The 56,785-nt window shown below is 60.8% G+C and carries 53 protein-coding genes and 1 riboswitch (1 of these 54 cut by a window edge); of the genes, 18 read left to right on the plus strand and 35 right to left on the minus strand.

Annotation, left to right across the window (positions count from 1 at the left end; all coding sequences use genetic code 11):
- Positions 1–113: 113 nt before the first annotated feature.
- Positions 114–1,307 carry an enoyl-ACP reductase FabV gene (gene fabV / locus OKC40_RS09455; protein WP_005344170.1) on the minus strand — a complete coding sequence of 398 codons (1,194 nt, stop codon included), beginning with the start codon at positions 1,305–1,307 and terminating at the stop codon, positions 114–116.
- Between the two features lie 327 nt (positions 1,308–1,634).
- On the opposite strand from fabV, the gene OKC40_RS09460 reads away from it, so the two are divergent.
- Entirely contained in the window at positions 1,635–2,567 is a 933-nt protein-coding gene (locus tag OKC40_RS09460; RefSeq protein ID WP_182969374.1) for a sugar ABC transporter substrate-binding protein, read from the plus strand.
- Between the two features lie 8 nt (positions 2,568–2,575).
- Positions 2,576–3,325 carry a hypothetical protein gene (locus OKC40_RS09465; RefSeq protein WP_182969375.1) on the plus strand — a complete coding sequence of 250 codons (750 nt, stop codon included), beginning with the start codon at positions 2,576–2,578 and terminating at the stop codon, positions 3,323–3,325.
- Positions 3,326–3,377: 52 nt separating this feature from the next.
- Here OKC40_RS09465 and OKC40_RS09470 read toward each other — a convergent pair whose 3' ends face one another.
- From OKC40_RS09470 to OKC40_RS09485, 4 genes are all read right to left on the minus strand, one after another.
- Complete coding sequence (locus tag OKC40_RS09470; RefSeq protein WP_270794940.1) at positions 3,378–3,965, minus strand: histidine phosphatase family protein; 588 nt, start codon at positions 3,963–3,965, stop codon at positions 3,378–3,380.
- A 153-nt stretch (positions 3,966–4,118) separates the two neighbouring features.
- Positions 4,119–4,772 carry a helix-turn-helix transcriptional regulator gene (locus OKC40_RS09475; protein WP_270794941.1) on the minus strand — a complete coding sequence of 218 codons (654 nt, stop codon included), beginning with the start codon at positions 4,770–4,772 and terminating at the stop codon, positions 4,119–4,121.
- A 65-nt stretch (positions 4,773–4,837) separates the two neighbouring features.
- The gene (locus tag OKC40_RS09480) at positions 4,838–6,127 is read right to left on the minus strand and encodes an L-cysteine desulfidase family protein (RefSeq protein ID WP_270794942.1); all 1,290 of its coding nucleotides are present in this window, start codon (positions 6,125–6,127) and stop codon (positions 4,838–4,840) included.
- 22 nt (positions 6,128–6,149) lie between these two features.
- Complete coding sequence (locus OKC40_RS09485) at positions 6,150–6,533, minus strand: Rid family detoxifying hydrolase (RefSeq protein WP_075112586.1); 384 nt, start codon at positions 6,531–6,533, stop codon at positions 6,150–6,152.
- A gap of 249 nt (positions 6,534–6,782) precedes the next feature.
- Here OKC40_RS09485 and OKC40_RS09490 point away from each other — a divergent pair, with 249 nt between their 5' ends.
- From OKC40_RS09490 to OKC40_RS09500, 3 genes are all read left to right on the plus strand, one after another.
- Positions 6,783–8,078: an amino acid permease gene (locus tag OKC40_RS09490; RefSeq protein ID WP_101316984.1), complete on the plus strand. Its 1,296-nt coding sequence runs from the start codon at positions 6,783–6,785 to the stop codon at positions 8,076–8,078.
- Positions 8,079–8,275: 197 nt separating this feature from the next.
- Complete coding sequence (locus OKC40_RS09495; RefSeq protein WP_270794945.1) at positions 8,276–10,282, plus strand: methyl-accepting chemotaxis protein; 2,007 nt, start codon at positions 8,276–8,278, stop codon at positions 10,280–10,282.
- Positions 10,283–10,549: 267 nt separating this feature from the next.
- Positions 10,550–10,837 carry a hypothetical protein gene (locus tag OKC40_RS09500; protein ID WP_270794947.1) on the plus strand — a complete coding sequence of 96 codons (288 nt, stop codon included), beginning with the start codon at positions 10,550–10,552 and terminating at the stop codon, positions 10,835–10,837.
- 80 nt (positions 10,838–10,917) lie between these two features.
- On the opposite strand, the gene OKC40_RS09505 is transcribed toward OKC40_RS09500, so the two are convergent.
- Positions 10,918–11,106: a hypothetical protein gene (locus OKC40_RS09505; protein ID WP_042655959.1), complete on the minus strand. Its 189-nt coding sequence runs from the start codon at positions 11,104–11,106 to the stop codon at positions 10,918–10,920.
- 265 nt (positions 11,107–11,371) lie between these two features.
- Here OKC40_RS09505 and OKC40_RS09510 point away from each other — a divergent pair, with 265 nt between their 5' ends.
- The gene (locus OKC40_RS09510) at positions 11,372–13,369 is read left to right on the plus strand and encodes an alkyl/aryl-sulfatase (protein WP_270794948.1); all 1,998 of its coding nucleotides are present in this window, start codon (positions 11,372–11,374) and stop codon (positions 13,367–13,369) included.
- The gene (locus OKC40_RS09515; RefSeq protein WP_270794950.1) at positions 13,366–13,890 is read left to right on the plus strand and encodes a hypothetical protein; all 525 of its coding nucleotides are present in this window, start codon (positions 13,366–13,368) and stop codon (positions 13,888–13,890) included. The genes OKC40_RS09510 and OKC40_RS09515 overlap by 4 nt, the downstream gene beginning before the upstream one ends.
- Before the next feature lie 84 nt (positions 13,891–13,974).
- Here OKC40_RS09515 and speA read toward each other — a convergent pair whose 3' ends face one another.
- A complete protein-coding gene (gene speA, locus OKC40_RS09520) occupies positions 13,975–15,876 on the minus strand; it encodes a biosynthetic arginine decarboxylase (RefSeq protein WP_270794952.1) in 1,902 nt (633 codons plus the stop codon).
- 1,015 nt (positions 15,877–16,891) lie between these two features.
- On the opposite strand from speA, the gene pepT reads away from it, so the two are divergent.
- Both pepT and OKC40_RS09530 read left to right on the plus strand, forming a co-directional pair.
- The gene (gene pepT, locus OKC40_RS09525) at positions 16,892–18,115 is read left to right on the plus strand and encodes a peptidase T (RefSeq protein ID WP_270794953.1); all 1,224 of its coding nucleotides are present in this window, start codon (positions 16,892–16,894) and stop codon (positions 18,113–18,115) included.
- Positions 18,116–18,328: 213 nt separating this feature from the next.
- Entirely contained in the window at positions 18,329–20,026 is a 1,698-nt protein-coding gene (locus OKC40_RS09530; protein ID WP_270794955.1) for a lysophospholipid acyltransferase family protein, read from the plus strand.
- Between the two features lie 126 nt (positions 20,027–20,152).
- Here OKC40_RS09530 and OKC40_RS09535 read toward each other — a convergent pair whose 3' ends face one another.
- From OKC40_RS09535 to OKC40_RS09550, 4 genes are all read right to left on the minus strand, one after another.
- Positions 20,153–20,461: a SelT/SelW/SelH family protein gene (locus OKC40_RS09535; RefSeq protein ID WP_019445942.1), complete on the minus strand. Its 309-nt coding sequence runs from the start codon at positions 20,459–20,461 to the stop codon at positions 20,153–20,155.
- Positions 20,462–20,539: 78 nt separating this feature from the next.
- Positions 20,540–21,664, minus strand: coding sequence for an adenosylhomocysteinase (locus OKC40_RS09540; protein WP_058052119.1), 1,125 nt, complete (start codon positions 21,662–21,664; stop codon positions 20,540–20,542).
- 182 nt (positions 21,665–21,846) lie between these two features.
- Positions 21,847–22,584, minus strand: coding sequence for a hypothetical protein (locus tag OKC40_RS09545; protein WP_270794956.1), 738 nt, complete (start codon positions 22,582–22,584; stop codon positions 21,847–21,849).
- Entirely contained in the window at positions 22,584–23,144 is a 561-nt protein-coding gene (locus OKC40_RS09550; RefSeq protein ID WP_139408144.1) for a YceI family protein, read from the minus strand. Before OKC40_RS09550 ends, OKC40_RS09545 begins: the two co-directional genes overlap by 1 nt.
- Before the next feature lie 109 nt (positions 23,145–23,253).
- Here OKC40_RS09550 and OKC40_RS09555 point away from each other — a divergent pair, with 109 nt between their 5' ends.
- A complete protein-coding gene (locus OKC40_RS09555; protein WP_270794959.1) occupies positions 23,254–24,156 on the plus strand; it encodes a LysR family transcriptional regulator in 903 nt (300 codons plus the stop codon).
- Between the two features lie 55 nt (positions 24,157–24,211).
- Here OKC40_RS09555 and OKC40_RS09560 read toward each other — a convergent pair whose 3' ends face one another.
- On the minus strand, positions 24,212–24,628 hold the full coding sequence (locus OKC40_RS09560) for a hypothetical protein (RefSeq protein WP_270794961.1): 417 nt from the start codon (positions 24,626–24,628) through the stop codon (positions 24,212–24,214).
- Positions 24,629–24,695: 67 nt separating this feature from the next.
- Between OKC40_RS09560 and OKC40_RS09565 the strand changes: the two genes are divergently transcribed.
- Complete coding sequence (locus tag OKC40_RS09565) at positions 24,696–26,426, plus strand: formate--tetrahydrofolate ligase (protein ID WP_270794963.1); 1,731 nt, start codon at positions 24,696–24,698, stop codon at positions 26,424–26,426.
- Between the two features lie 84 nt (positions 26,427–26,510).
- On the opposite strand, the gene OKC40_RS09570 is transcribed toward OKC40_RS09565, so the two are convergent.
- Both OKC40_RS09570 and folE read right to left on the minus strand, forming a co-directional pair.
- Positions 26,511–28,166, minus strand: coding sequence for a methyl-accepting chemotaxis protein (locus tag OKC40_RS09570; protein ID WP_270794965.1), 1,656 nt, complete (start codon positions 28,164–28,166; stop codon positions 26,511–26,513).
- A gap of 411 nt (positions 28,167–28,577) precedes the next feature.
- Complete coding sequence (gene folE, locus OKC40_RS09575) at positions 28,578–29,234, minus strand: GTP cyclohydrolase I FolE (RefSeq protein ID WP_270794967.1); 657 nt, start codon at positions 29,232–29,234, stop codon at positions 28,578–28,580.
- A 308-nt stretch (positions 29,235–29,542) separates the two neighbouring features.
- On the opposite strand from folE, the gene moeA reads away from it, so the two are divergent.
- Together moeA and moeB are read left to right on the plus strand one after the other, a co-directional pair.
- Complete coding sequence (gene moeA, locus OKC40_RS09580; RefSeq protein WP_270794969.1) at positions 29,543–30,769, plus strand: molybdopterin molybdotransferase MoeA; 1,227 nt, start codon at positions 29,543–29,545, stop codon at positions 30,767–30,769.
- Positions 30,766–31,521: a molybdopterin-synthase adenylyltransferase MoeB gene (gene moeB / locus OKC40_RS09585; protein WP_270794971.1), complete on the plus strand. Its 756-nt coding sequence runs from the start codon at positions 30,766–30,768 to the stop codon at positions 31,519–31,521. The genes moeA and moeB overlap by 4 nt, the downstream gene beginning before the upstream one ends.
- A 63-nt stretch (positions 31,522–31,584) precedes the next feature.
- On the opposite strand, the gene OKC40_RS09590 is transcribed toward moeB, so the two are convergent.
- From OKC40_RS09590 to moaA, 16 genes are all read right to left on the minus strand, one after another.
- Positions 31,585–32,361: an alpha/beta fold hydrolase gene (locus tag OKC40_RS09590; protein WP_270794973.1), complete on the minus strand. Its 777-nt coding sequence runs from the start codon at positions 32,359–32,361 to the stop codon at positions 31,585–31,587.
- A gap of 91 nt (positions 32,362–32,452) precedes the next feature.
- On the minus strand, positions 32,453–33,553 hold the full coding sequence (gene modC, locus OKC40_RS09595) for a molybdenum ABC transporter ATP-binding protein (RefSeq protein WP_270794974.1): 1,101 nt from the start codon (positions 33,551–33,553) through the stop codon (positions 32,453–32,455).
- A complete protein-coding gene (gene modB, locus OKC40_RS09600; RefSeq protein WP_270794976.1) occupies positions 33,550–34,230 on the minus strand; it encodes a molybdate ABC transporter permease subunit in 681 nt (226 codons plus the stop codon). Before modB ends, modC begins: the two co-directional genes overlap by 4 nt.
- Before the next feature lie 111 nt (positions 34,231–34,341).
- Positions 34,342–35,070, minus strand: coding sequence for a molybdate ABC transporter substrate-binding protein (modA, locus tag OKC40_RS09605; RefSeq protein ID WP_270794977.1), 729 nt, complete (start codon positions 35,068–35,070; stop codon positions 34,342–34,344).
- Between the two features lie 87 nt (positions 35,071–35,157).
- Positions 35,158–35,631: a molybdopterin synthase catalytic subunit MoaE gene (moaE, locus tag OKC40_RS09610; protein ID WP_270794978.1), complete on the minus strand. Its 474-nt coding sequence runs from the start codon at positions 35,629–35,631 to the stop codon at positions 35,158–35,160.
- Between the two features lie 2 nt (positions 35,632–35,633).
- Positions 35,634–35,879, minus strand: a complete 246-nt coding sequence (moaD, locus tag OKC40_RS09615; protein WP_270794980.1) for a molybdopterin synthase sulfur carrier subunit — start codon at positions 35,877–35,879, stop codon at positions 35,634–35,636.
- Positions 35,876–36,400: a cyclic pyranopterin monophosphate synthase MoaC gene (moaC, locus tag OKC40_RS09620; protein WP_213391588.1), complete on the minus strand. Its 525-nt coding sequence runs from the start codon at positions 36,398–36,400 to the stop codon at positions 35,876–35,878. The genes moaD and moaC overlap by 4 nt, the downstream gene beginning before the upstream one ends.
- Before the next feature lie 9 nt (positions 36,401–36,409).
- Positions 36,410–36,916 (minus strand): molybdenum cofactor biosynthesis protein B, encoded by a 507-nt coding sequence (gene moaB, locus OKC40_RS09625; protein WP_184233225.1) that lies wholly within the window; start codon positions 36,914–36,916, stop codon positions 36,410–36,412.
- Between the two features lie 242 nt (positions 36,917–37,158).
- Positions 37,159–37,752: a cytochrome c3 family protein gene (locus OKC40_RS09630; protein ID WP_042058070.1), complete on the minus strand. Its 594-nt coding sequence runs from the start codon at positions 37,750–37,752 to the stop codon at positions 37,159–37,161.
- An 11-nt stretch (positions 37,753–37,763) separates the two neighbouring features.
- Positions 37,764–38,219 (minus strand): nitrate reductase cytochrome c-type subunit, encoded by a 456-nt coding sequence (locus OKC40_RS09635; protein ID WP_042058072.1) that lies wholly within the window; start codon positions 38,217–38,219, stop codon positions 37,764–37,766.
- Positions 38,219–39,094, minus strand: a complete 876-nt coding sequence (napH, locus tag OKC40_RS09640) for a quinol dehydrogenase ferredoxin subunit NapH (RefSeq protein WP_270794982.1) — start codon at positions 39,092–39,094, stop codon at positions 38,219–38,221. Before napH ends, OKC40_RS09635 begins: the two co-directional genes overlap by 1 nt.
- Complete coding sequence (gene napG / locus OKC40_RS09645) at positions 39,091–39,837, minus strand: ferredoxin-type protein NapG (protein ID WP_201980901.1); 747 nt, start codon at positions 39,835–39,837, stop codon at positions 39,091–39,093. Before napG ends, napH begins: the two co-directional genes overlap by 4 nt.
- Before the next feature lie 16 nt (positions 39,838–39,853).
- Positions 39,854–42,343 (minus strand): nitrate reductase catalytic subunit NapA, encoded by a 2,490-nt coding sequence (gene napA, locus OKC40_RS09650; protein WP_197930856.1) that lies wholly within the window; start codon positions 42,341–42,343, stop codon positions 39,854–39,856.
- Between the two features lie 102 nt (positions 42,344–42,445).
- On the minus strand, positions 42,446–42,700 hold the full coding sequence (locus OKC40_RS09655; RefSeq protein WP_031227438.1) for a chaperone NapD: 255 nt from the start codon (positions 42,698–42,700) through the stop codon (positions 42,446–42,448).
- A 29-nt stretch (positions 42,701–42,729) separates the two neighbouring features.
- Positions 42,730–43,272 carry a ferredoxin-type protein NapF gene (gene napF / locus OKC40_RS09660; RefSeq protein ID WP_270794983.1) on the minus strand — a complete coding sequence of 181 codons (543 nt, stop codon included), beginning with the start codon at positions 43,270–43,272 and terminating at the stop codon, positions 42,730–42,732.
- Positions 43,273–43,511: 239 nt separating this feature from the next.
- Positions 43,512–44,507, minus strand: coding sequence for a GTP 3',8-cyclase MoaA (gene moaA / locus OKC40_RS09665; protein ID WP_197930860.1), 996 nt, complete (start codon positions 44,505–44,507; stop codon positions 43,512–43,514).
- A riboswitch (molybdenum cofactor riboswitch) is annotated at positions 44,495–44,648 on the minus strand. Its footprint overlaps the gene before it by 13 nt.
- Positions 44,649–44,726: 78 nt before the next feature.
- Between moaA and narQ the strand changes: the two genes are divergently transcribed.
- The 3 genes from narQ to OKC40_RS09680 all read left to right on the plus strand — a co-directional run bounded on the left by narQ (position 44,727) and on the right by OKC40_RS09680 (position 47,756).
- Positions 44,727–46,439 carry a nitrate/nitrite two-component system sensor histidine kinase NarQ gene (gene narQ / locus OKC40_RS09670; RefSeq protein WP_042655933.1) on the plus strand — a complete coding sequence of 571 codons (1,713 nt, stop codon included), beginning with the start codon at positions 44,727–44,729 and terminating at the stop codon, positions 46,437–46,439.
- Positions 46,439–47,077 (plus strand): two-component system response regulator NarL, encoded by a 639-nt coding sequence (gene narL / locus OKC40_RS09675; protein WP_058052140.1) that lies wholly within the window; start codon positions 46,439–46,441, stop codon positions 47,075–47,077. The genes narQ and narL overlap by 1 nt, the downstream gene beginning before the upstream one ends.
- A 103-nt stretch (positions 47,078–47,180) precedes the next feature.
- Positions 47,181–47,756: an LON peptidase substrate-binding domain-containing protein gene (locus OKC40_RS09680; RefSeq protein WP_005334473.1), complete on the plus strand. Its 576-nt coding sequence runs from the start codon at positions 47,181–47,183 to the stop codon at positions 47,754–47,756.
- Positions 47,757–48,005: 249 nt separating this feature from the next.
- Here OKC40_RS09680 and OKC40_RS09685 read toward each other — a convergent pair whose 3' ends face one another.
- Both OKC40_RS09685 and OKC40_RS09690 read right to left on the minus strand, forming a co-directional pair.
- On the minus strand, positions 48,006–50,102 hold the full coding sequence (locus OKC40_RS09685) for a hybrid sensor histidine kinase/response regulator (RefSeq protein WP_270794984.1): 2,097 nt from the start codon (positions 50,100–50,102) through the stop codon (positions 48,006–48,008).
- Between the two features lie 31 nt (positions 50,103–50,133).
- On the minus strand, positions 50,134–51,318 hold the full coding sequence (locus tag OKC40_RS09690; RefSeq protein WP_270794985.1) for an FIST signal transduction protein: 1,185 nt from the start codon (positions 51,316–51,318) through the stop codon (positions 50,134–50,136).
- 113 nt (positions 51,319–51,431) lie between these two features.
- Between OKC40_RS09690 and OKC40_RS09695 the strand changes: the two genes are divergently transcribed.
- The gene (locus OKC40_RS09695; RefSeq protein ID WP_270794986.1) at positions 51,432–52,346 is read left to right on the plus strand and encodes a gluconeogenesis factor YvcK family protein; all 915 of its coding nucleotides are present in this window, start codon (positions 51,432–51,434) and stop codon (positions 52,344–52,346) included.
- Positions 52,347–52,388: 42 nt separating this feature from the next.
- On the opposite strand, the gene OKC40_RS09700 is transcribed toward OKC40_RS09695, so the two are convergent.
- The 3 genes from OKC40_RS09700 to lpcA all read right to left on the minus strand — a co-directional run bounded on the left by OKC40_RS09700 (position 52,389) and on the right by lpcA (position 54,564).
- Positions 52,389–52,724 carry an Hpt domain-containing protein gene (locus OKC40_RS09700; protein ID WP_042655928.1) on the minus strand — a complete coding sequence of 112 codons (336 nt, stop codon included), beginning with the start codon at positions 52,722–52,724 and terminating at the stop codon, positions 52,389–52,391.
- A 311-nt stretch (positions 52,725–53,035) separates the two neighbouring features.
- Positions 53,036–53,824 carry a class II glutamine amidotransferase gene (locus OKC40_RS09705; protein ID WP_270794987.1) on the minus strand — a complete coding sequence of 263 codons (789 nt, stop codon included), beginning with the start codon at positions 53,822–53,824 and terminating at the stop codon, positions 53,036–53,038.
- A 161-nt stretch (positions 53,825–53,985) separates the two neighbouring features.
- Entirely contained in the window at positions 53,986–54,564 is a 579-nt protein-coding gene (gene lpcA / locus OKC40_RS09710) for a D-sedoheptulose 7-phosphate isomerase (protein WP_005334485.1), read from the minus strand.
- A 256-nt stretch (positions 54,565–54,820) separates the two neighbouring features.
- Between lpcA and fadE the strand changes: the two genes are divergently transcribed.
- Positions 54,821–56,785, plus strand: the 5' portion of a protein-coding gene (gene fadE / locus OKC40_RS09715; protein ID WP_270794988.1) for an acyl-CoA dehydrogenase FadE. It continues 492 nt past the right edge of the window; 1,965 of the gene's 2,457 nt are visible here — the first part of the coding sequence; the start codon lies at positions 54,821–54,823; its stop codon lies off the right edge, out of view.

Here is a 56,785-nt window from a genome sequence, read left to right on the forward strand (position 1 = left end):
CCGAAACCAAATCAACAGGTGTCGGATTTTTACACATCAGCAGGATCGGTCAATGGATCCTTAACTGATCGGCATTAGGGCCCCGCGGGGCCCTGTTTTCACTTGAGTCAGACTCAGAGTTCGACAACGTCGAATTTCACGTCCGGATTCACATCCGCATCGTAATCGACCTCGTCCAGACCGAAACCGAACAGGCGCAGGAACTCCTGCTTGTAGCCGGTGTAATCAGTCAGCTCGGAGAGGTTCTCGCTGGTGATGGACGGCCACAGGTCGCGGCAGGTCTGCTGCACGTCTTCACGCAGTTCCCAGTCATCCATGCGGATGCGGGCCTGCTCGTCCAGCGCCATGTCGGACGCGTAGAGGCGAGTACGCATCATGCGATCCACCTGCTCCATGCAGCCCTCGTGAATGCCCTTCTCCTTCATGATCTTGAAAGCCATGGAGATATAGAGCGGCATCACCGGAATGGCGGAGGAGGCCTGGGTCACTACCGATTTCAGCACAGCCACATGAGCGGTGCCGCCCTTGGCAGCCAGGTCACCACGGATGGCGGCAGCGGCGCGGTCCAGATCTTCCTTGGCGCGGCCCAGGGTGCCGTGCCAGTAGATTGGCCAGGTCAGATCGGTGCCGATGTAGGAGTAAGCCACGGACTTGGCGCCGTCGGCCAGCACGCCTGCATCACGCAGGGCAGCCATCCACAGCTCCCAATCCTGACCGCCCATCACTGTGATGGTGTTCTGGATCTCTTCCTCGTTCGCCGGCTCGACGGTGGCGGTGATGATCTGATCCTTGTTGGTGTCGATCGCGGTGGTGGTGTAGACCTCGCCGATCGGTTTGAGGGCAGAGCGCACCACTTCGCCGGTGTCCGGCATCTTGCGCACCGGAGAGGCCAGGGAGTAGACCACCAGATCGATTTGACCCAGATCCTGCTTGATAAGCTCGATCACCTTGGCACGGCACTCGTTGGAGAAGGCATCGCCGTTGACGCTCTTGGCATAGAGACCCGCCTCTTTGGCGGCCTTGTCGAAGGCGGCGGAGTTGTACCAGCCAGCGGTACCGGTCTTGGACTCGGTGCCCGCTTTTTCAAAGAAGACGCCGAGGGTGGCGGCGCCGCTACCGAAGGCAGCCGCAATCCGGGAGGCCAGGCCATAACCGGTGGAAGCGCCGATCACCAGCACCTTCTTGGGACCATTCTCGATGGTGCCCTTGGCTTTGGTATAAGCAATCTGGCGACGAACATTGGCTTCACAACCGACCGGATGAGTGGTGGTGCAGATAAAGCCGCGAACCTTGGGTTTGATGATCATATGGAGTCTCGGATCCGTTTAATGGATGAAATCGGGGCATAAGATACCTCATCTTGCCGCGATAAGGTGCTCTGATGTGTTGAACGGCGGCAAAAATCGACTGGTCTGCTGTCGAATTAAACGAAAAGCAGTCATCTGTTTTGATGCCAACGACTGCCAGCCGTTATCGGCCGATCCCGGTGCGCTATCCCCGCTTTACCGCCATTGCCAAACCTCATTGTCGCCCGCTTGGTTACCTTGTCCCCAAAGCCTGCTCCGGCTGATGGCTGACATATACTTGGACAACATCGTGGCGCTGGATGATTAGCCCGACAGGGCGGAGGTAACATGACCAGATGTTGGCAAAAATGCTTGCTGTGGGCGGCCGTGGCACTGTTTGCGGTCAGTGAGGTATCAGCCAAACCGACCATCGGCATGGTGCTCAAATCCGTTCGCAATGAGTTCTTCATCGAGATGGCGAAAGGGGCCCAACGCTACGCCAAAGCCCATCCGGAGGCCCTCACACTACAACTGGAAGGCATCCAGCAAGAGGTCGATGTCAGCGGTCAGGAGGCGATCATCCGCACCATGATTGCCCAAAAAGTGGACGCATTGATCGTGGTTCCGACCGATTCGGTCGCCATGCTGCCCGTACTGATGGAGGCCATCCAAGCAGGCATTCTGGTCATCAACATGGACAATAAACTCGATGACCGTGCGCTGGTGCTGGAGGGGGTCAATATCCCCTTCGTCGGCCCCAGCAACTTTGTCGGCGCACGCAGTGTCGGAGAATATGTCGCCAAAGCACTGCCAGCAGGCAGCAAGGTAGGTCTGATAGAAGGGCCTCCCGGCGCCATCAACAGCCGGGCGCGCAGTGACGGATTCCGGGCCGCCCTACGGGCCGCTGACATGGTAGTGGCCGGAGTGCGCAGCGGCTACTGGGACGTTGCTCAGGGCAAGAGCGCAACTATCGATCTCCTCAAGGCAACTCCGGATGTCAAAGCGCTGCTCTGTGGCAATGACAATATGGCTATCGGTGCCGCTCAAGCGCTGGCTGAGTTAGGGCTAAAGGGCAAGGTGTTGCTCGGCGGCTATGACAACATTCCGGGGATCCACTCTTACCTCAGCGATGGCTCTGTCGCGGCAACGGCAGACCAGTATCCGGGCAAGCAGGCACAATATGCCCTCGATCTCGCTCTCAAGGCGCTGGCCCAGAACACGCCCCAAGCCGATTTGCCCGGCATAGTTCAGACCCCCGTGGAACTGGTTGTACATCCTTAGGAGAGGCGATGAGAGGATGGTGGGTATTGTTGGCGTTGTGGTGCCGATTCGCATCAGCCGAGCCGGTATTGAACATCTATGCGGATGCCTACGCCCCCTTCATTCAGGTCAGCAAAGAGGGGCTGAGCGGCCCCTATGTCGATGCCTTTGCCCGTCTGGCGCAGCAGCAGGATATCAAGATCCACTTTCAGGCCAAGCCGATGCGCCGCCTGCTCAAGATAGTGACGACCGAGCCAAACAGCTGCGGGCTTGCCGTGCACTTTTCCGCCGAAAATGCCGAAACCCTCCGCTATGTAGCACGTATTGCCCCGATCACCCTGGCAGTTTATGCCCGGCAGGGCACAGTGAAACCGCTGAGCAATATCGAGGCGCTGCGCAACTATCGCATTGGTGCCATCGATGTGGCCGAGCTGAGAGAGCTCCTCGACAATGCGGCGATCCGCTACGAACTGCTGCCCAAGGCTGGCCAGGGTATCGCCATGCTGCAGGCGGGTCGCTTCGATCTGCTGATCAGTGACGTACTCCCCGAGCTGGTGAGCGCCCCCGTCCAAGGGAAACCGGTCCAGCGGGTGATGGTGCTGGCCCGGGTCGAACGCTGGCTGGCCTGTCACCCGCAACTGCCACCCAGCACTGTGAAACGCCTGCGCGCCGCCCTCACGCTGGGGGTATTCGACGATGCCATGGCCGACATCTGGCAACGATATGGCCTGAGCTCGGTATACAACGGGGTCAGACGAGAGTGGATCCTGATCCCCTGATCGCAACCCCATTCAACCCAACGCCTACCACGCTCACCGCCGTCAGCAGCAGTCAGCAGGCAATGCGGGTGATGTGGCCATCCTGCAGCTTATAGAAGGCATCTTGCGGCAACTCCTGTGCCCAGGTCGCCTCATAGTCGAGATCGGCATAGACACCGCGCAGCATGGCACCGAGCAGACCGTGGGAGATGACGATGGCCCGCTCGGCGATCGCTGGATCCTGCAACCACTGGTGTGCCCGGCGCTGAATGCTCTCGAAACTCTCCGCCCCCGGAGCCTGCAGATACCAATCCCCCTTGCCGGTATCGAGTTCGGGGTGGGCGAGCCGCAGCGCCGGGATCTGGCAGCTCTCCCACTCTCCCATGCCCAGCTCCATCAACCGATCATCCCAGACGATGCGATCCGCCGCCAACCCCAGTTGCTCGCACACCAGCAGCGCGGTTTGGCGGGCACGGCCGAGCGGACTGGCGTAGACGGTCCAGCGAGCGGGGTCCACTAGTTCGTCGGCAAGCCGCCGCCCCATGGCGATGGCTTGCGCCTCGCCCTTGTCGGTCAGATCGGAGTTGCAACGCCCCTGCAGACGCTGCTCGGCATTGAATCGGGTCTGGCCGTGGCGCAGCAGATAGATGAGTCGGGACATTGTTTCTCCAGCACGTTCAGATAGATAGAAAAATAAGGGGGACGATGATAGCAGATGAGCCCGGGGGATGGCCCAAACAGACGTGTAAACGCAGGCGTAAAAAACGGGTCAGTGCCGACCCGTTTGCTGTCAATTTGGCCAGAGTGAACCGGCTCAGCCCTTCTTGATCTCCCGCAGATAGCGGTAGATGGAGTGGACCGAGATGCCGAGCTGGCGCGCGGCGATCTGGGCACTGTCTTTCAGTTCAAAGATCCCCATGTCGTGCAACTGGTTGACGATGACCCGGGTCTTCTGGGACGGGGGCACCGCCTCGTTGCCACGCACCTCGGCACTGACGGTGTCGATGGTGCTGTTGAGCGCCTCGTCGATGTTGCGGGCAAACACCTCCGGGGTGGCATGACTCTCGTGGGGATTCATGCACTCCGGCATCATGGTGCGCAGCACGGATTGCAACGGGGCATCCATGTCGCTGTTGATGCAGAACAGTCCGATGGCCCTGTGCTCCCCGTTGCGGATCACGGTGGTGATGGAGCGCAGGGTCTTGCCGGTGGCGCACTTGGTCATGTAGGGGCTGGAGATATCCTGCCCGCTCTTGAGCTTCATCATCGCCAGGTTGGTGATGGGAGCGCCGACACTGCGGCCGGTGATATGGCCGTTGGCAATCTTGACGATCGAGGGATTGCGCACATCCAGACTGTGGAGCAGCACCTCGGTGTGCTGGCCATACATGGCGGCGATGCCGTCCACTATGTTCTCCATCGACTTGAGGATCTCAAAATCGCTCGGGCTCAACTCTTGCAGCTTCACAATGGGACCTTCTTGCAAGGGTTGCTGCACGCGGGGGGATGGCAGTACAGCAACCGACAGGGACATCAGGCGGACATGATATCAATAATGGTGGTGTCTGTGGCAGACATGCCTTCCTTCACCATCTGACCGACGTTGCGGATGGTCTGATCCACATTGCCTGCCACAATTCCCTGACCCGACACCGAGTGGCTGTTGAGGGCCATCAGGAAGCCGCGTACCGCCGCGCCGGAGGAGGTACTCACCTTCATGGCGCAGGAGGCTTTCGCCCCGTCGCACACCATACCGGCACTGTCGCTCAGCACGTTCTGGATGGCGAAGCAGGATTGCTCGAAGCTGCCGCCCGCCAGATAGACCATGGCCATGGAGGCGGCCGCGCTGGTCACGGTGTTGCCACAGAAGGCCGACAGCGGTGGATAGTGGGACTTGATATAGATGGCGCCCAGATGGCTCATGATAAGGGCGCGAGCCAGCTGCTCTTCGCTGGCCGCAAAGCGCTCGGCAATCACCATAACCGGAATGGTGGCGGCAATGCCCTGGTTGCCGCTGCCGAAGTTGCTCATGGCTGGCAAGGTCGCGCCCCCCATGCGGGCATCGGAGGCCGCCGCCGTCATCATCACGATGCGGTTCATCACATCCTCGCCGATGAGGCCGGCATTGATGTTCTGCTGCATGGTGCGGCCGATCTCCAGGCCATAGGGGTTGTTCATCCCCTCGGCAGAGAGCTTGCCGTTGAGCTCGGAGGCTTTGAGGATGAACTTGATCTGCTCGAACTCCACCTGGGTGGCGAACTCGTAGATGGCGGCGATGCTGATATCGACGCCATCGCAGATGGAACCGGTGGCACCGCTCTGGCTCTGATCGGCGGTGAAGGTCACCTCGCCATCACGGCGCTGCTCGACGATGCGGGTATGGCCGCCACACAGGGTCACTTCGGCGCTGTGCTCTTCACCATGCTCATCCGTGCCATAAACGGTCACGCGGCAGAAGATAAACTCGGGGGCAGCGGTGCGGCTCACCTGCACGTTGCCAGCATCGATCAGCCCCTGGGCTGTGATTACTTGCTCGGGCTGAATGGCGGCCAGCACTTCCAGTCCGGCGTCGGCGTTACCGCCGATAGCACCGGCGGCCGCCGCAATGGCCAGACCGATCTTGCCGGTGCCCGGTACATAGACACCCATCGAGTTTTTGTAGAGATTATCCGACACCGCGACCTCGAGGCGGCGGGGCTCACAGTCCAGCTGCCGGGCGGCGACAGCCGCGGCATAGGCGGCGGCGATTGGCTCGGTACAACCCAGCGCTGGTTTGACAACCTGTTGAATAATCTGCAGATACTGCTGCCACGCTTGTTTCATCACTTGAACCTTTTTATCAGCATTAACGAGCGATATGGGCGATCGCTTCCACTTCAACCTTGACGCCCATCGGCAGATCTTTCACTGCAAAGCAGCTGCGCGCCGGACAATCTTTCTGGAAATAGGCTTTATAGACCTCGTTGAACGCGGCAAAATCGCTGATCTCGGCGAGGTAGCAAGTGGTCTTGAGCACGGTATCCAGCGAGCCACCCGCGGCTTCCAGCACGGATTTCAGGTTCTCCAGTGACTGGCGGGTCTGGGCCGCAATGCCCCCTTCGACCACGCCGCCCAACTGTTTGCAGACCGGCAGCTGACCTGAAGTGAAGATGAGATCGCCGTAGGCAGTGCCATGGCTGTAGGGACCGATAGCGTCAGGTGCCGCTGCTGCTGTGATGATGCTTTTCATATAGCCACTCCTATTTATGCAATTTTTTTTGCAATCATGAATCTCTTTTCGCTCAACATTATTTGCTTTTTATTTTATCCATTCAACAAAAAGATACAAAAAAGGCGTAAAAAGCATCTTTTGCCTCAATATAAACCGTGATCACGGTCCTGATTTGAACAAAAGTATCGTCTTGGGCATTGTTTGCAACGCATTCATTCAACTATATTTGCGCCGCTTTCCCACATCCCTACAAAAAAGAAGGTTTTAATGGACGCGCACAGCACTACTCTCACCAGCCCCGCGATGGGCACCCTGGAATGGAAAGAAGCGGTTCGCTTCGACAGCACCGACTGGGGCTGGATCATCATGAGCATCGGCATGGCCATCGGCGCAGGGATCGTCTTCCTGCCGGTACAGGTTGGTCTGATGGGCTTGTGGGTCTTTCTGCTCTCTGCGGTGATCGGCTACCCGGCCATGTACATGTTCCAGCGCCTCTTTATCAACACCCTGGCCACCTCGCCGGAGTGCAAGGATTACCCCAGCGTCATCACCGGTTACCTCGGCAAGAACTGGGGCATGCTGCTCGGCGCGCTCTACTTCGTGATGCTGGTGATCTGGGTCTTCGTCTACTCCACCGCCATCACCAATGACAGCGCCTCCTTCCTGCAGAGCTTCGGCGTCACCGACGGCCTGCTCTCCGAAAACCCGCTCTACGGTCTGGTGCTGATCTGCGGTCTGGTGGCACTGGCATCGCGCGGCGAGAACATGCTGTTCAAGATCTCTACCTTTATGGTGCTGACCAAGATCACCGTGGTGGCCGTGCTCGGCCTGATGATGGTGGACAAGTGGGATGCGGCCAACATCACCGCCATGCCCGCGGCCGGTGACTGGATGAAGGATGCCATCATCATGCTCCCCTTCACCCTCACCTCCATCCTCTTTATCCAGAGCCTGAGCCCCATGGTGATCTCCTACCGCTCCCGGGAGAAGTCGCTGGAAGTGGCTCGCTTCAAGGCGATGCGCGCCATGAATATCGCCTTCGGCATCCTGTTCGTGGTGGTGTTCTTCTATGCTGTCTCCTTCACCCTGGCCATGGGTCACGATCAGGCGGTCAAAGCCTCCGAGGAGAACATCTCCGCACTGGCCCTGGTGGCCCAGGGCATGCCTGGCCAGACCCTCAAGCTCTTGAGCCTGACCCTCAACATCTTCGCGGTGATGACCGCCTACTTCGGCGTTTACCTCGGTTTCCGTGAAGCCTGTCAGGGTCTGGCGATGAACCTGCTGCGCCGCGTGATGCCGGAAAACCGCATCAACAAGGGTCTGGTAGGCAAAGGGATCATGGTGTTTACCGTCATGCTCTCCTGGGGCGCCATCGTGCTCAACGCACCGGTGCTGAGCTTCACCTCCATCTGCAGCCCCATCTTCGGCATGGTGGGTTGCCTCATCCCGGCCTATCTGGTCTATCAGGTACCGGCGCTGCACAAGTACAAGGGCACCTCCCTTTACATCATCATCGTCACCGGCCTGCTGCTCTGTGTCTCGCCCTTCCTGGCGTTCAACTGATCGGTTGCAACCGGACATTCCTTCATCAACAACGGGTCACCTTCGGGTGGCCCGTTTTCTATTGCGTCAGAGGATGCGTCTGGGCAAAAAGCCAGAGAGATCACAACTTGCAATGCGGCCTCCCCCAAGGGGGCCTGCGCAGAGTACTATTCAGGCATCACCGCATAGACCCGTCCTATCGGGTATCGAGGCCTCATATGAAATGGATTTTCAACCCGGCCATCCGGCTGGGCAATCAGCTCTCCTTCAAATACAAATTCCTGCTCTGGTCCTGCCTGATGCTGCTGCCACTGGCCTACAGCATGACCAATCTGCTGGGACGGCTGCAGGATGACAACGCCCAGGCCAACCGGGAGCTGGCCGGCGTGGTCAATCTCGCCCCCATTCCCGCCATCGAACAGGCCCTGCTCACCCATCGCAATCTGATGACCCGCCACGCCTATGAGGTGGATCCGGTCGGTGACGATCAGCTCAAGGCAGCGGCACAAGCGGTGGAGCTGAGCCTGCAGGCCTTTGCCGACACCCGCCAGAACACCCCCTCCTTTGAGGAGATCCAGCAGGGCTGGGCCGCCTTGCAGAGTGAAGCGGGCAAGCTGGAGGTGGAGCAGAGCAACCTGCGCCACGACAAGCTGCTGACCGAGGTGCGCCACCTCTACAAGCACATCACCGCCGCCAGCAGCCTGATCCAGGATCCGGCGCTCGGTACCTACTACATGGTGATCCTCGCCAGCGAGCGGTTGCCGCAACTGCGCGACCTGCTGGCCCAGGTGCGGGATCGCGCCGCCACCATCGCCGACTTCGGCCTGTTTCAGGCAGAGGGCTACAGCGGCCTGCGTTTTCGTCTTGATCTTATCAGCGCCACCCTGCAGGAGCTGGAGGCTGATCTGACCCTGCTCTACCAGATCGAACCGGCCTACCGCGCCGAGCTGGGTCAGCAGACCGATGCCCTGATGCAGCTGGTGCGTCAGGGGGTCGAGACCATGGAAAACAAGATGATGAAGGATCAGCTGGTGCAGCTCTCCACCAAGGAGGTGCAAGCACTGGGGGATAAGATGGACGAGGCCATCACCGCGCTGGCAGGCCATGTACGCCAGCGGCTGGAGGCCGATCTGCGTCAGCGGCTGGCCGCCAACCAACGCCACTTCTGGTGGGTCACCGCGCCGCTGACCGCCAGCTTGCTGCTCTACCTCTACCTGATGATCGGCGCCTACCTCTCCCTGCGCGAAACTGTGGCGCGAGTGCGTGATATTGCCGCCCGGGTCAACGCCCAGGATCTCAGCCAGCATATCGAGATCGTCGGTCAGGACGAGCTGGCCGCCATCAGCCGGGATTACAACGTGACGCTGGAGACCCTGCGCACCCTGATGCTGCGGGTGCGGGAAAATGGCGTCACCGTGGTGGAGAGCGCCACCGAGATCGAAGCGCGCACCTGCCGCTCGCAGGAGGTGATTGCCGATCAGCAAGGGGAGACCCATCAGGTCGCCACCGCCATCAAGGAGCTGGCCGCCACCTCCCAGGACATGGCGGGCAACGCCCTGCAAGCCGCCCGCATGACCCAGGAGGCACAGAACGTGGTCGGTCAGGGCGAGGATGTGGTGGAGCGCACCATCAAGGCCATCGACCATATCAACCGCGAAGTGCTGCGCACCGCCGAGACCATCGGCCAGCTGGAGCAGCAGTGCAGCCAGATTGGCGGCGTCATCAGCGTGATCCGTGGCATCGCCGAACAGACCAATCTGCTGGCCCTCAACGCCGCCATCGAAGCGGCCCGGGCCGGTGAACAGGGTCGCGGCTTTGCGGTGGTCGCCGACGAGGTGCGGTCTCTTGCCAACCGCACCCAGGGCGCCACCGTCGAGATCCAGCAGATGATCGAACAGCTGCAATCCGGCGCCCGCGCCTCGGTCACCGCCATGTCGGCGGCCAGCCATGAAGCGCAGGAGGGGGTCGGTTTGGCGCAGGAGGCGCAACAGGCCTTCGGTGCCATCACCGAGAAGGTGGATCGGATGGTCGATACCAACGCCATCATCGCCAGCGCCATCGAGCAGCAGGGCGCCGTGGTCAACGAGATCGAACGCAACGTGGTGCGCATCTCGGATGGCAGCGATGAGGCGCTGCAAGTGGCCAACGCCGCTCGCGATGCCGCCCGCCAGATCCACCAGCTCACCGAACAGCTGCGCGCCATAGTGCAGAGCTTCGTGCTGTGACAGAACGCTGACAAGCCGGGCTCAATATGAGCCCGGTATTATCCCGATCGGGCGCCTGCCAACAACGTCTCAGTTGCACGGATCATCCAGAAAATCCCTGTGCCCCACTTGCCGGACAGACGCCAACAAAGTAGTCTCGAACGAAAACAAAATGCGGCATTCCCGACACGCATTGTCTGCGACGTCGAGGCAAGCAAGCCGCCTGCGAGCCACAGATTAAAACCAGCGTCACGTCATCTATCACCCGCTTCAAGCGAGGATTTGCCCATGGCCAGATACCAGTTTTTTACCGTTCCGGCGTCCAATCGGCAGCAATACACCTTTATCGACATGGCATCACTGACCTTTCTGAGTGAAAAGGCGGCACTGCTGACCCAAGGATTCGAGGTGGAAGAAGACTTTATTGACGCAACCAGCCCGCGAGAGGCCGTCGAGAAGTACCAATCCAACTTTCTCTATGTAGCGGACGAGATAGGCAAGTCTGATAGCAGCTATGCCGCGGCCGTCGCCATGCTGGAGCTAGGCAAGGGGCTATTTGGCAAAAAAACTCGCTGAGATAAGCTGCAGCGATAAAGAGTGGTGGCCATCGTGGCAACGTGCCCGATGGCCATATGGCGAGGCGTTAATCTTGTGACTCAGAAGCGGGCCAACTGCTGGAGCATCTCGATCAGCTCCTCTTCGCTGCTCGGCTCATAGGCCAGCTGAAGGCTCGGCGCGGCGCCCCCCATCAGCATGTAGACGTTGGTGCTGCAGTGGTCGTAGTGATACCACTTACCGTCGATACAGACGTCGGTATAGCATCTCGGGTCCCTTTTCAGTTCCATATGCACATCCTTTTGTTACATCCCATCAACATCACTCCTGACCGTAAAACAACCCACTGCGACCTATATTGATACAGATCAAGGTGTGCAACGGCTGTGCTCCTGCGGGCGCAATTCCTGCTGTTTTCCTCCCGGATGGCGTTTTATACCGCAAGCATCCCCCTCTTATCTCCCTTCTCTTCCTTATCTCCCTTCTCTTCGCTGACTTGAGCCTGACTACACTTAGCCCTGCCGATCCACATCACCACCATCTGGAGTCATACCGATGAAACCGAGGCTTTCCACCCCCACGATTTTCTCGCTCTTGCTCTGTGGCGCACTGCTTGTGCAGCCTGCTCTTGTGCAGTCGGCCAAAGCCGCCATCGACCCCAAGCCCGCGAGCGAATTTACCATCAAGGCTAACCAGCAGGTACTCACTACCCTCCCCTTCAATGACAAGCAGGACTTCGAGGATGCCAAGCGTGGCTTTATCGCCAAACCGGAGATCCTCACCATCAAGGATGACAAAGGCAACGTGGTGTGGGATCTGGAGCAGTACAAGACCTACATCGGCCTCGACAAGGCCGCGCCGGACACCGTCAACCCGAGCCTGTGGCGCAATGCCCAGCTCAACATGCAATACGGCTTGTTCAAGGTCACCGACAAGATTTACCAGATTCGCGGCTTTGATCTCTCCAACATCACCTTTATCGAAGGCAACAAGGGATGGGTGGTGTTCGATCCGCTGATCTCCCCGCAAACCGCCAAGGCGGCGCTGGCCTTCATCAACAAGACCCAAGGGGAGCGTCCGGTCACCGCGGTGGTCTACAGCCACTCCCACGTGGATCACTACGGCGGTGCCGCCGGTCTGTTCAACTCGCTGGACGAGGTGAAAAAGAACGGCGTCGAGATCATCGCGCCGGAAGGATTTACCGAACACGCGGTGTCGGAGAACGTCATCGCCGGCAATGCCATGGCCCGCCGCGCCGTCTACATGTACGGCGCCCTGCTGCCGCGCAACCCGCAGGGGGGCGTCAACGGCGGGCTGGGGCAAACCACCTCCACCGGTGTGCCCTCGCTGCTGCTGCCGACCCGCTTTATCGCCAAAACCGGTGAGACGCTGACAGTGGATGGCGTCAAGATGGTCTTCCAGATGACCCCGGGCACCGAAGCCCCCGCCGAGATGAACACCTGGTTCCCGGACAGTAAAGCATTGTGGATGGCCGAAAACACCACCAACACCATGCACAACATCCTCACCCTGCGCGGCGCCCAGGTGCGCGATGCACTGAAGTGGGCCAGCTTTCTCAACGAGACCATCGAAACCTGGGGTGATCAGGCCGAGGTCAAATTCCAGAGCCACCACTGGCCACGCTGGGGCAATACCAACATCGTCGACTACTTCAAGAAGCAGCGGGATCTCTACAAATACATCCATGACCAGTCGGTGCGCCTGATGAACATGGGCTACACCGGCGAGGAGATCTCGGAACAGATCACTCTCCCCCCAGAGCTCAACGACTTCTGGCCGAACCGCGGTTATTACGGCACCCTGCGCCACAACAGCCGCGCCGTCTATCAGCGCTATATGGGCTGGTACTCCGGCAACCCCTCCGATCTCGACAACCTGCCCCCCGAAATGGTCGGCCCCAAATATATCGAGTTCATGGGGGGCGAGCAGGAGGTACTTAAAAAGGCCAAGGCCTCGTTCGACAAGGGGGAGTATCGCTGGGTAGCAGAAGTGCTCAAGCATCTGGTGTTTGCCAACCCTAACAACGCAGAGGGCAAGCTGCTGTTGGCAGATGCGCTGGAGCAGCTGGGTTATCAGGCTGAATCCGGCCCGTGGCGCTCCGTCTATCTGCAAGGTGCCTATGAGCTGCGAAATGGCGTTCCTAACGTTGGCGGAACCGTGACCGCCTCGCCGGATACCATCCGTGCCATGAGCCCCAGCATGCTGTTTGACTATCTCTCGGTGCGCATTAACCCCGAGAAAGCGGCGGGCAAGAAGATGGTCATCAACATGGCGTTCACCGACATCGGCGAGAAACATACCCTGAGTCTGGAGAACTCGGTGCTGAACCACACTACCCGCTATGCCGCCAAGCCTGATGTGACCATTACCCTGAGCAAGAAGACGCTGGATGATATCCAGCTCGGTCAGGGCACCATGGAGCAGAAGATCGCCAACGGCGAAATCAAGATCGAGGGTGATCAGCAGACGTTCAGCAACTTCGTCACGCTGCTCGACAAGTTCAACTTCTGGTTCAACATAGTGACGCCATGATGCAACGCACCTTGCGCGCCTGCATGGCCCTGCTCAGCCTCATCCCCGGGATGGGGCAGAGCTGTGGTTATGATGCCCTTTATCCCAATCCGTTCGAACAGAACTGGCCGGGTACGGTCAATATTGCCATGGCCACGGCGACTGCGGTGAGCCGTGAGCAGTTGCCCCCCTTGGCAGCCCTGACAGGCGAAGCCGGCTTCTCCCGTAGCCAGGCATGGCTCCAAACCCTCAAAAGTCGACTCCAGCAGGCAGGGGTAGGCGGCGGGATCTCCATCCTGCTTATCGACTCAGGACTCTGGTCCAGAGTACGAGGCAAAGAGTCCCTACTGCTCCAATTGCACACCAGCGGCCCAAACCCAAAAGACCGGGTGATGCTGCTGAGTGAAGCCGCCATCAACGCCATGTTGAATGGGTCGCTCACCATCGAGCAGGGACTGCAATTGGGTATTGTGGAGCTGCAAAGAGACGACAATCAGCAGTTGCAGCGGGATCTGCACAAGGCGCTGAGCTCGCAGACCTGACGGCCACAGGAGGAACAGATAGAATAAAGGGAGGCAAATGCCTCCCTTTTTTATGCCTTCACGGCGAACGTCAAGCGCGGGCGCTTATTCGTCTTCCAGATAGGCGTAGCCTTGCAGGCCCAGCTCCAGCTCGTCGAGCAGGGCTTTGCGAGTGGCATCGTCCAGCGCCGGGTGAGCGGCGATCCGCTGGTAGTTTTCGCGGATCACGGACGGGTCGATGTTGACGTAACGCAGCAGCTGGTCGACGGTGTCGCCGCGCACCACGTTGCGAATGTCCATCTTGCCCTCCTCGTCCAGCCACACTTCCGCGCAGTGGGTGTCACCGAACAGGTTGTGCAGGTCACCGAGGATCTCCTGATAGGCACCGACCAGGAAGAAGCCGACGTGGCACTCTTCGTTCTCGCCGTAGACCGGCATCGGCAGGGTGCTCTCGACCCCCAGACCGTCGACATAGTGCTCGACCTGACCGTCGGAGTCACAGGTGATATCCATCAGGATACCGCGACGGCTAAGCGGACGCTCGAGGCCAGCCAGCGGCATCACCGGGAACACCTGACCGATACCCCAGGCATCCGGCAGGGACTGGAACAGGGAGAAGTTGGCAAAGCACTTGTCCGCCAGCTTTTCGCTCAGTTCGTCAGCCAGCGCACGGTGGTTGCGGTTGACCGGGTTGAGCAGCTCTTTGAGCGCCAGACAGGTGTTCTGGTGCAGCATCTCGGCCCAGGCACGTTGCTCAAGGTTGAGCAGGCCCATGGTGTACTGGGTGTTTACATCGCCCAGATCAGCAACCGAGTCGTGGAAGATCTCCAGCAGGGAGGGATCTTCGCTGCGCAGATCCAGCCAGCCTTGCCACATGTTCTGCAGAATGGTCGGGGCATCTTCGCCCGGTGCGCTGATGTCGTTCATCTCCACCCCTTCGGCACCAATGATATTGGTAACCAGCACGGCGTGGTGGGCGGTCAGGGCACGGCCGGACTCGCTGATGATGGTCGGGTGCGGCAGGTCGAACTCGCGGCAGACATCGCCGATGCCCCACACCACGTTGTTGGCGTACTCGGAGAGGCTGTAGTTGGCGGAGCAGTGGCTCTGGGAACGGGTTCCCTCGTAGTCCACGCCCAGGCCGCCGCCCACATCCACTACCTCGATGTTGGCACCGAGGCGACGCAGTTCAGCGTAGAAACGGCCGCACTCGCGGATCCCGCCCTGAATGTCGCGGATGTTGGCGATCTGGGAACCCAGATGGAAGTGCAGCAGTTGCAGGCAATCCAGCTTGCCCAGCCCGCGCAGACGCTCGATCAGCGCCAGGATCTGGGAGGCTGACAGACCGAATTTGGACATGGAGCCGCCGCTCGATTCCCACATGCCGGAGCCGGTGGAAGCGAGCTTGGCGCGCACCCCGATGTTGGGCTTGATGTTGAGACGAGCTGACTCGTCCAGCACCATTTCCAGCTCGGAGGGCTTCTCCACCACGATGTAGACCTTGTGGCCCATCAGGTTGCCCAGCAGGGCGTGGCGGATATATTCGCGGTCTTTGTAACCGTTGCAGACGATCACCGAGCCTTGCTCATGGTGATGGGACAGCACGGCCAGCAGTTCCGGTTTGGAACCAGCTTCCAGGCCAAGCCGGGGCTTGTCGCTGTAGGACTGGCTGATGGTCTCGATGACACGACGCTGCTGGTTTACCTTGATCGGGTAAACGCAGAGGTAGTCCCCTTCATAGCCTGACTTCTCGATGGCCTGACCAAAGGCGTTGAACAGCGCATCGACCCGACTCTTGAGAATGTCGGGGAAGCGCAGCAACACGGGGGTGGTCAGCCCGGACTGACGCAGCTGTTCGATGGCATCAGAGATGACGATATGCGCGTCAGGGCGTGATTTGTCGGGGGCGACGGTCACATGACCGGCGTCATTGATATTGAAAAAACCCGCACCCCAGTAGGGAACGTTATAGACCTTCAAGGAGTCCTTGCTGGACCAGTTAGTCATGGGCTATGCCTCGCAAATGAGCGACCCAGAGTCGCCTTCGTTACCCTCAATCACATCCAGACCATCTAGTGCAGAGTGCGGCGGGCGCTGCCATCACGAGACGCAGCCACCCAAACCAACGCTTTGCACATCGCGGCAAGCCAGAGGCTGCCTGGTGGATCTTGGGGAAGTAACGAGTCTTGATGTGGGGCTGGTGGCTTTACATCAAGCTCAACGGTATGCGGTGCCACCTTTAACGGGGCGCCGCGGTACTTTGATGACAGACGACATCAGCCACGCCGTCAGTTCATCATTCGGCAGCGATCCCGACAGAAGGAGAGGGTTCCAAGGAAGAGAAGCGAAGGCGCCAGCACGCATGCGTGTTGATAGACGACAACAACCACAGCCCACCTCACCGTCAGTGACCGCCCATGACAAGGGAAGATGATGAGCCGATGGCCCACTCGGTCAAATGAAGGATGAGAGTCTGTTGTTCTCCCTGATACCGGAGCCTAACCGGTATTAAAGAAACCATTCCCCAGCAGTGTCTGTCGTTTCTGCGTGCCTCGCCCTATAGGCGTATGATCGGTCGGGTTTCTGGCGGCTCTGCCTACTTCAGGGTTGCCCTTGGATCGGCGCGGAGTGTACACACTTACCGCAGGCGGTGACAATAAAAAATAGTGTTCAAAATCCCCTTTTAATAAGTCGATCAAATCTTGCTGGCGGGCAGGCGGGCTCTGGGATGGCGCAGGTTATGCGACAGCCCGCTTTCCCCTTGAAAAGTGTGTGAAAACGCCATGACGGGGCTGATGCCTTGCTGTGCGGTGGCCAAGGGGAATTTAGCCGTGACCGCCAGTGCCTAAATATCGTAATAAATGCCAAATTTATGCGCCCCCCCTCGCCGAAGTTGCCCCGCGCGCCGCACATTCGCCGCTCTTCCCTTGCGTCAAAAAATGGGAAAAACCTGCGCTGACGCAATGAGTCGCCTGCACGGATTGGCCACAATGACCGCTCACAATCGGTTAGAGGCTGACTAATGGATACCCTGCTTGAGCGTTTTCTGCGTTACGTGACTTTTCATACCCGCTCCGATGAGACCAATCCTGCCTGCCCCAGCAGCGAAGGCCAGCTGATCTTCGCCCGTGCCCTGCAAGAAGAGATGAAGGCGCTGGGGCTGACCCAGGTCACCCTGGATGAGCACGGCTATCTCACCGGCTGTCTGCCGGGCAACCAGCCGGACGCCCCCGCCATCGGCCTGATTGCCCACATGGACACCGCCGACTACGAGGCGGAGCAGGTCAAACCCCAGATCATCGAAAACTATCAGGGTGGTGACATCTGCCTTGGCAAGGGTGACGAAGTGCTTGCCATCCGTGACTACCGTTTCCTGAAAAACTATCTGGGTCAGGATCTCATCACCACCGACGGCACCACCCTGCTCGGCGCCGACGACAAGGCCGGCATCGCCGAGATCCTCACCGCCATCGCTCACCTGCAGGCCCACCCCGAGATCCCGCGCGGCGATATCTGGATTGGCTTTACCCCGGATGAAGAGATCGGCCGCGGCGCCAACCTGTTCCCGCTGGAGAGATTCCCGGCCAAGTGGGCCTATACCGTGGATGGCGGCGAACTGGGGGAGCTGGAGTATGAAAACTTCAACGCCGCCAGCGCCAACCTGCGCTTTGTCGGCAACAACGTCCACCCCGGCACCGCCAAGGGCAGCATGATCAACAGCCAGACCCTGGCCGCCCGCTTCCACGCCGCCATGCCCGCCGAGCAGACCCCGGAGTGCACCGACGGGTATGAGGGCTTCTTCCATCTGGCGCAGATGAGCGGCACCGTGGAAGAAAGCACCCTGCACTACATCATCCGTGACTTCAACGACGAGCGTTTCGCCGCGCGCAAGGCAGAGATGCAGAGCCGGGTGGCCGCCCTGCAGGCCGAGTATCCCAAGGCGCGCATCGAGCTGACCCTGACCGACAGCTATCGCAACATGCGCAGCCAGATCGAGCCGCACATGCATATCGTCGAGCTGGCCAAGGCCGCCATGGAGGCCGCCGACGTGGTGCCGAAGATCAAGCCCATTCGCGGCGGTACCGATGGCGCCCGTCTCTCCTTTATGGGTCTGCCCTGCCCCAACCTCTTCACCGGTGGCCACAACTTCCACGGCAAGCACGAGTTCATCCCGCTGCAATCCATGGAGAAATCGGTCGCCACCCTGGTGGAGCTGGTGCGCCTCACCGCAGCCTGGCGCGGTTAATCGGGTCGCTATCTTTACCGCGACAACAAAGGGGGGAGCCGGTTAACCGGCTCCCCCCTTTGCTATCTGGCCACCAGCCATCAGGAAAGGGAAAACGCAGAGCGCAGTACGAGGACAACTGACCGCCGCTGCCATCAAACTGTCATCCCGCTGACATGTCGCGGGAACAGTGTCACATCATGCTGGGAGCAACGGATCGCCGGAGCCCTCCAGATGTTCACTATCGATACCCTGCTGACCCAGCACTTCCCTCGCCTGCTTGGTTACCCCCTGCTCACCCCGCTGTGCAAGCGGCTGCTGGGCTGGCTGCTCAACGAACGGGCCTTTGCCGACTTTGCCGCCCGCAACCCGCACCTGCGCGGCCTCGACTTTGTCGAGCAGGCGCTGACCCAACTCGATTTCGACTATCGGGTCAGCGAGGCGCAGCTGGAGCACATTCCCGCCAGCGGCCGGGTCATTCTTGTCGCCAACCACCCCATCGGCTCGCTGGACGGACTGGTGCTGCTGCAGCTGCTCGGCCGCATTCGCCCCGATGTGAAGATCGTTGCCAACCAGCTGCTGGCCCAGCTCGCGCCGCTGCGCCCCCTGCTGCTGCCGGTGGACAACATGGCGGGCAAAACCGATCGGCAGGCCATCCTCGCCATGAACGAACACCTCGCCCATGAAGGGGCGCTGGTGATCTTCCCTGCTGGCGAAGTCTCGCGGCTCGGCCTCAAGGGGGTGAAAGATGGCTCCTGGCAGGCGGGCTTTATCAAGCTGGCCCAGCGCACCCGCACCCCGCTGGTGCCGATCCATCTGGGGGGGCGCAACAGCCTCTGGTTCTATCTCGCCTCCTGGCTCAACAAGCCCGCCTCCGCCCTGCTGCTGGTACGCCAGCTGTTTCGCCAGCAGGGGCAGACCCTGCCGGTGACCATAGGAGCGCGCATTCCGCTCGGCAGTTTTCAGGATCTGCCCGCCAAGACGGCGGCGCGGCTGGTGCGCAACCATCTCTACCGGATTGGCCGTGGCAAGGCGGGGCGCCTGCAGACCGAGGCCCCCATCGCCCTGCCGGAGGATCGCCGCCAACTCAAACAGGCCATCGAAAGCTGCGAGCAGCTCGGCACCACCCCGGATGGTCAGGGGATCTACCTCTACCGCCGCCACGAACTGAGCCACTCGGTGATCCTGCGCGAGCTGGGGCGGCTGCGGGAGATCGCCTTTCGCGCGGTGGGGGAAGGATCCGGCAAGCGACGTGATCTCGATGGTTTTGACAACGACTATCACCACCTGATCCTCTGGGATCCGGCCCGGCTCGACATCATCGGCGCCTATCGGTTCGCCCCGGTGGCGGAGCTGCTGGCCAGCAAGGGGAAGGATGGTCTCTACAGCCACACCCTGTTCGGCTTTGAGGAGAAACTGCTGCCCCGGCTGGAACAGGCCCTCGAGCTTGGCCGCAGCTTTATCCAGCCCGCCTACTGGGGCAAGCGGGGGCTCGATTATCTCTGGTTCGGCATCGGCGCCTATCTGGCCCGCTATCCCCGCTACCGCTACCTGTTTGGCCCGGTGTCGCTCTCCGGCAGCCTGCCACCGGCGGCCAAGGATCTGCTGGTGAGCTTCTACCGCCAGCACTTTGCCCCCGAGCTGGCGCTGGCCCCCTCCCGCCGTCCCTACCCCGAGACGCAGCCCCTGTTCGACGGGGTAGATTACGGCGCCGACCTCAAAGCACTCAAGGCCCGCCTCGACAATCTGGGCTGCGCCATCCCCACCCTCTACAAGCAGTACTCCGAGCTGTGCGAGCCGGGCGGGGTGCAGTTTATGGACTTTGGCATCGACCCCGACTTCAACCACTGCATCGACGGACTGGTGTGGGTGGATGTGAGCCGCATCAAGCCCCACAAGCGGGCCCGCTATATCGGCAGCCATCTGGCCTAGCCGCGCTCATAGCCCCGCAGGCGCCAGGCAAACAACCAAATGCAAAAAAGGAGAGGAAGGCCATGGCCTCCCTCTCCTTTCTCAGTCTTGCTGAACTCTTTTTCGGGGCACCCAGCCCATCTGGCGTTACTCGGCCGCTTTGCGATCAGAGTGGCCGAGATCCCGCTCCGGGGCGATGACATCGCGCACCCGCTGCTTGATCTCCTTGGCCTCGGGAAAGCCGTCATCGACCACCCGATCCCACACCTGCACCCCGCCCACCAGAATGCGGAACTCCCCCTTGCTGGCCGGCACCAGCGCCACCTCTCCCAGATCGCTGTCGAAGGTGGAGAGCAACTCCTGCGCCAGCCAGGCGGCGCGCAGCATCCAGCGACAGAGGGTGCAGTAGCGGATTTCGATGCGGGGTTTGCTGATCAGGGTTTCAGACTCGGTCATGAGTGACTCCATAAAAAAAGCGGCCAATGGCGGGAAGTGGCGTACCGCCGCCCAATGGCCGCTCCCGGTTTGGTCAAATCAGTGCTGATCAACCCCATGAAAATCGGCCAGCCAATGGCGGGCAATGGTACGCATCGCCGATTCTGGCAGCTCGAACAGGCCGGGAGCAAGGGGGCCTGCCGCCAGCATCCGGATCCCTTCCATGATCTCCGCCAGCACCAGATAGACGTATTCGCCAATCACGGCGCCATGGACGAAGTTGACCGCCTCGCCCCGGTTGAGCAGGTAGATCTGGCTGCCATCCGGCCGGTTGAGGGCCAGCACATGGGGGCACACCTCTTCGCTCGGCCACGGCAGCTGGGCCAGCGAGAAGGCGAACTCGTCGTCGGCCGAAGTGACCGAGGCCACCATGGTGCCGGGGCGCAGCGCCTGCAGATCCGCCAAGTCCAGCGAGCCATTACCCGTGGAGCAGATCACCAGCTCGGCACGGCTCAACGCCTCGGCCTTGGTGATCAGGCGAAAACCGTGGGAGAGCGCTTCCACCTGTCGCAGCACATCGGTCTCCACCAGTCCGAGATGGAGGTTACGACAGCGCAGGTCGCGGGCGATGCTGCGCCCCACCTTGCCATAACCAAACAGCACGGCTTCGCAGACGTTGAAGGTGCGGTTGAGGGTGCGCGCCAGCGACTCGGCGGAGTAGACCACGCTCAGACCAATCTGGATATCCTCGGCCTGCTTGAGGGGGCTGCGCGCCACCGACACCACCGGGGTCGCCAGCACCTCCTGCTCATAGCGCTGATGGCCGTTCTCGGTCATCTCCACCACCCCGAGAAAACGGGGGCCGAAGTACTCGCTCAAGATCACCTGGGTTCTGGCGAAGTAACCGCCGATATCGAGGATCAGCAGCCGCTCGTGGGGGGCCACCAGCGGTGCAATCTGCTGGATGAGGCTGTCGGGATCATTGGTCCAGTGCCGGTTGAGGGGCAGCACCGGATAGTGTTGGGATACCCACTCCAGGGTCGGGCCGTGTACCGATTTCGGTTTGGGCAAAATGGCGCCGATCCGCCCAATCCGGGAAAGCGCTTCGATAAAACGGGGGCGATCGGGAAGCAGGTGAGTGACCAGCAGAATGCAGAGACCGTCGATACGTCCCTGTCCGGTGAAATGGCGAAAAAACAGATGCTCAGATCCTTGACTGCGCAACTGTGGCCTCCTTATGTGCCGCAAAGCAGGCAAACAGAACCCGGCTCGGCCGGGTTCTGTGTGTGTCCAAATAAAATGAAAATCCTTTTTATCTGAAACACATAGGGGGCTCAATCATTATCTGCCAAGAGTATGAGCGGGTATGCAAAAATGACTGTAATTGCCTGTTTTTCATGCAAAAATCAGTACAAAGAAGCAGCGGGCCACACCCACCACAGGCTAAGTCCGGTCCCCGCCGCGGCGAGCAGGATCAGTGCCCCCCAACGCAGCGGCCACGGCTTGTCACGCAGCGCCCACTCCAGCAGCGGCAGCAGCCAGACCGGCAGCAACACCACCAGCGGCACCTCCACATATTGCCAGGCGAGCATCTGGACAAAAGCGAGTGCCAGCGCCAGACCGGCGGGTGCCACCTTGATGCCAACAAAGGTGGCGAGCAGGGCGCGAAAACCGGCGAAAGCGGCCAGCGCACCGGCCAGTTGGGCAATCAGCAGGCTGCCATCGATGCCGATCACCAGCGCCAGCCAGATAAAGCCGAGGGCAAACCCGAGCCCCTCGCGGCTGTCACCGCGCAAGCCGCTCCAGCCAAACCAGAAGATGGCGGGCAGCAGCGCCAGCCAAATCATCGGCTCACTGGCCAGCACCGAGGCCAATCCCTGCCACCACACCAGCGCACTGAACACCGCAAAAAGCAGCAGCGAACCGCGCAGATCGCTCACCTGAGCCGCGATGGCGGACACCAGCAGGGTCAGCGGCAACCACTGCCACGCTTTGGCCGGGATGCCATAGAGGCCGCCAAGCAAGGAGCCCACCAGCCAGAGCGCCAGCGCACCCCACAGATACCCCAGTCGCGGCCAGCGCCACGATAGCAAAGCGGCTCCCAGAGGAGCCGCCAGGGTTTGCAGCAGAAGTTCCGCGCCCATTACTTGCGCACGCCTTCGACAAACAGGTTGATGTTCATCTCGTCTGGGATGCCGGGCAGCATGTAGCTCACGCCAAAGTCACTGCGCTTGATGGTGGTGGAGGCGTTGAAGCCACTGCGGTAGCCGCCCCAGGGATCCTTGCCTTCACCAATCTTGACCAGATCGAAGGCCACTTCTTTGGAAACGCCGTGCAGGGTCAGGGTCCCTTTCAGCACGCCCTTATCCTTGCTGCCCTCGTAAGCAGAGCTGACGAAAGTCATCTTGGGATACTGCTTCACGTCGAGGAAGTCAGGGCTGCGCAGGTGCTTGTCTCGGGCCTCGTGGTTGGAATCGACGCTGGCGGCATCCACTTCAAAGCTCGCCTTGGCCGCCGCCGGGTTGGCATCATCCATGCTGAAGGTGCCGCTGAAGGTGTTGAAGCGACCCACCAGCTCGGAGAAGCCCAGGTGACCCACCTTGAACTGCACCGTGGTGTGCGCCGCATCCACATCGTAATCCGCCGCCATCAGAGGGGTAGCCATAAACAGGCAGGAGGCCAGCAGAGCCTTGGTCATTTTCATCCGTTCGTTCCTTCATCTTGGGGTTCACATTAGTGGCTAAAATGCTAACCTCGTTCTGAAGATGGATAATCAGTGATTTATTAAATTCATTATTTACTGAGGATGGAAAATGGACCAGATCGCCGCCATGCGCACCTTTATCAAGGTGGTGGAGTGCCAGAGCTTTACCAAGGCCGCCAACCAGCTCGGCATCTCGGTCGCCATGGCCTCCAAACTGATGCAGCAGCTGGAAGAGTCCCTCGCCACCCGGCTGCTGTCGCGCACCACCCGCCAGGTCAATCCCACCGAGGCGGGCCAGTTCTACTACCAGCGCTCCCTCGCCCTGCTGGCGGAGCTGGAAGAGACCCACAGCCAGCTGACCCACCACAACCAGCAGCCCAACGGCACCCTCAAGCTCTCGGTGCCGATGGATTTTGGCTATCTGCACCTCTCCCCCGCCCTGCCGCTGTTTCGCCAGCGCTTTCCCGATCTCAAGCTCGATATCGAGTACAGCGACCGGCGGGTGGCACTGGTGGAAGAGGGATTCGATCTGGCGCTGCGTATCGGCCACCTCAGCGACTCCTCGCTGGTGGCACGCCAGCTGGCCACCATCAAACTGGAACTCTGCGCCAGCCCCGCCTATCTGGCTCGCAAGGGGGCACCGCAGAGCCCGGAGGATCTCAAGCAGCACGACTGTCTGGTCTATACCCTGACCCAGCCGGAGTGGCACTTCAAGCAGAGGGGCGAGGCCCAGAGCATCCGGCCGCAGGGGCCGCTGCGGGCCAACAACGGGGTGGCGCTGACCCGCGCAGCTTGTGATGATCAGGGCATCATATTGCAGCCCACCTTTATCGTGGGGGAGGCGCTGCGGGCAGGGCAGCTGGTGAGCCTGCTGCCGGAGTGGGAGAAGGGGGAGGTGGGGCTCTATGCGGTCTATCCGCACCGCCGCTTCGTCTCGGCCAAGGTGCGCTGCTTCATCGAGTTCGTGCAGGAGCGCTATCTCGCCCCACAACAGTGGGATAAACCGACCTGATTGCCAGAGCAGAGGGTACGGCCTGAATGTCCGGCCTGCTGGTCCGGCTTGAAACCTAGCGCTGGCCTGGGGCCGCGGCCGGAACCAGCTTCGCCAGCAGACGCTCCTGCTCGAGGCTTAACTGCCAGCGCGGCAGACGGGTGCGGATCACCGACAACTGCGGCTCACTGAGGGCATAGGGGAGCGCCACCTCCAGCTCGCTACAGTCAAACATGGCGGCCAGCTGCAGGATCAGAATGAGGTTTGCCTCATCGGTCTTGTGCTTGTTGACCCGTTTGCGGATCTCGTGGCGCAACTGGGTTTCCGGGTCCTGAGTCATCGCCTGCCAGCCGAAACCGAACAGCGGCACCAGCGCACTGACAATCCCCAGCGCCGTCATCGGCTGCTTCGGGGGATGATAGAGTTCGTTGAGATTCAGCAGAACAGGATTCTGACGAACCTCACCCTCACCAAATAAAATCGTTTTCGTCATTGGATTACCCGTTATATTCCACTAGACTGCGCCGCATATTTTACCCCGATATGCCAACGAGGTGCTGATGCTAAGCGATATCGAGATCTCCCGCCAGTCCCCCCGTCTCTCCATTCACGCGCTGGCCGAACGCCTCGCCATCCCCCAGCACCTGCTCAGCCCTCACGGCCACTACAAAGGCAAACTCAGCCTCGACCTGCTCAAATCTCAGCCAAAACAGAGCGGCAAGCTGGTGCTGGTAAGCGCCATCACCCCGACCCCGCTCGGTGAAGGGAAGACGGTAACCACCCTTGGCCTCTCCATGGGGCTCAACCATATCGGCCAGCCCAGCATCGCCACCATCCGCCAGCCGAGCCTCGGGCCGGCATTCGGGGTCAAGGGGGGCGCAGCCGGTGGCGGCCACGCCCAGGTGGTGCCGATGGAGGAGATGAACCTCCACCTCACCGGCGATTTTCACGCCATGACGGCGGCCCACAACCTGGCGGCGGCGGCCCTCGATGCCCGCCTGTTCCACGAACAGAAACTCGGCGATGAGTTCACCGCCAGAACCGGTTTGCCACGGCTCGAGATCGACCCGGCCCATATCCTCTGGCCGCGCACCCTCGACATGAATGACCGCGCCCTGCGCCACCTCACCATCGGTCAGGGTGGCGCAAGCGACGGTGTGGAACGCAGCGATCGCTTCGTCATCACCGCCGCCTCCGAGCTGATGGCCATTCTGGCGCTGGCAAGCGACCTCAAAGACCTGCGCCAGCGCATCGGTCGCATCCAGCTGGCCCGCAACATCCACGGCAAGCCCGTTACCGCCGAGCAGCTGGAAGTAGCAGGCGCCATGACGGTGCTGCTCAAAGACGCGCTGCAACCGACCCTGATGCAGACCACCGAGCAGACGCCGGTGTTGGTACACGCAGGCCCCTTTGCCAATATTGCCCACGGCAACTCCTCGGTGATCGCCGATCGCATCGCCCTTGGCCTGACCGACTATGTGGTGACCGAAGCGGGTTTTGGCTCCGACATGGGGCTGGAGAAGTTCTTCAACATCAAGAGCCGCCAATCCGGCATTACTCCCGCCTGCGTGGTGCTGGTGGCCACGGTGCGCGGCCTCAAGGCCAACAGCGGTCTGCTCGATATCCGCCCGGGTCAGCCGCTGCCGGCGAGCCTGCAAGGGGAAGATCTGCCGACCCTCAAGCAGGGCTGCGCCAACCTCGCCTGGCATATCCGGAACGCCCGCTGCTACGGGGTGCCGGTGGTGGTCGCCATCAACCGCTTCCCCACCGACAGCGAGACCGAACTGGCGCTGCTGGCCCATGAGGCACAGCAAGCCGGAGCCTGTGGCGCGGCCATCTCCAACGCCTTCACCCAGGGTGGTGCCGGTGCCAGCGAGCTGGCCCGCGCCGTGGTCGCCGCCTGCGAGCAACCCGGCAAGGTGAAGCTGCTCTACCCCGATGAGATGAGCCTCGACGCCAAGCTGGCGACGCTGGTGGAGTGCGGCTACGGTGGCCGCGGGGTGCAGCTCTCCGACAGAGCCCGCCAGCAGCTGGCACAACTCTCCGCCGAGGGGTGGGGTCACTTGCCCATCTGCGTGGCCAAGACGCCGCTCTCCATCAGCCATGACCCCGCCCTCAAGGGGGTACCGACCGATTTCGAGGTACCCATCGACGAGGTAAAGCTCTGCGCGGGTGCCGGGTTCGTCTATGCGCTGGCGGGCCCCATCATGACCATGCCGGGGCTGGGCAGCCTGCCTGCCTATCGTCATATCGATATCGATGAAGATGGCGAGATAGTCGGCCTGAGCTGAGCCCTTCCACAACGCCAGAAACAACCCAGAAACAACAAGGCCCCGCCAATTTGGCGGGGCCTTCTGTTATCCAGGCGTCACGGTTTAGAGGGTGAAGCGCTGGGTCATATGGTGCAGGGTGTTGGCCAACTTGCTCAGTTCGCCACAGGCCTGGGCGATCTGATGGGCGCCCTGGGCATTCTCGTCAGCGGCATTGTGAATGTTGACGATGCTGCGGTTGAGCTCTTCGGTCACCGCGTTCTGCTCTTCGGTGGCGGTGGCGATCAGGGTGTTCATGTCGGTGATGCGCACCACGGCACCATTGATGGTATCGATACTGGTACCGGCATCCCGCGCCAGACCGACGCTCTCCTGCATCTGGTGACGGCTCAGCTGCATGGCGTTGCCCGCCTCGGCGGCGCGGCTCTGCAACAGCTCGATCATCTTGCTGATCTCGGCGGTGGAGTCCTGGGTACGCTGGGCCAAGGATCGCACTTCATCGGCAACAACCGCAAAGCCACGGCCCTGTTCACCGGCACGGGCAGCTTCGATGGCCGCGTTAAGGGCCAGCAGGTTGGTCTGACCGGCGATATCGCGGATCACATCCAGCACCACACTGATGTTGGCGCTGTCGGCCTCCAGCTGCTGCACCACGGTGCCCGCCTGTTCAATCTTGACCGACACATCTTCGATACTGGCGATGGAGCTGCGTACCACTTCGCTGCCGGCCGCGGAGGTGCGGGAGGCATCCTTGGCGGCGCTCATGGCATCCGTGGTGTTGCGGGCCACTTCGTGAACGGTGGACTGCATCTCGTTCATGGCTGTCGCCACCTGGGAGACTTCGTTCTGCTGGATGGCCATGCCGCTGGCAGACTGGCTGGAGATGGCGCTCACCTCCTCCACCGCACTGCTGAGCTGGCTCACGGAACCGGCGATCTCGCTCACCAGATCGGAGAGGGAGCCCTGCATCCGGTTGATGGCGGAGCCCAGCTGACCCAGTTCGTCGCGGTTGAAGCGGCTGTCGCGGATCCACTGCTGCAGTTCACCCTGCCCCAGCTCGCCATTGGCAATACGCTGGGCCTGACGGGCCAGCATGATCAGCGGATCGCGGATCTGGCGAGTCAGTACCATGGAGAGCACCACCACCAGCCCCAGACCGAGCACCAGCGCGATGGTGACGCTCAACTTGGCGGAGTCGTAGGAGGCAACCACGACCTTGCGCGACTCGGTCGCATAGCCGTGGTTGATGCGGATCAGCTCCGCCACCGACTTGTGCAGATTGTTGTAGAGGGGGATCCCCTGATCCATGAAGACGGTCTGGGCCTCACTCATCAGGCCGCTATCCTGCAACTGCTTCACCTGCTGGTGCAGGGCCAGGTAGCTGGCCCAGTCACCCTTGACGATATCGAAGGTGCGACGCTCTTCCACGTCCTGCACCCAGATGGTCTTGTCGTGGTCAATCATCTGCTGTTTGAGGCGCTCCACCAGCTGGGCGGCCGTGGTGCGGTACTCGGCACGCTTCTGGGGATCAGAAGCCACCAGGAACAGGGCCAGTTCATAACGACGCAGCTCACTGATGCTGTCACCGATGTCATTGGTGCGGTTGACTGCGGGCAGGATGCTGTCGGTAAAACCGATAGCCGCCCGGTTCATGTTGCTGAACTCCAGCAACGAGAAGCCGCCGATAAAGGCGACCATCAAACCGAGCACGGCAAAGCCGGCGGTGAGTTTTTTGCCTATGGTCATGGAACTGGTATTCATGGCGTATCCTGGTGGTCGTTAAATTCGTTGCACTCGTCCGGTTCACGCCCTCCTGGCATGAACTATCTGGCCACTTGTTCAGTGGCGCACCATCCAACCTTGATGAATATCTCTGAATTCCATGAGCGGCAGCGAGAGCCGTGAGGGGGCGCTAGAGTAACCGGATTGTGGCGGTTCGGAAAGAGTCTGCCTGGTTACTTTTTGTAAGGTGAAAGCGAGGGATTTTTCGTGCCCGATTAAATATACCGCTCAGATGAATAAATCGAAAAAATGCATAACGTTTACATAGTGCAAGCCGTGCGGGCCCAGCCGTTGCAGGCCGCCGCTCTCATCCACGGCCAATGAAAAACGCCAGCAATGGCTGCTGGCGTCTCGTTTATTCATGAGCACGGTTACAAAACAACCGCCTTTTTATCCGCGCAGGCCACCGAGAAACTCGGCGCGGGTATCGGGCTGGGTCTTGAACACCCCACCGAGGGAGGTGGTGGTGGTGTAAGAAGTCGAATCCATCACCCCGCGCGCCTTGACGCAGTAGTGGGTCGCCCGGATATTGATGGCCACGTCCTGGGTGCCGAGCAGGGTCTGCAGCGCCAGCAGGATCTGCTGGGTCAGCCGCTCCTGCACCTGGGGACGGCGGGCAAAGAACTGCACGATTCGGTTGATCTTCGACAGGCCAATTACCTTGCCACGAGGGATATAGGCCACATGGGCCATGCCGTCGATGGTGACGAAGTGGTGTTCGCAGGTGCTGGTGAGGCTGATGTCCCGCACCATGATCATCTCGTCCACCTGCATCTTGTTCTCGATCACCGTCACCTTGGGGAAGGTGGAATAGTCGAGGCCGGAGAAGATCTCGTTGACGTACATCTTGGCGATGCGATGCGGCGTCTCGGCCAGACTATCATCGGCCAGATCCAGCCCCAGGGTCTCCATGATGGAGCGCATATGGCCTTCGATCTTCTCCCGCTTCTCCTGGCTGTTCAGCTCGTTGGTGACCAGGGGGGTTTCCAGTCCCTGGGCTTCGAGGGCAGCCCTGACCAGCAAGGCTTCCGGACTTAAGGTTGTCATTATCTTCTCTCCCACGCTCAGGGACTGTGAGGGCCGCTCAAGGAGCAACCCCTTATGTTATGGCGGCGTACAGGGCCGACGGTATCGCTGTAATGGTCGCCACTCGGGATGTAACGGCCATCTGTTATGGCGGCATAGTAAACGGCCATTGCCGCCAAGATTCAAGTCAACTTGTGCGTCACCTCATACTTTATGGCCATCTACCCCCGTTTCTGCGCCGATTACCCCGAGAATCCTTGAGATAACCTGCCCATCCCCGGGGATTTTTGTGATAATCCCGCCTTCAATCATAGAAAGAGGTCATGACGATGGGATTTGATACCAGCGGACTACTCCCCTTAAGCGATGCCCTGCAAGGGATGCTGGAACAACTCGCCTGCTGCTGCGACAGCGAGCAGCAGCCCCTGCCAGAGGCCCTTGGCCGGGTTCTTGCCAGCGACATCGCCTCTCCCCTCGCCGTGCCCCCCTTCGACAACTCCGCCATGGACGGTTACGCCGTGCGCCTTTCGGATCTCACTGCTGGCACCCCGCTCATCATGGCGGGCAAAGCGTTTGCCGGTCAGCCCTATCAGGGCGAGTGGCCCGCCGGCCACTGCGTGCGGATCATGACCGGCGCCCCGGTTCCCGCAGGCACCGATGCGGTGGTGATGCAGGAAGAAACGCAGGCCGACGGCGATCGGATCACTTTTCTTACGCAACCCGAACCGGGCCAGAATATCCGCCGCACCGGCAGCGATATCGGCAAGGGCGCCTGCGTGCTGCCAGCCGGCACTCGCCTCACCCCAAGAGAGATGCCACTGCTAGCCTCCCTCGGCGTGGCTACCGTCGCGGTGCGCCGACCGCTGAAAGTGGCCATCTTCAGCACTGGCGATGAGCTCAAACCGGTCGGTACCCCGCTCGCCCACGGCGATATCTATGACTCCAACCGCTACGGCGTGCGGGCCATGCTGGCGCGCATGGGCTGCGACTGCCTCGACCTTGGTATCATCCCGGACGATCCGGCCCAGCTGCGCGCCGCCTTTATCCGCGCCGATGAAGAGGCCGATGTGCTCATCACCACCGGCGGCGTTTCGGTGGGGGAAGCGGACTTCACCAAACAACTGCTGGACGAGCTCGGCGAGATTGGCTTCTGGAAGCTGGCCATCAAGCCGGGCAAGCCGTTTGCCTTTGGCCGTCTGCCCCGCGCCTGGTTCTTCGGCCTGCCGGGCAACCCCGTCTCAGCCATGGTTACCTTCGATCAGCTGGTGCAACCGGCGCTGGCCAAGCTGGCTGGTCAGCACTTCGAGCGCCCGCTCCAGCTACAGGCCATTGCGGCCGAGCCACTCAAAAAGAGCCCGGGCCGACTCGACTTCCAGCGCGGCATCATGAGTCAGGGACCGAACGGCCTCGAGGTGCGCAGCACCGGCTCGCAGGACTCCGCCGTGTTCAGCTCCCTGTCGCGAGCCAACTGCTACATCGTTCTTGAACGGGAACGGGGCCGCGTCGCCGCGGGCGAAACGGTGACCGTGGAGCCATTCGGGGGATTGCTGCTGTGAGCGAGATCCTGAGCGACGCCGAACTGCTGCGTTACAACCGCCAGATCATCCTCAAATCCTTCGATTTCGAGGGGCAGGAGGCGCTCAAGCAGGCCCGTGTGCTGGTGATCGGCGCCGGTGGCCTTGGCTGTGCTGCCGGCCAGTATCTGGCAGTGGCCGGGGTTGGCCAGCTCACCCTGGTCGATTTCGACAAGGTGGAGCTCTCCAACCTGCAGCGTCAGGTGCTGCACAACGATCAGCGCATTGGCCATCACAAGGTGGACTCAGCAGCCCGCTCGCTGCGCGCGCTCAACCCCTGGCTCAAGGTGGAGACCCACGCCGCCGTGGCCGATGAGGCGCTGCTCGATACCCTTTTACCGGAACATCAGCTGGTACTCGATTGCACCGACAATCTGGCCATTCGCAACCTGCTGAATCAAAAGGCACGCCAGCACCGGGTGCCGCTGGTCAGCGGCGCCGCCATCCGGCTCGAAGGACAAGTTTGCAGCTTCACCTGGCAGCAGGATGAACCCTGTTACGCCTGTCTCAGCGCCCTGTTTGGCGAGCAGGCCCTCACCTGCGTCGAGGCGGGGGTACTCGCCCCCGTGGTGGGTCTGGTGGGCAGCCTGCAGGCCCTGGAAGCCATCAAGCTCTTGGCAGGCATGGGCAAAAGCTACAGTGGCCGCCTGCTGATGATCGACGGCCTCAGCGGCACCTTCCGCGAGATGAAGCTGCCCAAGCGCCCCGACTGCCCGGTCTGTTCCCATCCTTGACGCAAACGGGATCAAAAAAAGCCGAACCCTGTGGTTCGGCTTTTTTGTATCCCGGCCCCACGTTCAGTGGGTGGAGAGGATCCGCTGCAGCAAGTGGTTAAAGCCCGAGGGATCTTCCGCTGGCCAAGCGTGGTGACCGTTGGGGGTGTGGATGGTGGCGTTGGGCAGGGCGGCAAACTGCTCCACCCGTTTGGCGAGCGGCAGGTAGTCGTGACTGGTGGAGATGATGGCCACCGGCTGCCAAATGCTGCCAAGTCGGGCGCGTACCGACCAGCCGGGGAGCGCCTCCAGCAGCGCCTTGTAGGTTTTCTTTTTATTGCGCACGAAACGCAGCCGGAAGGTGTGGCGCACCTGGGCGAGATCCGGGCCTGGGAAGAGCTCGCGTCCCAGCCACCAGGCGAGGGGGCGCATGCCAAACCAGCGCAGCCACTTGAGGCGCTGGGCGTAACGCTCCTGCTCTTTGGGGCTCTCCAGAAGAAACTCGCTAAAGCCGTTGACCAGCACCAGCCCCTGCACCTTGTGCGGCAATTGCAGCGCCAGCTCCAGCGCGACCATGGCCCCCAGCGACAATCCCACCACCCAAGCGGGCTCGGGCTGTGCATCGAGCCAGTTCACCACGTCGGCCGCCAGGGTCGCCACGTCGAACGGCCCCTCCTGCATGCTCTGGCCGTGGCCGCGCAGATCCAGCGCCACCACCCGGTAGTGTTCGGAAAACCGTTCGATCTGCGCCTGCCAGTCGAGGCTGGAGGAGCCCAGCCCGTGCAGCAGCAACAGCAAGGGGCCCTCCCCCGCGCTACGCAGGGCAAGACCGTTGAATTTCATCACCTGATTGCGGCGCATCAGTGTATTGCCTCTCGACTCATCACCTGAACCATCTCTTGTTGTTATGTTGCCCGTGGCCATCCTGCCACGTTATCAGCGCGCCGCCCAATCAGCCTTCGCTGACCAGACTCACCGCCTTGATATAAGCGTAGATCTGCTGCTCCGGCGCCAGCGCCAGGCGCATGGCGGAGCGGCTGGTGATCCGAGCCAGCAGTATCTGCTCACCCAGCGCCAACTGCAACAGGGTCTGGCCGGGGCGCACCTCGCGCACCGCTAGCAGACGGGTGACGAGACAGTTGGAGAGACTGGAGTGCTCGATGGGGGCGGTGGCAATCACCACATCGCGCCCCGCCACCTTGATCTGCAAAGGGCCACTCTCGTCCGGCACATGGGTCATGGTGACCCGCAGCAGCTGCTCGCCGAGCTGCAGGGTCGCCATCTGTTCGTCGTCATCGTAATGGGCCAAGGTCGCATCCAGCATCACCCCGGCATCGTCACGGCTGGCGAGCGAGAGATCGGTGCGGGCGAAGATCTCGCTCGGCCGGCCTTGCGCCTCCACCCTGCCACCTTCCAGCAGCACCAGCTGATCGCAGAGCAGGCTCACCTCCTCCATTGCGTGGCTGACGAAGATCATCGGGATACCGCTCTCCTGCTGCAACCCCTTGAGCACATGGGCTTGATGGATGCGGCTGCGCCGATCGAGCGCAGAAAAAGGCTCATCGAGCAGCAGCAGATCGGGTTCGGCCAGCAGCGCCCGTCCCAGCGCCACCCGCTGGCGTTGGCCACCAGAGAGGGCATGGGCAGGCTGCCCCAGCAGATCGGCAAAGCCGAGCCTCGCCGCCAGCGCTTCGGGCTGCCAGCGCCCTCGCCCCTTGCGGGCCGCCAGTTGCAGATTGCCGAGCACCGTCAGATGGGGGAAGAGGCGAGAGTCCTGAAACACCAGTCCGATCCGGCGCGCTTCGGGCAACAGCGCGGCGCACTCCCGCCCGCGCCACAACAAGCGATCCCCAGTTTGGCGATCGAGCCCGGCGATGATGCGCAGCAGGGTGCTCTTGCCGCAGCCGGAGGGGCCAAACAAACCGAGGATCCCCCCCAGCTCGAGGGCCAGTGCGCAGTCGAGGGTAAAGGGGCCAAACTCGCGCCGGGCATGAAGGTTCAGGGCATGGCGGTGCAGGGCATTGCCTGGCGGCATAGTGGCTGGCTGGTTCATCCAAACACTCTCCGCTGTCTGCGTTGCAGCACCCCGTAGACCAGCACCAGCATCACCAGCGAGAAGGCCATCAAACCGCCAGCCAAAATATGGGCGTTCTGATAATCCATCGCCTCCACATGATCAAACAAGGCGATGGAGAGCACCTGGGTTTCGCCGGGGATATTGCCGCCAATCATCAGCACCACGCCAAACTCTCCCAATGTATGGGCAAAGCCGAGGGCCGCCGCCATCACGAAGCTGGGCAGGGTCATCGGCAAAATGATGTGGAAGAAGCGCTCCAGCGGGCCGAGCCCCATGGTCGCAGCAGCTTCCAGCTCCTTGTTGCCCATGTTGACGAAGGCGGAGGTGAGCGGCTGCACCACAAACGGCAGCGAATAGAGGATGGAGGCAAACAGCAGGCCGAGAAAGCTGAAGGCGAGCGGGGCGCCAAAGGTGTCGCGCCACCAGGCGCCGAAACCATATTCGGGGGAAAAGGCGAGTAGCAGATAAAAACCCAGCACAGTGGGGGGCAGCACCAGCGGCAGCGCTACCAGCGCCTCCACCAGCGGCCGCAGTCGGTTCTGACTGCGCGACAGCCACCAGGCCAGCGGCGGCGCCAGCAACAGCAAAATCGCGGTGGTACAGGCCGCGAGCTTCAGGGTGAGCCAGACCGCCAGCAGATCCCCTTCACTCATTGCCGACCTCCCGGTTGATAAATGCCCCCAACGGCATGGTATCCATCCTCATTGCAAAGAGTGGCCGACCCGAAGGCCGACCACTCAGGGTATCGCATCCGGCCCATCCCCTTATTGGGGCAGGGCATAACCCGCAGCCTTGATCTGTGCCTGACCCGGCCCCTTGAGCCAGGCGACCAGCGCCTCGACCGCAGCACCTTTCTTCAATACCAGCCCCTGCTGCTCGATGGGGGGATAGAAGTCAGCCGGTACCGCCCAGGCTTCGCCGGTCTTGCCCGCTTCCACCAGATTGGCCCAGGCGACGAAGCCCAGTTCGGCATTGCCGGTGTCGACAAATTGCCAAGTCTGGCCGATGTTGGCGCCAGTCAGCAACCGGTACTGCTTGGGATCGATCTTGAGATGGGTGAGGGTCGCCATGGCGGCAGCACCATAGGGTGCAGTGCGGGCATTGGCGATGGCGAGGTTGCCTTTCCAGCTGCGCAGAGTCGCCTCGTCAGGGGTTGGGCCCCCTTTCTTCCACAGCCCCAGCTGGCCGATGGCGTAGGTGAAGCGATCGCTCCCCTTGCCCTCTTTTTCCAGCTTCTCGGGGGTCGCCACATCGGCGGAGAGGAAGAGATCAAACGGTGCGCCGTGACTGATCTGGGTGTAGAGCACTCCGGTGGCGGCAGACGAGATGGCCAGGGTATGGCCGGTCTTGGCGGTAAACTCCTTGCCGATACGCTCGATAGTGCCCTTGAAGTTGGCGGCCACGGCCACCTTCACTTCATCGGCCTGCACGGCACCGGTATGCAAGGTAGCGGCGCAGACCCCTGCGATGACAACAGATAACAGCGGTTTCATTCCCTTTCTCCTGATGGGGCCCGCACATCCGCGCCCCTAAGCGGGGCCGTGGTTCCCGTTGAACCTGCGCCCCTCGTGATGAACAGGTCAGGCTTGCCAGCGGGCGGCGGCGGTATTGTCGCTCTCCTTGGCCTCGACCCAGCGTTGCACACCCTCGGCGGTCAGCTCTTTTTTCCAGAACGGCGCCCGGGTTTTCAAGAAATCCATGATGAAGTGACAGGCATCAAAGGCGGCGTCGCGGTGGGCACTGCTCACCGCCACCAGCACGATCTGATCGCCAAGCCACAGCTCGCCGATGCGGTGGATCAGGGTGCACTCCTGCAGCGGCCAGCGGCGACGGGCCTCCTGCACGATATCGGCCAGCGCCTTCTCGGTCATGCCGGGGTAGTGCTCGAGGGCCAGCCCCTTCACCTCCTCCCCCTGATTGAAGTCGCGCACCTTGCCAACGAAGGTGACGATGGCGCCACTATCGGGGCGGGTGGCGAGGCGGGCATATTCGTCCGCCAGCGAGAAATCGGCCCGCTGCACCAGAATGCGATCTGTGATGGCTACGTCGCTCATTTTTAACCTCCGGTCACTGGCGGGAAAAAAGCAACCTCATCGCCATCATGGATGGGGGTATCGAGGGGCACCAGGGTCTGGTTGACCGCCACCAGCAGTTTGCCTGCTTCCAGCGCCAGCGCCCACTTGTCACCGCGCTCACTCAAGCCACTGCGCAGCGCCTCGGCGGTGGTGTAGTCGCACGGCAAGCTCAGCTCATCACAAGCCACCAGCTCTCTTACTTGCGCAAAAAACAATACCTTGATCATGCTTGCTCCCCGCTCGTTGACCCCAACTGAAAATGGCCGGACTTGCCGCCCTTTTTCTCTACCAGTCGCACCTGCTCGATCACCATGTCCTTTTGCACCGCCTTGCACATGTCATAGATGGTCAGCGCTGCAACCGATGCCGCCGTCAGCGCCTCCATCTCCACCCCGGTCTTGCCGGAGAGCTTGCAGAGGGTGCGGATATGCACCTTGTGCTGCTCGGGCAGCGGCACTATCTCCACCTCGACCTTGGTCAAGGCCAGCGGATGACAGAGGGGGATAAGATCGGAGGTCTTCTTGGCCGCCATGATGCCAGCGATACGGGCGGTGGCGAACACGTCCCCCTTGTGATGCTGGCCGCTCAGGATCAGCGCCAGCGTCTCGGGGGCCATGGCGACAAACGCCTCGGCACGGGCTTCGCGCTCGGTCACCAGCTTGTCGGTCACATCCACCATATGGGCTTCGCCGCTCTGGTTCAGATGCGTCAGGTTGGGCTGGGTCTGCTTGGGATCGGTCTGATTCATCGTTTGCTCTCAGAGGTGGGAGACAAAGTTGCATGGCTTGGTGCGGGCGTCGAGCTGATCGCGGATCAGTTGCTCCCAACCCAGCTGGCAGGCGCCGGTGGAGCCCGGCAGGCAGCAGATCAGGGTGCGATTGGCGAGTCCCGCCAGCGCACGGCTCTGCATGGCGGAGCCTTTAATTTCGGCAAAAGAGAGCTGACGGAACATCTCGCCAAAACCCTGCACGGTGCGCTCGAACAGCACACCGACCGCTTCCGGCACCCGATTCTGCTCGTTGAAGCCGGTGCCGCCGTTAATCAGCACCACCTGCACCCCCTCATCGGCGATCCACTCGCTCACCCGCGCGCGGATACGAAACAGGTTGTCCGGGCAGAGCGCCCGATCGGCCAGCTGATGGCCCACGTCGGTGAGGGCCGAGACCAGATAGTCACCCGAGCTGTCATCGGCAGTGGTGCGGCTGTCGGAGACCGTCAGCACGGCGATCTTGAGGGGAATAAATGCGTTGTTTTTCTGTCCCATCGGGCAGCTCCTTGTGGCTATGGGCCGTCAACGAGGCAGGAAGAGAAGGGGTATGAGAGGCCAGCTGTCAGGGCGCAAAAACTGACGCAGACAGGAGTGACCAACTTGCTCAAGCGTGTGACGGCGGGCTGATTCTATCAAAGGTTTCACGAGATATGGGATTTAAAAGACACACAAATCTGATGCTTGTCCCAGATATGAACAAAACGCAGGCCGGGGAAACCCGGCCTGTCGTCGCAGGATCAGAAACCTTTCACCCCGGTCATGTCGGGCAGCTGGTGAGCAATCCCCTTGTGACAGTCGATGCAGGTGCCCTGCCCCTCCTTGCCGAGGTTGGCCGAGTGCATCTTGGCTGCACGCTGCCCCTGCAGGGAGAAGTCCATGTATTCGAAGTTGTGGCAGTTACGGCACTCGCGTGAATCGGTCTCTTTCATCCGCTGCCACTCCCGCTCCGCCATCTCGCGCCGGTGCGACTCGAACTTCTCGCGGGTGTCCACCTTGCCGGTGATCATGCCCCACAGCTCCTTGGAAGCCTGCACCTTGCGGATGATCTTGTAGGTCCACTCGTGCGGTACATGGCAATCCGGGCAGCTGGCCCGCACGCCGGAGCGGTTGGCATAGTGGATGGTGTCGCGGTACTCCTCGAACACGTTGTCCTTCATCTCGTGACAGCTGGTGCAGAAGGCCTCGGTGTTGGACGCTTCCATGGCGGTGTTGAAGCCGCCCCAGAAAATCACGCCGCCGAAGAACCCCATCAGCAGCAGCACCCAGAGGGCCGCCTTCGATGGAGACTTGAAGGTGGTCCACAGACGCTGGATAAAGCCGGGTAATTTCATCGATAGGCTCCTCAGTTCAGCGCTTCAACCGGTTTAAAGGTATTTTCCACCAGCGGCTTGGCATCCGCTTGCGGCACATGGCACTGCAGGCAGAAGTAGCGACGCGGCGACACTTCCCCCAGCGTCATGCCGTCGCGGGTCTCGAAGTGAGTCGGGCTGATCTTGGGGGCCTTCATGGCGCTGGCATTCTTGAAGCTGTGGCAGGCCAGGCACTTGTTGACCTTGGTATCCACCTCGTAGTTGCGAATGTCGTGGGGGATCAGCGGCGGCTGATGCATGTACTGGCGATCATAGGGCGCGCCATCCTTGCGGAAATTTTTCAGCGGCGCAGCGGTGTCTTCGGTCACCAGATCGGTGGCGCCACGCTCGGACTTGAGGCCACCGGTACTGTTGGTGATCTCGGGTGCCGCTGCCATCAAGGATCCCGCCATCAGGCAGGCCAGCATTGCTCCAATCAGCTTTTTCATTATTTGTTCTCCGACGTTTTTTCTGCCTTGACGGCAAAACCTACAGTGATTTCAAAAACTTGTTCCGCGCAGACATCGATGCAGCGGCCACAGTTGGTACACTCCTGAGCCGCAATCAAGGGCCCGTGACCGCGCTTGGCACCGTGAACAGGCCCGCGCAGAATGGGACGCTCCGGGCAGACCGCATAACAATCCATGCAGTTGTTGCACCGCTCGCGCCCCTTGGCAGAAATCTTGATAAACCCGACCCGGTTGACCAGGGCATAGAAGGCCCCCACCGGACAGATATGACCACACCAGCCCCGCTCAACCACGAACAGATCGAACAGGAACAGCGCCACCAGCAGGGTCCAGCCCGCCCCCATGCCAAACAGCAGACCGCGCATGGCGAGCGACACCGGATTGACCAGCTCCCACACCATCACCCCGACCACCGCAGGCACCACCAGCACCATGGCCAGCAGCCAATAGCGGGTCGCACGGCTGAACTGGCCATTGCCCTTGAGACCAAGTCGCCCCCTGAGCCAGGCTGCAGCATCCGTGATGAGGTTGACCGGACAGACCCAGGAGCAGAACACTCGCCCCCCGACCAGCCAGTAACCGATCAGCACGATGGCAGCCCCCAGCCAGAGGGTGCTGATGGGCCAGTGGCCCGCCGCCAGCGACTGCAACAGCGTGAGGGGATCGGTCAGCGGCACCGTCTCCAGCAACAGCGAGCTGGAGAGGTTGCCCTTGAGGATCCAGATGCCCGCCAGCGGCCCCAGCAAGAACAGCCCGAGCACGCTGAGCTGACTCAGCCGACGTAGCAACAGGAAACGGTGGGAACGCCACCACCCCAGCTTGATGCGAGCCTCTTCCCCCGGATAACGACTCATAACCCCTCCGGTTTGCGGGTCGGCAGGGTGAGCCTGTCGCCGATGAGCGACTTGTTCCCCGCCTTGGCCTTCTCTTCCCAACCAAGCCGGTAGTGATGACCCAGCTCACCTTTGGCGAGCTGACGTGGCACCACCTTGATGGCCGCTTCCTCCAACACGCAGGCGTGCTCGCACTTGCCGCAACCGGTACAGACATCGCTGTGTACCGTGGGCAGGAACATGGCATGCTTGCCGGTGCGCTGGTTGTGCTGCAACTCCAGGGTGATCGCCTTGTCAATCAGCGGGCAGACCCGATAACAGACATCACAGCGCAGACCCAGATAGTTGAGGCAGGTCTCGTGATCGATGAGCACTGCCACTCCCATGCGGGCCTGATCGATGTCGGTCATCTGCTGATCCAGTGCCCCGCTCGGGCAGGCCACCACGCAAGGGATGTCATCACACATCTCGCACGGCACGGCACGCGCCTTGAAATAAGGGGTGCCGGTGGTCACAGGGTCAAACAGCCGGGCGAGCTTGAGGGTGTCGTAGGGGCAGGCCTCGACGCAGAGCCCGCAGCGCACGCAGGCGCCGAGGAACTCCACTTCGTCGAGAGCGGCTGGCGGGCGCAGCGCCTGGGCAGGCACGGCGTGTGCCTGCTGGCGGGCCACGCCACCGAGCCCTACGCCAAGCAGGCCCACACCGCAGGCCCCTTTTGCCAGAGAGGCCATGTCGACCAGAAACTGGCGACGACTACGACTCATCTCGTACTCCCCCGCCTTAAGCCTTCATCACCTTGACGGCGCACTTCTTGTAATCGGTCTCTTTCGAGAGCGGATCGGTGGCGTCCAGGGTCAGCTTGTTGACCAGCTGGCTGGCGTCAAAGAAGGGCATGAAGACCAGACCTTTGGGCGGCTTATTACGGCCACGGGTCTCGACCCGGGTCTTCACCTCACCACGGCGGGAGGAGACGATCACCTCTTCACCGCGACGCACGCCTCGGGCCTTGGCATCGTCCGGGTGCATAAACAGCACCGCATCCGGGAAGGCGCGATAGAGCTCGGGCACCCGACGGGTCATGGTGCCGGTGTGCCAGTGTTCCAGCACGCGACCGGTGGAGAGCCACAGATCGTACTCCTGATCCGGCGACTCGGCGGCGGGCTCGAACGGCAGCGCGAAGATGACCGCCTTGCCATCGGGCTTGCCATAAAAACGCACCCCCTCGCCCGCTTTCACGTAAGGGTCGAACCCTTCGCGATAGCGCCACAGGGTCTCTTTGCCATCCACTACCGGCCAGCGCAGACCGCGTGCTTCGTGGTACTGATCGAACGGCGCCAGATCGTGGCCGTGACCACGACCGAAGGTGGCGTACTCCTCGAACAGCCCCTTCTGGACGTAGAACCCGAAGTGTTCAGCTTCGTCGTTCAGCAGCCCCTTGCTCTGCTCTTTCGGGAACTGGTTGACCTGACCGTTGGCATAGAGCACATCAAACAGGGTTTTGCCCTTCACTTCCGGCATCTTGGCAATCAGTTCAGCCGGCCACACCTCCTCAACCTTGAAGCGCTTGGAGAACTCCATCAGCTGCCACAAGTCGGACTTGGCTCCTTCCGGCGCTTTCACCTGCTGGTGCCAGAACTGGGTGCGGCGCTCGGCATTGCCGTAGGCCCCCTCCTTCTCCACCCACATGGCGGTGGGCAGGATGAGGTCAGCCGCCTGGGCAGTGACGGTCGGGTACGGATCGGAGACCACGATGAAGTTGCGCGGATCGCGATAGCCAGGCAGGCGATCAGTATTCATGTTTGGGCCGGCCTGCATGTTGTTGTTGCACATCACCCAGTAGGCGTTGAGCTTGCCATCCTTGAGCATGCGGTCTTGCAGCACGGCGTGGAAACCCACCTTGTCGGGAATGGTCCCCTCCGGCAGTTTCCAGATCTTCTCGGCAATGGCGCGGTGCTTGGGCTCGGTCACCACCATGTCGGCAGGCAGACGGTGAGCAAATGTACCCACTTCACGCGCGGTGCCACAGGCAGAGGGCTGACCGGTCAGTGAGAAAGGACCATTACCCGGCTCGGAGATCTTGCCGGTCAGCAGGTGGATGTTGTAGCAGAGGTTGTTGGCCCAGACGCCACGGGTATGCTGGTTGAAGCCCATGGTCCAGTAAGAGACCACCTTCTTGCTCGGATCGGCATAGAGCTTGGCCAGCTTTTCCAGCTTCTCTTTGGAGACGCCGGAGAGCTTGGAGACCGACTCCACATCGTAATCCGCCACGAACTTGGCAAACTCCTCGAAGGTCATCGGAGTGGCATCGCCACTGTCCGGGTTCTTCGCTTTTTGCTGCAACGGATCAGTCGGGCGCAGGCCGTAACCGATGTCGGTGACCCCCTTCTTGAACACGGTGTGCTTGTTGACGAAGTCCCAGTTCACCTTGTCGTTCTGGATGATGTAGTTGGCGACATAGTTGAGGATCGCCAGATCGGTCTGCGGGGTGAACACCATGCCGTTGTCCGCCAGCTCGAAGCTGCGGTGCTCGAAGGTGGAGAGCACGTGCACCTGCACATCGGGATTGGAGAGACGGCGATCGGACATCCGCGACCAGAGGATGGGGTGCATCTCGGCCATGTTGGAGCCCCACAGCACGAAGGCATCAGCCTGCTCGATATCGTCGTAGCAGCCCATCGGCTCATCCATGCCGAAGGTACGCATGAAGCCGACGACCGCCGAGGCCATGCAGTGCCGGGCATTGGGGTCGATGTTGTTGGTACGGAAGCCGGCCTTCATCAGCTTGGCGGCGGCATAGCCTTCCCAGACGGTCCACTGGCCGGAGCCGAACATGCCGACAGCAGTTGGTCCCTTCTCTTTCAGGGTCGCCTTGAACTTCTCGGCCATGATGTCGAACGCCTGATCCCAGCTGATGGGGGCGAAGTCGCCATCCTTGTCAAACTGGCCGTTCTTCATCCGCAGCATCGGCTGGGTCAGGCGATCCTGGCCGTACATGATCTTGGAGAGGAAGTAGCCCTTGATGCAGTTGAGGCCACGGTTGACCGGCGCATCGGGGTCGCCCTGAGTCGCCACGACCCGACCATCCTGAGACCCCACCAGCACGGAGCAGCCGGTACCGCAGAAGCGGCAGGGAGCCTTATCCCAATGGATGGCCGTCTTGTCGGTACTGGTGATGAGATTGGCTGCCAGCGTGGGGGCACTGACACCGGCCACGGCTGCGGCAGCTGCCACCGCGTTGGCCTTCATAAAGTCGCGTCGACTCAGCTTCATGGCATATCCTCGCATTGCTTATCGCGTAATAGTTGTCGAATCTGTCGAACGGGAGCCAGCCATCAGCGGTAGAGGGCACGCCCGGCATCCCATCACTCTTTTTCAGTGACCGCCCAGTTCATCGAACTGGTGGTAAATCAGGGCGGCAGAGAGCACGCCCGGCATCGCCTGTATCGCATCAATGGCCGCCATGATCGGCCGCTGGCTCGGACCTTCCAGGGTCACGACCAGCTTACCCTCGTCACTGACGGCGTGGATCTCGGCCCCTTCAAGGGCACCAATCTGCTCGGCGAGCTGATGGCGCAAGGGGGGCTGGGTCAGCACCACCAGACTCGATACATGGAACTCCTGATCCATAGTGGCTTCTGTGTCACACGGTTTCTGACTCATTCTGACTCCTGCTTGAGGGTGGGCTGGCTCGCACCACCGGATGATGCGACTCGCCCGTCGACCTTGATGCTGCCAACCGGACAATCCTGCACGCAGGCGCCGCAGCCGTTACAGCGATCCGGCTCCACCGTCGGGGTGGGCACGCGCCCCAGCACCGGAATAAAACGAATGGCATTGGGCTCGCAGCTGTCCTGACAACGCTGGCAGAACACCTGACCATTGGCCAGACAGTTGGCCTCGATATGGGCCTTGTAGTGCCAGGGGGACTCGCTGGTCGGGCGAAACAGCGGCGCCTTGCAGACCGTGACGCACTCGGTGCAGAAGGTGCACTCGCCACGCTGGAAATCGACCACCGGAAAACCGCCCTCGCCACTCACCAGGATCTGCTCAGGGCAGGCGGCCAGACAGTCCCCGCAGCGGGTGCAGTCGGCGACAAATGCCGACCAGTTGACTGACCAGGGCAACTGCACCGGCGGTTCGGTGGTTCTCAGCCGCCCCCGGAACAGGCCGCGGCGTGCAAGATCGATCTCATCCGGCATGTTGACTCCTGTTCTGGTGAAGAAGGGAACGGTGCGAGTCCATGATTGGCATTCTTGATACCAATTATAAGAGTGGGTGTATATTGCGGCCCTGACAAGGTCAGGGATATACCACCAGGGAGATAAACAGGGGGGATTCTTGCGCCAGATCAAAGCCTTGCAACGCAATAAAAATGGAGGTATCGGTTAAAATACCTCCATGTGAGGATTGCTATTTAATCGTTGGCGATTTTTTGCGGTTATCCGCCGATCGATGCGAGATGAGGGGTGATGCCGGCATTGCCCTCATGGAGACGATGGGTGGCACTCTTGCCCGCCAGCGCGGCGCGAATGCGCTGTTGCAGCTCATCGGACTGCGCATCTGCGCCGAGCAGATCCCGCAGCTCGATGCCGTTGTCGCCAAACAGGCACAGATGCAGCTTCCCCAGCGAGGAGACCCGCAGCCGGTTGCAACCGGCACAGAAATCCTTGCTGTAGGGCATGATGAGACCCACGCCACCCAGCGAATCGGGGTGCATAAAGACCTGCGCCGGGCCGTCATCCTTGCCCCGCAACTGCTGCACCCAGCCGCTCTCCAGCAAACGCTGTTTGATCTGTTCGCCGCTGACATGGTGGTCACGAAACAAGTTATCCATCTCACCGGTCTGCATCAGCTCGATAAAGCGCAGCTCGATGGGCTTGTGCCTGATCCAGCCCAGAAAGGCATCGAGCTGGTAGTCGTTGAGCCCCTTGAGCAGCACCGCATTGATCTTCACCGATTTGAAACCGGCGGCCAGTGCCGCTTCGATCCCCTCCATCACCTCGGCCAGCTTGTTCTCACCGGTGATCTGATGAAACTGACGCGGGTCGAGACTGTCGACACTGACATTCAGCGCATTGAGTCCGGCATCAAACCACTCCCGGGCCCGCTCCTTGAGGCGATAGCCGTTAGTGGTCATGGCGACCTTCTCGATACCCGGGGTGGTGGCAATCACCTTGACGATCTCGGTGAAATCGCGGCGCAGGGAGGGCTCGCCCCCCGTGATGCGCACCTTGCGGGTGCCCATGGCGGCAAAACCGCTGACCACACGGCGGATCTCGTCAATCGAGAGAAAGGGTTGACGCCCCGCTTTGTGACCTTCGGGGGGGCGATAACCGTCTGGCAGGCAATAGGTGCAACGGAAATTGCACACATCGGTCACTGACAGACGCAAATAGTAAAAACGACGGGAAAAACCATCTTCAAGTGGCAACATAAACACCTTTCCAAATACGGGAGGCCAGGGCATTTCTTTCCTGACCCTTACAGCTCGACGATTGTGTTCAACTGTCGGCTGACGGCTGGTTTCCCCCTATCGCTAGGACGTAGGCAAAACCGCTCGGAGTTCATCTAGTTTTTCGATGCTAACACAAGTTGGAGTACACTCCCACGCATCTTGCGGGGTCCTTATCACTATCCAGAGGTGCGCATCAGTATGGGAAAACGGCTCAGGGTCCATTCGGTCAGCAGCGCCATTGGCCGCGCCATGGTGTTGATCCTCTTTATGGCCAGCCTGATCGCGCTGGTCGCCATGGTCACCCTCTTCTACTCGGTACCCGATGCCAAGGCGATCAACCTCTCCGGTTCGCTGCGGATGCAGGCCTACCGGATGGCCTACGAAATCGAGCGGGGCGACAGCGTGCTGGGGCGCCTCTCCCAGTTTGAAGAGACCCTGCACGCCGAAGAGCTGCAGGAGACCCAGCGCTGGATCACGCCCGCCTCCCTGCGTCGCACCTATGGCGAGGTGCTTGGCCAGTGGCAGGTGATGCGTCAGCACATCGAGGATCGCACTCCCAGACGGTACACCGATAACACCGAGCAGTTTGTGGCAGCCATCGACAATTTCGTCAATCAGATGCAGTACCACGTGGAATTCAAGGTGCGGATGCTGGCGCTGGCGGAGGGGCTCGGCCTGCTGGCCATCATCACCATCGCCTGGTTCACGGTGCGCTTCACCCGCCAGCAGGTGGTCGCCCCCCTCAACCAGCTGGTCTATTGTGCCCGCCAGATCCAGCGGCAAGATTTCGATCTCCAGCTGCCCGCCCACGGCGAAAATGAGCTGGGGGAGCTGTCGCGCGCCTTCGTCACCATGGCCGACGAGCTGGGCAAGCTCTATCGGGAGCTGGAGAACAAGGTGGAGGAGAAAACCGCCAAACTGCAGCAGGCCAACGACACCCTCTCGTTTCTCTACTCGACCGCCCAAAAGCTGCACGCCGCCCCGCTCAGCACCCGCACGCTGATCAAGCTGCTGGATCGGGCGGCTGCCCACCAGCATATCGACCACATCCGGCTGACCCGCTTCGAGCACAATGCCATGCCGGTCTATATCTCTGGGCGCACCGGCTGGCCCGGCGATCTCGATGCGGTCGCCAGCTTCTATCTGCAGATGGATGAGCAGGAGTTCGGCCGCCTCGACATCATCAGCCAGCACCCCATCGACGAGCGGTTGATCAAAAACTTCACCATGCTGCTGGCCCAGGTGCTGCACAAAGACCAGACCCTGCTGCAACAACAGCGGCTGCTGCTGATGGAGGAGCGGGCGGTGATCGCCCGGGAACTGCACGACTCGCTGGCGCAGGCCCTCTCCTACCTCAAGATCCAGTCCACCCTGCTCAAGCGCTCCTACGCCAAGGGGCAACAGGAGAAAGCGCAGGAGGCGATGCAGCAGATCGACGAAGGGCTCAGCAATGCCTATACCCAGCTGCGCGAGCTGCTCGGCACCTTCCGTCTCACCATTGGCGATGCCAATCTGGGGGAAGCAATCCGGGTGATGCTCGATCAGCTGCAACCCCAGACCAAGGCCGAAATCCGGTTCCATTACGGACTGGCCGACAACGACCTGGAGGCGGGCCAGCATATCCACATTCTGCAACTGATCCGTGAGGCAGTGCTCAACGCCATCAAACATGCCAACGCGCAAGTGATTGATGTTAGCTGTGAGACCCTCGCCAGTGGTAACATCGAGGTTCAGATTTCAGATGACGGGGTCGGGATCGGACTCGCCAGCTCGGCGATCAACCATTACGGTTTGAGCATCATGAACGAGCGCGCCAGCAAACTGCATGGTCTGCTGACCATCAACGAGCAGCAACCACAAGGCACCCGCGTGCATCTGACCTTTCCCACCAGCCTAACGAGAGACGCCTGATGGACGAGATGAAATACACTGTTCTGGTCGTAGATGACCATCCCCTCATGCGCAAAGGGATTGTGCAGTTGCTGGCTCTGGAAGAGAACATGGAGGTGACAGGTGAAGCCTCCAACGGCACCGATGCCGTGGCACTGGCCAAAGAGGCCGAGCCGGATCTGATCCTGCTCGACCTCAATATGAAAGGGCTCTCCGGCCTCGATACCCTCAAGGCACTGCGGGCCGAAGAGATCACCTCCCGGGTGGTGATCCTCACCGTCTCCGATGCGCGCCAGGATGTGGTGGCCCTGCTCAAGGCCGGTGCCGATGGCTACCTGCTCAAGGATACCGAGCCTGATCTGCTGCTGGCCCAGCTGGCCGACGTGATGACGGGTAAACAGATCCTGAGCGAACCGCTGCGCCCCTATCTCGAAAACATCTACGAGCTGGATCACCTGCAGCAGAAGCTGGAGAGCTTAACGCGTCGCGAAATGCAAATCCTGCGCGAAATTGCAAAAGGCCTCTCCAACAAACAGGTCGCCTCGGTACTCCATATCTCCGAGGGAACGGTCAAGGTTCACGTGAAGAGCCTGCTGAAGAAACTCGAGGCGCAAAGCCGCGTGGAAGCGGCTGTCATGTATCTGGAGCAGCGCAACTAAGCGCCCTCTTCCTGCCGAAAAGCCACCTTCCGGTGGCTTTTTTCATTCTCTGGCACAGTCGCTGCATTGTCCTATTCAGCAACTACTCAATGGAGGATGGAACATGAAACTACAACCTTTGGCACTGTTCCCCTTGCCTTCCCACATACTGCCGGGCGGCAAGCTTCCTCTGCGTCTGTTCGAGCCACGCCACCTGCAGATGCTCAAGGAGTCGTTCATCAACGATCAGGGCTTTGGCATCGTGATGGAAGAGTCCACCACCTCGGGACAATCCGGCCGCATTCTACCGGTGGGTACCCGGGTCAAGGTGACCGACTTCTACACCCTTAATGATGGCCTGCTGGGGGTGACTGTGCTGGGACTGGAGCGTTTCTGCATCCACGAGATGGAAACAGATGAGATGGGCCTGCGCCGAGCCAAGGTGGAGATGCTGCCGAACTGGCCGAGCACTCACTCAGATTTCAACGACAAACTGCTGGTTAATCGTCTGCGAGAAGTGTTCGAGCAGTATCCGGAGCTTGATGAGCTCTATCCGGATAAGCGCTTTGAAGATGCAGCCTGGCTCTGCCAACGCTGGCTCGAGATATTGCCGATGCCGATTTATGAAAAGCAGATGCTGATTGCCAAACAAAACAGCGAAGCGGCCCGTAAATTCCTGCATCGCCTGATTTCACAATGACAGACACAGCGTTGCAAATTGCAATTATTCCAATAATGAAAATATGAAATTCGCATTTTGCAATTAACAAAAAGAACAACAAAGCATTACAAACGAGAGCCGATGCGCTAAACGGCCAAAATTGAACACGAAAGAGTCCAAAAAAAGTTGGCACAGATTTTTCATATAGATTGATACAACCCGATTTATCCCGTGCTCTCTTCAGTATTTGCTGAAGAACTGGTCAACCCACAAAGTTGACCATTTTTTTTATCCGCGCGTCGGCAACCGCTGACCAAAGTGACGCTGCAAACACTCTCTCAACCGTGACAAGGTGATAGGCTTGGCGAGAAAGTCATCCATCCCCTGCGCCAGACAGCACGCCTTGTCCTCCGCCATCGCATTGGCCGTCAGGGCGACGATAGGCATGGTGCATCCCAGCTCCCGCAACCGTCGGGTCGCTTCCAGCCCGTCCATCAGGGGCATCCGCATATCCATCAGGATCAGATCCGGCAGCTGCTCATCCACCTGCGCCAGCGCCTCCAGACCATTGGCGGCCAGCCGCACCTTGCCTACCAGCTTTTGCAGCATCAGCGACACCACCAGCTGGTTGACCGGACTATCCTCCACCACCAGCACATCCAGCGGCAGCAACGCAGCAACGCTCTCTTCCCGCTGTGGTTGACAATGGCAAGGCAGCGCCATATCCGATAGCTCGAACCAGAAGCAGCTTCCCTTGCCCGGCTCGCTCTTCAGGTGGATCTCCCCCCCCATCAGGGCGACCAGACGCTTGCTGATGGCAAGGCCAAGGCCGGTTCCGGAAAAACGCCGGGTGGCCGAGTTATCAACCTGGGAGAAGGGTTCAAACAGCCGCGCCTGATCCGCGTCGGCGATCCCGATCCCGGTGTCGGAGACCGAGATCCGCAACTTCTCATCCTGCCAGCCAAGGTGCAGTGTGACCTGCCCCTGCTCGGTAAATTTGAGGGCGTTGTCCAGCAGATTGCCCATCACCTGCGACAGACGCATCGGGTCCCCCTGCAACTCCAGAGGGACGGAGTCATCGACCCGATAAACCAGCGCAATCCCCTTGGCGGTGGCACGGGCCTGCAGCGGCTCGACCAGGGATTGGCAAAGCTGGACTGGCTGCAAGGTCTCGCAGTGAAACACCAGGGTTTGCGACTCGATTTTCGAAAAATCGAGCACGTCATCGATGATGGTTTGCAGCAATCTGGCCGAGTGGGTGGCGTGGCGCAGCAGGCTCTGTTGCTCCGGCGCCAGCTCGGCATGCTGCACCAGATCGAGCATCCCCAGCACCGCATTCATGGGCGAGCGGATCTCGTGGGTCATCATGGCCAGAAACTGGGACTTGGCACGGTTGGCCGCTTCGGCCTCATCCCGTGCCCGCGCCAGCTCCTCTTCACGGCGAATTTGGGAACTTATATCACGGGCAGTGCCGCGATAGCCGGTAAAGAGACCCTCATGGTCGAAACAGGGCTCGGCGCTCACCTCCATCCAGCAGGGGCCATCAAGCAGCGCCACCTGCATCCGCACCCCTCGCACCGGCTGGCGCTGTTCCAGCAACCGCAGGTATTGCTGCGCCTCGCAGCTCTGCTTGTTGCAGACATAGTCATAGAGGGTCGGCCGGATCGCCTGTGGGGTCAGCTCATCCAGATAACCCGGTTCGGAGGCATAACTGAGGCGATGCTCGGCATCGGTCTCCCAGAACCAGTCAGAAGCCATGGCGGCGAAGCTGCGAAAACGGCGTTCGCTGGCCTGCAGCGCCTCGGTCTTCACCGCCACCTGCTCCTGTAGGCGGGCCCGATAGGTGATGTTGACCAGCGCCTGGGCGATGAGCGGACGACAACGCTCCATGGCGGCCTTGCTGGTGAGATCGAAGGTGCCCGCCCGGGCATGGCGGCAGATGAGGGTGGCGGTAAAACCGGGGGCCTGCAGCCCGGTCAGCATCACGCTGGCCCAGCCCGGCTCGCTCGCCAGCGGCGCCAGCTCGGGCAGTTGGGAGGGATCGTAAATCACCAGGGTTTCACCGGCGATGGCGCGGGCAAAGGCCGGGGTCATCTGCCAGCTGCGGGCAGCGCGTATCGGCTCGGTACTGAGGTGGGTACTCCCCCGCTCCCCTTCCCAGGCCACCACATCCGCGTGATCAAAGCCGATAAAGGGTTTGAGCACCTGGATAAGGCTCTCCAGTACCTGCTCCAGCGTCTTGGCATCGGCGAGGGTGGCCACCCCGCCCAGCAGGGTCTGGGACTCGTGACGATATCTGGCCTCGCGCTCGCGGCAACGCATAAGATCGACCAGGGTGGTCTGCAATTTGTCGCCGAGGGCTTCCAGTTCACTGCTGCCAATCATCTTGTTGCCTGCTCTGTTATGTTCTGCCGACTCAGCGGGTCAGAAAAATCACGCTCGATACCATCAGGTTACCGTGAGCCAGCTCGCCATTGGGCAGCCGCCCCTGCTCGCCGAAGGTAAAGGGGGTGATAAACGGGATCTTGCCGAGACGAGCCTGGCTCTGCTCGACAAATTGGCACAACATATCACCTAGCGCCAAACGGCAACCAGCACAAAAAATGATGAGGGCGCCGATCGGCTGCCATTCCACATCGACTCCATAGCCTGGCTCAATGCGCATGGCATTGAGGCTTCGCTGCAGCAATCCCTCCTGACTACTGTACATCAGCAGCAGGCGCTCCCCCTGCACCACATCGGTAAAGAGCCGCAGCCCGCCCTGTTCGGTCACCGCCTCGGGATGGGAGAGCTTGTAGTAGGGAATGCCATCCAGCGATCCCACTTGACGGGCCAGCGGGGTGAGCGTGGTCTCCCGCAAAATCGCCCCCACCGGCCAGGGCTGATCGCGTCCGCACCAGCGGGCATAAACCTCGGCGGCGGGCAGGTGATCGATAGTGAGCACCTCCCGCCCGTCGCAGGCGGTGATCTCGCCGCTGAATTCGGCAGGGACATAACCGGAGTGAAACTGAAAGGCCAGCTGGCAATCGGGATAGAGTACCGCCAGCGCGATGCCATCCTGACTCACCGCCTCATCCCAGCAGAGTTGCCACTCGCCGCTGACGCTGTTGTCTGCTGCGGATCCACCAACCACTGGCACCGAGGCACCGAGCTCGGCCTCGATACCGGCCAGCAGCCCCTCCTCCTTGCCGGGACTGGCGTGAAACAGGATCAGCTGGGGCAACTCGCCCGGTCGACCACAATCGCTCATGGCGCTACGCAGCAACTGCCTCACATCCACCCCGTCACCGCTGGCACCGGCCACCCCGAAGGCACCTTTCTCGTCATAAAAAGCTGCCACTGCCACTCCGAACCCCTCTATGGCGTGGTGCCCCATCTCGGTCATCACCCCGCCACAGGAGCTGCACCCCAGCAGACGGGTGGTCGGGAACTGGCGTTTGAGCGCGTCGCGCAGTATCTCCCCGTCATGAGCTTGGGTAAAATAGAGCAGCAGCAGGGAAGGCGCCTGAAAGGCATGGTGGCGCAGCTGCGTGCAGATCTCTTGGGCCGCTAGCGATGAATTCCGGGCGAGGGAGTGAACGGTCAGAAATTTCAACACCATCTCCTTGTTTTATCGGATAGCCGTCGCAAGCAAAAATCATACCCTTATCAAACAATTATCTCGCTTCACTTGCTAACATAGCGGTCAACTGAGACCAATGACAGGATGCCCACATGTGGCAAAAAAACATCAATGACTTCGATCGGGTCGTTGCCATCGGTGGTGGCCACGGCATGGGTCGCGTACTCTCGTCCCTCTCGTTCCTCGGTCAACGACTCACCGGCATCGTCACCACCACCGATGATGGTGGCTCGACCGGACGGCTGCGCAAGAGTCAGGAGTGCATCGCCTGGGGCGATCTGCGCAACTGCCTGAACCAGCTGGTGACCGATCCCAGTATCGGCAGCCTGTTGTTCGAGTACCGCTTCGCCGGCAAAGGCGAGCTGGCGGGCCACAACCTTGGCAACCTGATGCTGCTGGCGCTCGATAATCTCTGTGTCCGTCCTCTTGATGCTATCAAGCTGATCAGTGACATGCTCAAAATCGAGTCACAATTGCTACCCATGTCTGAATTTCCCACCGACCTCTGCGCCCATATGGAGTGTGGCACCCAGATCCTGGGAGAGGTATCCATCGACCAACTGGCCACGCCGCCCTTCTCCCTCGGCCTGATGCCGGAGGTGCAAGCAACCCGGGAAGCGGTGCTGGCACTGCAGCAGGCGGACATGATCATTCTGGGGCCAGGCAGTTTTCTCACCTCCATCATGCCGCCACTGCTGCTGGCCGAGATCGCCCAGGCCATCAACGAGAGCAGCGCCATGCTGGTCTTTGTCTGCAATCTGGTGGCGGAAAACGGCCCAGCCAGCCAGCTGGATCTGATGAGTCAGTGTCGCTGGCTGGAGTCCCGGGTCGGTCAGGGTCGGCTGGATGCCATCCTGGCCCCCCGGGGTACGGGTGATGCGGGAGCCTGGCAGGGTCGATTGATCGACGCCGATCTGGGTGAGCTCGAATTGCCCCATCGGCACGATCGGTTGAAGCTGAAACTGGCGCTGGACCGGATCATCCAGCAACTGCTCAACCAACGTTAGGCAACGGCCACGGCGCCCCGGCATCCCTGCATAACGCCGCCGTTACTGATAATCGGCAAGAAACGCCAGCACCCGGGGCAAGGAGGCCTCCAGCAGTTGCAACTGGCGCTCTGCCTCGGCCACATCCGCCTGCTTGCAGGCCATCTCCAGCGCAATCACCTGCTGATAGCTCGGCATGGCGCCGTAGCTGCCACAGGATGATTTCATGCTGTGTGCCACCCGAGCCAGCGCCTCCCACTCTCCCTGCTCATAGAGGGGTCTGAGCTGACTCAGCTGCTCGCCAACCTCTTCAATAAATACTGCGATGACCACGGGCAGCATATCCTGACCAATATCCTCTGCCAGCTGCTGCAACACCTTGCGATCCACCCACTCCATGCGAGGCTCCTCCAGAACGGTATTCAAACAGACCATACTATAGATAGTTTTCGATGTCGTGGCTCACGGCCAGACAGTGATGACCCATCCGACTGGATAGCTCGGGGAATGAAGTGGCAAAAAATGTGATCGGTATCGAAATAGCGATGCTGAAACGCCCGTTAAGACAACAACCAGATTGCCAAAAATTAACAATTGATCAACACTCAATTCCGTCAGAGTGATGATGCTCAGCAACACCTCTCATCCCTTTTGCCTTTTATGGCTGCTGCGAAGAACCAGGGTAGGAATCTACCCTGGTATTTTTTATCTCACTCAGGCATGCCCTGATTGGTCGCCACCCGCTCACCCATGCGAAACAGATTGAATTCGCCGGGCGCCATCCTGACCCAGTTTTCGTTGCCGGTCAGCGGACGGGTGGTGATCAGGGTCACCACATCGTTGGGTGTAGTCTCGCTTTGAAAGTCGATCACCACCTCCTCATCCAGCAGGCTCGCCTCGCCAAACGGCGCACAGCGGGTCAACCAGTGCAGGTTGTTGGTGCAGTAGCTCATCACATACTCCCCGTCCGAGAGCAGCATGTTGAACACCCCGAACGCTCTCAGCTCATCGCACAGGGTTGCGAGATAGCGAAACATGGCGGGAAAGTTGGCGGGACGCTTGGGATATTTTTGCTCCAGCCGATCGAGCAGCCAGCAGAAGGCGTGTTCGCTGTCAGTATCCCCCACCGGCCGGTGGCGGCCGGTCGGCAGCTTCTTGTAGCCGGTCAGCTGACCGTTGTGGGCGAAGGTCCAGTAACGGCCCCACAGCTCACGGGTAAAGGGGTGGGTATTTTCCAGTGACACGCAGCCACGGTTGGCCTGCCGAATGTGGCTGACCACGGCACAGCTCTTGATGGGCAGCGCCTGTACCAGTCTGGCGATGGGTGATTGGGCGCTGGGCTCGGGATCCTTGAAGGTACGAAAGCCCTTCCCCTCGTAAAAGGTGATCCCCCAGCCATCCTTGTGGGGCCCTGTCTTGCCGCCGCGCAGCATCAACCCGGTAAAGCTGAAGCAGATATCGGTCGGCACATTGGCACTCATGCCGAGCAGTTCGCACATCGGCAGACTCCTTTCATGATTTGGCTTGTGTCATGTTCGACCAGCACGCTGGTTCGACAGACAGCAGGGGAAGGCGCAACCCCTTCCCCTGTCACTGGCAACAACCGGTCGATGGCGAACCATGCAACCGGTGATGCCCTTGTCTGGTAGAGGTGGCCTGATTACTTGGCCATCTCTTTTTCGACCAGCTGGATCAGGATGTGGATCACCTTGATGTGCACTTCCTGAATACGGTCGGCATAACCAAAGTGCGGCACCCGGATCTCGACATCTGCCAGACCCGCCATCTTGCCGCCATCCTTGCCGGTCAGGGCGATCACTTTCATCCCTTTGGCGCGGGCCGCCTCGATGGCTTTCAGGATATTGCCGGAGTTGCCGCTGGTGGAGATACCAAGCAGCACGTCGCCACGACGGCCGACCGCTTCCACATAGCGGGAGAAGACATAGTCGTAGCCAAAGTCGTTGGAAACACAAGAGAGGTGGCTCGGATCGGAGATGGCGATACCGGCGTAACCCGGACGGTTCTCGCGATAGCGACCGGTCAGCTCTTCGGCAAAGTGCATGGCGTCACAGTGGGAACCACCGTTGCCACAAGAGAGCACCTTGCCCTCTTCTTTGAAAGAGTCAGCCAGCAGCTTGGCGGCCGCTTCGATATTTTTCAGGTTCTGCTCATCAGCCAGGAAGGCCTGCAGCACGCTGGCAGCTTCGGTCAGTTCATTGCGGATCAATTCTTGGTACATGATGTCTCTTCCACTGTTTTTAGTGTGCGTGTAGATCGCGGCTATTCTCGCACAAGCGAATCGCACAGTCGCCCCCCTGCGAGCCACAGCGCTGGCGGCGCGTGAGCGTTATGGGGATCACAGACAGAAGGTAATGAAGATGTAAACAGCTTGATAACTTTGTGCGTATGAATTACAACAGGGGCCATATCCAACAGGTCAGACCTCTGGATCAGTTACGCCACGTTGGCAACCTTATACACGCAAGGAGCAAGCAATGACGACGACCCTCACTCTGCTCGGGGTGATCCTGGTTATCGGAGCCCTGGCCTATCGCCGGGCATCCCTGTTCATCTCCACCCTGGTCACCGGCGCCGCCCTGGTGCTTGGCGCTATCTATGGTCATGTGCCCTTGCTGGTATGGGCGCTGTTCGCGGTGATCGCCATCCCGCTCAATCTGGTGGAATTTCGCCGCAATCAAATAACCAAGCCGCTGTTCAAGATCTACAAATCGATCATGCCGGAGATGTCCCGCACCGAAAAAGAGGCGATTGAAGCGGGCACCACCTGGTGGGAAGCCGATCTGTTCGCGGGCAACCCGAACTGGAAAAAGCTGCACGCCATCCCGATCGCGACCCTCTCTGCCGAAGAGCAGGCCTTTATGGATGGTCCGGTCGAGGAAGTGTGCCGCATGGTGAGCGACTGGGAAGTGACCCACGAGCGCGCGGATCTCTCCCCCGAGGTGTGGCAATACCTGAAGGACAACAAGTTCTTCGCCATGATCATCAAGAAGAAATATGGCGGTCTGGAGTTCTCGGCCTACGCCCAGTCCTGCGTACTGCAAAAGCTGTGCGGCGCCAGCGCCGTGCTGGCCTCCACCGTTGGCGTACCCAACTCGCTGGGCCCGGGCGAACTGTTGCAGCACTATGGCACCGACGAGCAGAAGGATTACTACCTGCCCCGCCTGGCGGTAGGCAAAGAGATCCCCTGCTTCGCCCTGACCAGCCCGGAAGCGGGTTCTGACGCAGGCTCCATCCCCGACTTCGGTATCGTCTGCAAGGGCGAGTGGGAAGGAAAAGAGGTGCTCGGTATGCGCCTCACCTGGAACAAGCGCTATATCACGCTAGCCCCCATCGCGACCGTCTTGGGCCTCGCCTTCAAACTGCGTGACCCGGAACACCTGCTGGGTGACGAGGAAGAACTCGGCATCACCTGCGCCCTCATTCCCACTCACATCAAGGGTGTCGGCATTGGTCGTCGCCACTTCCCGCTCAACGTGCCGTTCCAGAACGGCCCGACCCAGGGCAAGGATGTGTTCGTCCCGCTCGATTTCATCATCGGCGGCCCGGCCATGGCCGGTCAGGGCTGGCGCATGCTGGTCGAATGTCTGTCAGTCGGTCGCGGCATCACATTGCCCTCCAACAGCACCGGTGGCGTCAAGATGCTGGCCTTGGCGAGCGGTGCCTACAGCCGCATCCGTCGCCAGTTCAAGCTGCCCATCGGCAAGATGGAAGGGATTGAAGAGCCGCTGGCCCGCATCGGCGGCAACGCCTACATCATGGGCGCCGCAGCGAACCTGACCGTGACCGGTATCGACCTGGGCGAGAAGCCCTCGGTCATCTCCGCCATCGTCAAATACCACCTCACCGACCGTGCCCAGAAGTGCATCATCGATGCCATGGACATCCACGGCGGCAAGGCCATCTGCATGGGTCCCAACAACTATCTGGCCCGTGGCTATCAGGGTGCCCCCATCGCCGTCACGGTGGAAGGGGCCAACATCCTGACCCGCAGCATGATCATCTATGGTCAGGGCGCTATCCGCTGCCACCCGCACGTGCTGCCGGAGATGCTGGCCGCCAGCCATCCGGATAAAGAGCAGGCGCTGAAGGATTTCGACAAGGCGGTGTTCAGCCACGTCGGCTTTGCCATCAGCAACCTGGTGCGCAGCTTCTGGCTCGGTATCACCGGCGCCCGCTTTGCCGCGGCACCGTACAAGGACCAAACCAAGGGCTACTACCAGCAGCTCTCCCGCCTCTCGGCTAACCTGGCGTTCCTGTCAGACATGGCGATGGGTACTCTGGGTGGCGAGCTCAAGCGCAAGGAGCGGGTCTCCGCTCGTCTTGGCGACGTGCTGAGCCAGCTCTATCTAGCCTCCAGCGCCCTCAAGCGCTATCAGGACGAGGGACGCCAGCAGGCCGACCTGCCGCTGCTGCACTGGGCACTGCAAGATGCCATGTTC

It is taken from the genome of Aeromonas sp. QDB11, assembly GCF_027705265.1.
GTDB lineage: Bacteria > Pseudomonadota > Gammaproteobacteria > Enterobacterales > Aeromonadaceae > Aeromonas > Aeromonas allosaccharophila.

Excerpts from the sequence above, each read along its gene's own strand:
- fabV (WP_005344170.1), bottom strand. The coding sequence starts at position 1,307 with ATGATCATCAAACCCAAGGTTCGCGGCTTTATCTGCACCACCACTCAT.
- OKC40_RS09460 (WP_182969374.1), top strand. The coding sequence starts at position 1,635 with ATGACCAGATGTTGGCAAAAATGCTTGCTGTGGGCGGCCGTGGCACTG.
- OKC40_RS09465 (WP_182969375.1), top strand. The coding sequence starts at position 2,576 with ATGAGAGGATGGTGGGTATTGTTGGCGTTGTGGTGCCGATTCGCATCA.
- OKC40_RS09470 (WP_270794940.1), bottom strand. The coding sequence starts at position 3,965 with ATGTCCCGACTCATCTATCTGCTGCGCCACGGCCAGACCCGATTCAAT.
- OKC40_RS09480 (WP_270794942.1), bottom strand. The coding sequence starts at position 6,127 with ATGAAACAAGCGTGGCAGCAGTATCTGCAGATTATTCAACAGGTTGTC.
- OKC40_RS09485 (WP_075112586.1), bottom strand. The coding sequence starts at position 6,533 with ATGAAAAGCATCATCACAGCAGCAGCGGCACCTGACGCTATCGGTCCC.
- OKC40_RS09490 (WP_101316984.1), top strand. The coding sequence starts at position 6,783 with ATGGACGCGCACAGCACTACTCTCACCAGCCCCGCGATGGGCACCCTG.
- OKC40_RS09495 (WP_270794945.1), top strand. The coding sequence starts at position 8,276 with ATGAAATGGATTTTCAACCCGGCCATCCGGCTGGGCAATCAGCTCTCC.
- OKC40_RS09500 (WP_270794947.1), top strand. The coding sequence starts at position 10,550 with ATGGCCAGATACCAGTTTTTTACCGTTCCGGCGTCCAATCGGCAGCAA.
- OKC40_RS09505 (WP_042655959.1), bottom strand. The coding sequence starts at position 11,106 with ATGGAACTGAAAAGGGACCCGAGATGCTATACCGACGTCTGTATCGAC.
- OKC40_RS09510 (WP_270794948.1), top strand. The coding sequence starts at position 11,372 with ATGAAACCGAGGCTTTCCACCCCCACGATTTTCTCGCTCTTGCTCTGT.
- OKC40_RS09515 (WP_270794950.1), top strand. The coding sequence starts at position 13,366 with ATGATGCAACGCACCTTGCGCGCCTGCATGGCCCTGCTCAGCCTCATC.
- speA (WP_270794952.1), bottom strand. The coding sequence starts at position 15,876 with ATGACTAACTGGTCCAGCAAGGACTCCTTGAAGGTCTATAACGTTCCC.
- pepT (WP_270794953.1), top strand. The coding sequence starts at position 16,892 with ATGGATACCCTGCTTGAGCGTTTTCTGCGTTACGTGACTTTTCATACC.
- OKC40_RS09530 (WP_270794955.1), top strand. The coding sequence starts at position 18,329 with ATGTTCACTATCGATACCCTGCTGACCCAGCACTTCCCTCGCCTGCTT.
- OKC40_RS09535 (WP_019445942.1), bottom strand. The coding sequence starts at position 20,461 with ATGACCGAGTCTGAAACCCTGATCAGCAAACCCCGCATCGAAATCCGC.
- OKC40_RS09545 (WP_270794956.1), bottom strand. The coding sequence starts at position 22,584 with ATGGGCGCGGAACTTCTGCTGCAAACCCTGGCGGCTCCTCTGGGAGCC.
- OKC40_RS09550 (WP_139408144.1), bottom strand. The coding sequence starts at position 23,144 with ATGAAAATGACCAAGGCTCTGCTGGCCTCCTGCCTGTTTATGGCTACC.
- OKC40_RS09555 (WP_270794959.1), top strand. The coding sequence starts at position 23,254 with ATGGACCAGATCGCCGCCATGCGCACCTTTATCAAGGTGGTGGAGTGC.
- OKC40_RS09560 (WP_270794961.1), bottom strand. The coding sequence starts at position 24,628 with ATGACGAAAACGATTTTATTTGGTGAGGGTGAGGTTCGTCAGAATCCT.
- OKC40_RS09565 (WP_270794963.1), top strand. The coding sequence starts at position 24,696 with ATGCTAAGCGATATCGAGATCTCCCGCCAGTCCCCCCGTCTCTCCATT.
- OKC40_RS09570 (WP_270794965.1), bottom strand. The coding sequence starts at position 28,166 with ATGAATACCAGTTCCATGACCATAGGCAAAAAACTCACCGCCGGCTTT.
- folE (WP_270794967.1), bottom strand. The coding sequence starts at position 29,234 with ATGACAACCTTAAGTCCGGAAGCCTTGCTGGTCAGGGCTGCCCTCGAA.
- moeA (WP_270794969.1), top strand. The coding sequence starts at position 29,543 with ATGGGATTTGATACCAGCGGACTACTCCCCTTAAGCGATGCCCTGCAA.
- OKC40_RS09590 (WP_270794973.1), bottom strand. The coding sequence starts at position 32,361 with ATGCGCCGCAATCAGGTGATGAAATTCAACGGTCTTGCCCTGCGTAGC.
- modC (WP_270794974.1), bottom strand. The coding sequence starts at position 33,553 with ATGAACCAGCCAGCCACTATGCCGCCAGGCAATGCCCTGCACCGCCAT.
- modB (WP_270794976.1), bottom strand. The coding sequence starts at position 34,230 with ATGAGTGAAGGGGATCTGCTGGCGGTCTGGCTCACCCTGAAGCTCGCG.
- modA (WP_270794977.1), bottom strand. The coding sequence starts at position 35,070 with ATGAAACCGCTGTTATCTGTTGTCATCGCAGGGGTCTGCGCCGCTACC.
- moaE (WP_270794978.1), bottom strand. The coding sequence starts at position 35,631 with ATGAGCGACGTAGCCATCACAGATCGCATTCTGGTGCAGCGGGCCGAT.
- moaD (WP_270794980.1), bottom strand. The coding sequence starts at position 35,879 with ATGATCAAGGTATTGTTTTTTGCGCAAGTAAGAGAGCTGGTGGCTTGT.
- moaC (WP_213391588.1), bottom strand. The coding sequence starts at position 36,400 with ATGAATCAGACCGATCCCAAGCAGACCCAGCCCAACCTGACGCATCTG.
- moaB (WP_184233225.1), bottom strand. The coding sequence starts at position 36,916 with ATGGGACAGAAAAACAACGCATTTATTCCCCTCAAGATCGCCGTGCTG.
- OKC40_RS09630 (WP_042058070.1), bottom strand. The coding sequence starts at position 37,752 with ATGAAATTACCCGGCTTTATCCAGCGTCTGTGGACCACCTTCAAGTCT.
- OKC40_RS09635 (WP_042058072.1), bottom strand. The coding sequence starts at position 38,219 with ATGAAAAAGCTGATTGGAGCAATGCTGGCCTGCCTGATGGCGGGATCC.
- napH (WP_270794982.1), bottom strand. The coding sequence starts at position 39,094 with ATGAGTCGTTATCCGGGGGAAGAGGCTCGCATCAAGCTGGGGTGGTGG.
- napG (WP_201980901.1), bottom strand. The coding sequence starts at position 39,837 with ATGAGTCGTAGTCGTCGCCAGTTTCTGGTCGACATGGCCTCTCTGGCA.
- napA (WP_197930856.1), bottom strand. The coding sequence starts at position 42,343 with ATGAAGCTGAGTCGACGCGACTTTATGAAGGCCAACGCGGTGGCAGCT.
- OKC40_RS09655 (WP_031227438.1), bottom strand. The coding sequence starts at position 42,700 with ATGGATCAGGAGTTCCATGTATCGAGTCTGGTGGTGCTGACCCAGCCC.
- napF (WP_270794983.1), bottom strand. The coding sequence starts at position 43,272 with ATGCCGGATGAGATCGATCTTGCACGCCGCGGCCTGTTCCGGGGGCGG.
- moaA (WP_197930860.1), bottom strand. The coding sequence starts at position 44,507 with ATGTTGCCACTTGAAGATGGTTTTTCCCGTCGTTTTTACTATTTGCGT.
- narQ (WP_042655933.1), top strand. The coding sequence starts at position 44,727 with ATGGGAAAACGGCTCAGGGTCCATTCGGTCAGCAGCGCCATTGGCCGC.
- narL (WP_058052140.1), top strand. The coding sequence starts at position 46,439 with ATGGACGAGATGAAATACACTGTTCTGGTCGTAGATGACCATCCCCTC.
- OKC40_RS09680 (WP_005334473.1), top strand. The coding sequence starts at position 47,181 with ATGAAACTACAACCTTTGGCACTGTTCCCCTTGCCTTCCCACATACTG.
- OKC40_RS09685 (WP_270794984.1), bottom strand. The coding sequence starts at position 50,102 with ATGATTGGCAGCAGTGAACTGGAAGCCCTCGGCGACAAATTGCAGACC.
- OKC40_RS09690 (WP_270794985.1), bottom strand. The coding sequence starts at position 51,318 with ATGGTGTTGAAATTTCTGACCGTTCACTCCCTCGCCCGGAATTCATCG.
- OKC40_RS09695 (WP_270794986.1), top strand. The coding sequence starts at position 51,432 with ATGTGGCAAAAAAACATCAATGACTTCGATCGGGTCGTTGCCATCGGT.
- OKC40_RS09700 (WP_042655928.1), bottom strand. The coding sequence starts at position 52,724 with ATGGAGTGGGTGGATCGCAAGGTGTTGCAGCAGCTGGCAGAGGATATT.
- OKC40_RS09705 (WP_270794987.1), bottom strand. The coding sequence starts at position 53,824 with ATGTGCGAACTGCTCGGCATGAGTGCCAATGTGCCGACCGATATCTGC.
- lpcA (WP_005334485.1), bottom strand. The coding sequence starts at position 54,564 with ATGTACCAAGAATTGATCCGCAATGAACTGACCGAAGCTGCCAGCGTG.